This is a genomic window from Actinomadura sp. 1N219, assembly GCF_044326405.1.
Classification (GTDB): Bacteria; Actinomycetota; Actinomycetes; order Streptosporangiales; family Streptosporangiaceae; genus Spirillospora.
Map to the genome: position 1 here is coordinate 1 of NZ_JBIRAY010000012.1, position 57,671 is coordinate 57,671.

General features: G+C 73.8%; 45 protein-coding genes and 1 pseudogene. 32 read left to right on the plus strand and 14 right to left on the minus strand.

From position 1 onward, the window contains the following. Positions 1-374 (plus strand): alpha-glucosidase C-terminal domain-containing protein (locus tag ACH35V_RS30875; protein WP_395977712.1); only part of this gene is annotated, 374 nt, incomplete at its 5' end. Positions 375-381: 7 nt separating this feature from the next. After that, positions 382-600: pseudogene (locus ACH35V_RS30880) on the plus strand (aminoglycoside phosphotransferase); the annotation flags it as partial. A gap of 426 nt (positions 601-1,026) precedes the next feature. Here the strand turns inward: ACH35V_RS30880 and ACH35V_RS30885 are convergent. Continuing rightward, positions 1,027-1,284 (minus strand): hypothetical protein, encoded by a 258-nt coding sequence (locus tag ACH35V_RS30885; protein WP_395978300.1) that lies wholly within the window; start codon positions 1,282-1,284, stop codon positions 1,027-1,029. Here ACH35V_RS30885 and ACH35V_RS30890 point away from each other — a divergent pair. The 9 genes from ACH35V_RS30890 (at position 1,208) to ACH35V_RS30930 (ending at position 10,281) form a co-directional block, all read left to right on the plus strand. Next, entirely contained in the window at positions 1,208-1,828 is a 621-nt protein-coding gene (locus tag ACH35V_RS30890; RefSeq protein WP_395977714.1) for a phosphotransferase, read from the plus strand. The genes ACH35V_RS30885 and ACH35V_RS30890 overlap by 77 nt on opposite strands. A gap of 265 nt (positions 1,829-2,093) precedes the next feature. Beyond that, the gene (locus ACH35V_RS30895) at positions 2,094-3,047 is read left to right on the plus strand and encodes an NlpC/P60 family protein (protein ID WP_395977716.1); all 954 of its coding nucleotides are present in this window, start codon (positions 2,094-2,096) and stop codon (positions 3,045-3,047) included. A 282-nt stretch (positions 3,048-3,329) separates the two neighbouring features. After that, positions 3,330-4,121 (plus strand): metal ABC transporter solute-binding protein, Zn/Mn family, encoded by a 792-nt coding sequence (locus tag ACH35V_RS30900; RefSeq protein WP_395977718.1) that lies wholly within the window; start codon positions 3,330-3,332, stop codon positions 4,119-4,121. Further along, positions 4,118-4,756, plus strand: a complete 639-nt coding sequence (locus tag ACH35V_RS30905) for a metal ABC transporter ATP-binding protein (RefSeq protein WP_395977720.1) — start codon at positions 4,118-4,120, stop codon at positions 4,754-4,756. Before ACH35V_RS30900 ends, ACH35V_RS30905 begins: the two co-directional genes overlap by 4 nt. Further along, the gene (locus tag ACH35V_RS30910; protein WP_395977722.1) at positions 4,753-5,634 is read left to right on the plus strand and encodes a metal ABC transporter permease; all 882 of its coding nucleotides are present in this window, start codon (positions 4,753-4,755) and stop codon (positions 5,632-5,634) included. Before ACH35V_RS30905 ends, ACH35V_RS30910 begins: the two co-directional genes overlap by 4 nt. Positions 5,635-5,832: 198 nt before the next feature. After that, positions 5,833-6,897, plus strand: coding sequence for a rod shape-determining protein (locus ACH35V_RS30915; protein ID WP_395977724.1), 1,065 nt, complete (start codon positions 5,833-5,835; stop codon positions 6,895-6,897). Positions 6,898-6,921: 24 nt separating this feature from the next. Further along, complete coding sequence (locus ACH35V_RS30920; RefSeq protein WP_395977726.1) at positions 6,922-7,860, plus strand: MBL fold metallo-hydrolase; 939 nt, start codon at positions 6,922-6,924, stop codon at positions 7,858-7,860. A gap of 26 nt (positions 7,861-7,886) precedes the next feature. Then, the gene (locus tag ACH35V_RS30925) at positions 7,887-8,990 is read left to right on the plus strand and encodes a cystathionine gamma-lyase (RefSeq protein ID WP_395977728.1); all 1,104 of its coding nucleotides are present in this window, start codon (positions 7,887-7,889) and stop codon (positions 8,988-8,990) included. A 34-nt stretch (positions 8,991-9,024) separates the two neighbouring features. Beyond that, positions 9,025-10,281, plus strand: a complete 1,257-nt coding sequence (locus ACH35V_RS30930) for a tetratricopeptide repeat protein (RefSeq protein ID WP_395977730.1) — start codon at positions 9,025-9,027, stop codon at positions 10,279-10,281. On the opposite strand, the gene ACH35V_RS30935 is transcribed toward ACH35V_RS30930, so the two are convergent. Beyond that, positions 10,278-11,669, minus strand: coding sequence for an FAD-dependent oxidoreductase (locus tag ACH35V_RS30935; protein ID WP_395977732.1), 1,392 nt, complete (start codon positions 11,667-11,669; stop codon positions 10,278-10,280). The genes ACH35V_RS30930 and ACH35V_RS30935 overlap by 4 nt on opposite strands. Positions 11,670-11,697: 28 nt before the next feature. Then, positions 11,698-12,795, minus strand: coding sequence for an amidohydrolase family protein (locus ACH35V_RS30940; RefSeq protein ID WP_395977734.1), 1,098 nt, complete (start codon positions 12,793-12,795; stop codon positions 11,698-11,700). 104 nt (positions 12,796-12,899) lie between these two features. Between ACH35V_RS30940 and ACH35V_RS30945 the strand changes: the two genes are divergently transcribed. The 3 genes from ACH35V_RS30945 to ACH35V_RS30955 all read left to right on the plus strand — a co-directional run bounded on the left by ACH35V_RS30945 (position 12,900) and on the right by ACH35V_RS30955 (position 16,483). Beyond that, positions 12,900-14,330 carry a hypothetical protein gene (locus ACH35V_RS30945; RefSeq protein ID WP_395977736.1) on the plus strand — a complete coding sequence of 477 codons (1,431 nt, stop codon included), beginning with the start codon at positions 12,900-12,902 and terminating at the stop codon, positions 14,328-14,330. Between the two features lie 253 nt (positions 14,331-14,583). Beyond that, positions 14,584-15,117 (plus strand): CGNR zinc finger domain-containing protein, encoded by a 534-nt coding sequence (locus ACH35V_RS30950; protein ID WP_395977738.1) that lies wholly within the window; start codon positions 14,584-14,586, stop codon positions 15,115-15,117. A 73-nt stretch (positions 15,118-15,190) separates the two neighbouring features. Further along, positions 15,191-16,483 carry an aromatic acid exporter family protein gene (locus ACH35V_RS30955; RefSeq protein WP_395977740.1) on the plus strand — a complete coding sequence of 431 codons (1,293 nt, stop codon included), beginning with the start codon at positions 15,191-15,193 and terminating at the stop codon, positions 16,481-16,483. Positions 16,484-16,610: 127 nt separating this feature from the next. On the opposite strand, the gene ACH35V_RS30960 is transcribed toward ACH35V_RS30955, so the two are convergent. Next, on the minus strand, positions 16,611-18,059 hold the full coding sequence (locus ACH35V_RS30960) for an LVIVD repeat-containing protein (protein WP_395977742.1): 1,449 nt from the start codon (positions 18,057-18,059) through the stop codon (positions 16,611-16,613). Between the two features lie 167 nt (positions 18,060-18,226). Between ACH35V_RS30960 and ACH35V_RS30965 the strand changes: the two genes are divergently transcribed. Further along, positions 18,227-19,768, plus strand: a complete 1,542-nt coding sequence (locus ACH35V_RS30965) for an ABC transporter substrate-binding protein (protein WP_395977744.1) — start codon at positions 18,227-18,229, stop codon at positions 19,766-19,768. Here ACH35V_RS30965 and ACH35V_RS30970 read toward each other — a convergent pair. Beyond that, positions 19,758-20,507 (minus strand): polysaccharide deacetylase family protein, encoded by a 750-nt coding sequence (locus ACH35V_RS30970; RefSeq protein ID WP_395977746.1) that lies wholly within the window; start codon positions 20,505-20,507, stop codon positions 19,758-19,760. The two genes, ACH35V_RS30965 and ACH35V_RS30970, sit on opposite strands and share 11 nt — an antisense overlap. Positions 20,508-20,677: 170 nt before the next feature. Here ACH35V_RS30970 and ACH35V_RS30975 point away from each other — a divergent pair, with 170 nt between their 5' ends. Then, a complete protein-coding gene (locus tag ACH35V_RS30975; protein WP_395977748.1) occupies positions 20,678-21,271 on the plus strand; it encodes a TetR/AcrR family transcriptional regulator in 594 nt (197 codons plus the stop codon). Beyond that, the gene (locus tag ACH35V_RS30980; RefSeq protein WP_395977750.1) at positions 21,252-22,037 is read left to right on the plus strand and encodes an MBL fold metallo-hydrolase; all 786 of its coding nucleotides are present in this window, start codon (positions 21,252-21,254) and stop codon (positions 22,035-22,037) included. The genes ACH35V_RS30975 and ACH35V_RS30980 overlap by 20 nt, the downstream gene beginning before the upstream one ends. Here the strand turns inward: ACH35V_RS30980 and ACH35V_RS30985 are convergent. Then, positions 22,028-24,259 carry an ATP-dependent RecD-like DNA helicase gene (locus tag ACH35V_RS30985; protein WP_395977752.1) on the minus strand — a complete coding sequence of 744 codons (2,232 nt, stop codon included), beginning with the start codon at positions 24,257-24,259 and terminating at the stop codon, positions 22,028-22,030. The genes ACH35V_RS30980 and ACH35V_RS30985 overlap by 10 nt on opposite strands. A 123-nt stretch (positions 24,260-24,382) precedes the next feature. Between ACH35V_RS30985 and ACH35V_RS30990 the strand changes: the two genes are divergently transcribed. Next, on the plus strand, positions 24,383-26,524 hold the full coding sequence (locus tag ACH35V_RS30990; RefSeq protein WP_395977754.1) for a M28 family peptidase: 2,142 nt from the start codon (positions 24,383-24,385) through the stop codon (positions 26,522-26,524). A gap of 5 nt (positions 26,525-26,529) precedes the next feature. Here the strand turns inward: ACH35V_RS30990 and mtnA are convergent, their stop codons facing one another. Then, positions 26,530-27,579 (minus strand): S-methyl-5-thioribose-1-phosphate isomerase, encoded by a 1,050-nt coding sequence (gene mtnA, locus ACH35V_RS30995; RefSeq protein WP_395977756.1) that lies wholly within the window; start codon positions 27,577-27,579, stop codon positions 26,530-26,532. Positions 27,580-27,724: 145 nt separating this feature from the next. On the opposite strand from mtnA, the gene ACH35V_RS31000 reads away from it, so the two are divergent. The 4 genes from ACH35V_RS31000 (at position 27,725) to ACH35V_RS31015 (ending at position 35,326) form a co-directional block, all read left to right on the plus strand. Then, on the plus strand, positions 27,725-28,435 hold the full coding sequence (locus ACH35V_RS31000; protein ID WP_395977758.1) for a hypothetical protein: 711 nt from the start codon (positions 27,725-27,727) through the stop codon (positions 28,433-28,435). Next, a complete protein-coding gene (locus ACH35V_RS31005; RefSeq protein ID WP_395977760.1) occupies positions 28,432-29,943 on the plus strand; it encodes a DNA polymerase Y family protein in 1,512 nt (503 codons plus the stop codon). Before ACH35V_RS31000 ends, ACH35V_RS31005 begins: the two co-directional genes overlap by 4 nt. After that, positions 29,936-33,226 carry an error-prone DNA polymerase gene (locus tag ACH35V_RS31010; RefSeq protein WP_395977762.1) on the plus strand — a complete coding sequence of 1,097 codons (3,291 nt, stop codon included), beginning with the start codon at positions 29,936-29,938 and terminating at the stop codon, positions 33,224-33,226. The genes ACH35V_RS31005 and ACH35V_RS31010 overlap by 8 nt, the downstream gene beginning before the upstream one ends. Positions 33,227-33,352: 126 nt before the next feature. Further along, positions 33,353-35,326 carry a protein kinase gene (locus tag ACH35V_RS31015; protein WP_395977764.1) on the plus strand — a complete coding sequence of 658 codons (1,974 nt, stop codon included), beginning with the start codon at positions 33,353-33,355 and terminating at the stop codon, positions 35,324-35,326. A gap of 35 nt (positions 35,327-35,361) precedes the next feature. Here the strand turns inward: ACH35V_RS31015 and ACH35V_RS31020 are convergent, their stop codons facing one another. Beyond that, positions 35,362-37,545 (minus strand): MMPL family transporter, encoded by a 2,184-nt coding sequence (locus tag ACH35V_RS31020; protein ID WP_395977766.1) that lies wholly within the window; start codon positions 37,543-37,545, stop codon positions 35,362-35,364. A gap of 138 nt (positions 37,546-37,683) precedes the next feature. Then, entirely contained in the window at positions 37,684-38,616 is a 933-nt protein-coding gene (locus ACH35V_RS31025) for a Ppx/GppA family phosphatase (protein ID WP_395977768.1), read from the minus strand. 182 nt (positions 38,617-38,798) lie between these two features. On the opposite strand from ACH35V_RS31025, the gene ACH35V_RS31030 reads away from it, so the two are divergent. Continuing rightward, positions 38,799-39,227, plus strand: coding sequence for a PH domain-containing protein (locus ACH35V_RS31030; RefSeq protein WP_395977770.1), 429 nt, complete (start codon positions 38,799-38,801; stop codon positions 39,225-39,227). Between the two features lie 9 nt (positions 39,228-39,236). On the opposite strand, the gene ACH35V_RS31035 is transcribed toward ACH35V_RS31030, so the two are convergent. The 3 genes from ACH35V_RS31035 to ACH35V_RS31045 are packed head-to-tail and all read right to left on the minus strand — an operon-like array spanning position 39,237 to position 41,828. Beyond that, positions 39,237-40,157, minus strand: a complete 921-nt coding sequence (locus ACH35V_RS31035) for a ribokinase (protein ID WP_395977772.1) — start codon at positions 40,155-40,157, stop codon at positions 39,237-39,239. A gap of 47 nt (positions 40,158-40,204) precedes the next feature. Further along, positions 40,205-40,423, minus strand: coding sequence for a hypothetical protein (locus ACH35V_RS31040; protein WP_395977774.1), 219 nt, complete (start codon positions 40,421-40,423; stop codon positions 40,205-40,207). A gap of 10 nt (positions 40,424-40,433) precedes the next feature. Next, a complete protein-coding gene (locus tag ACH35V_RS31045) occupies positions 40,434-41,828 on the minus strand; it encodes an MFS transporter (protein WP_395977776.1) in 1,395 nt (464 codons plus the stop codon). Positions 41,829-41,915: 87 nt separating this feature from the next. Here ACH35V_RS31045 and ACH35V_RS31050 point away from each other — a divergent pair, with 87 nt between their 5' ends. Beyond that, a complete protein-coding gene (locus ACH35V_RS31050; RefSeq protein WP_395977778.1) occupies positions 41,916-42,539 on the plus strand; it encodes a TetR/AcrR family transcriptional regulator in 624 nt (207 codons plus the stop codon). A gap of 7 nt (positions 42,540-42,546) precedes the next feature. Here ACH35V_RS31050 and ACH35V_RS31055 read toward each other — a convergent pair whose 3' ends face one another. Next, positions 42,547-43,032, minus strand: a complete 486-nt coding sequence (locus tag ACH35V_RS31055; RefSeq protein WP_395977780.1) for a MarR family winged helix-turn-helix transcriptional regulator — start codon at positions 43,030-43,032, stop codon at positions 42,547-42,549. A 126-nt stretch (positions 43,033-43,158) separates the two neighbouring features. Here ACH35V_RS31055 and ACH35V_RS31060 point away from each other — a divergent pair, with 126 nt between their 5' ends. The 8 genes from ACH35V_RS31060 to ACH35V_RS31095 all read left to right on the plus strand — a co-directional run bounded on the left by ACH35V_RS31060 (position 43,159) and on the right by ACH35V_RS31095 (position 55,388). Then, on the plus strand, positions 43,159-44,067 hold the full coding sequence (locus ACH35V_RS31060; RefSeq protein WP_395977782.1) for an acetamidase/formamidase family protein: 909 nt from the start codon (positions 43,159-43,161) through the stop codon (positions 44,065-44,067). 267 nt (positions 44,068-44,334) lie between these two features. After that, entirely contained in the window at positions 44,335-45,369 is a 1,035-nt protein-coding gene (locus ACH35V_RS31065) for a LacI family DNA-binding transcriptional regulator (protein ID WP_395977784.1), read from the plus strand. Then, complete coding sequence (locus tag ACH35V_RS31070) at positions 45,366-46,079, plus strand: (Fe-S)-binding protein (RefSeq protein WP_395977786.1); 714 nt, start codon at positions 45,366-45,368, stop codon at positions 46,077-46,079. The genes ACH35V_RS31065 and ACH35V_RS31070 overlap by 4 nt, the downstream gene beginning before the upstream one ends. Then, a complete protein-coding gene (locus tag ACH35V_RS31075; protein ID WP_395977788.1) occupies positions 46,076-47,521 on the plus strand; it encodes a LutB/LldF family L-lactate oxidation iron-sulfur protein in 1,446 nt (481 codons plus the stop codon). The genes ACH35V_RS31070 and ACH35V_RS31075 overlap by 4 nt, the downstream gene beginning before the upstream one ends. Beyond that, complete coding sequence (locus tag ACH35V_RS31080; protein WP_395977790.1) at positions 47,518-48,138, plus strand: lactate utilization protein C; 621 nt, start codon at positions 47,518-47,520, stop codon at positions 48,136-48,138. Before ACH35V_RS31075 ends, ACH35V_RS31080 begins: the two co-directional genes overlap by 4 nt. A gap of 352 nt (positions 48,139-48,490) precedes the next feature. After that, the gene (locus ACH35V_RS31085) at positions 48,491-51,475 is read left to right on the plus strand and encodes an AAA family ATPase (protein WP_395977792.1); all 2,985 of its coding nucleotides are present in this window, start codon (positions 48,491-48,493) and stop codon (positions 51,473-51,475) included. A 222-nt stretch (positions 51,476-51,697) separates the two neighbouring features. Then, a complete protein-coding gene (locus tag ACH35V_RS31090; RefSeq protein ID WP_395977794.1) occupies positions 51,698-52,792 on the plus strand; it encodes an alpha/beta fold hydrolase in 1,095 nt (364 codons plus the stop codon). A gap of 64 nt (positions 52,793-52,856) precedes the next feature. After that, positions 52,857-55,388: a GMC oxidoreductase gene (locus ACH35V_RS31095; protein WP_395977796.1), complete on the plus strand. Its 2,532-nt coding sequence runs from the start codon at positions 52,857-52,859 to the stop codon at positions 55,386-55,388. A gap of 180 nt (positions 55,389-55,568) precedes the next feature. Here ACH35V_RS31095 and ACH35V_RS31100 read toward each other — a convergent pair whose 3' ends face one another. After that, positions 55,569-57,614, minus strand: coding sequence for a CehA/McbA family metallohydrolase (locus ACH35V_RS31100; RefSeq protein WP_395977798.1), 2,046 nt, complete (start codon positions 57,612-57,614; stop codon positions 55,569-55,571). Positions 57,615-57,671: the final 57 nt, after the last annotated feature.

Consider the following 57,671-nt stretch of genomic DNA (forward strand, 5'->3'; position numbering starts at 1 on the left):
CCGGATCCCTCCTCCACTGGACCCGCAAAATGATCGAAATCCGCCAACGCCACCCCGTCTTCGGCGTCGGCTCCTACGTCGAACTCTCCGCCTCCAACCCCTCCGTCCTCGCCTTCACCCGCGAGATGAACGGCGGGGACGTCAATCAATGGGGCGGCATGGACACGGTCCTCTGCGTGAACAACCTCTCCCGCTTCCCGCAGCCCGTCGAACTCGACCTGCGCCGGTTCCGGGATTCCACCCCGATCGAGTGCATGGGCGGCGTCCAATTCCCGGCCATAGGCGACCTGCCCTATCTGCTGACGCTTCCCGGGCACGGCTTCTACTGGTTCCTGCTGCCGCCGCCCGCAGAGCACGACCAGGAATCGGAGTGAGGTAGCCGTGCCGCCGCTCGACCATTCCCTCGTCCGGCTACTGGCGGGCTGGCTGCCCGGGCAGCGGTGGTTCGGCGGCAAGGACGGCCCCATCGACGACCTGACCATCGGCACCGCCACCGAACTCCGCACCGGCGACCCCGCACTGCACCACCTCATCCTCGACGTCCACCAGAACGGCGCCGTCGACCATTACCAACTGCTCCTCGGCGTCCGGCGCGACCTGCCCGACCCGCTGCGGCCGGTCGAGATCGGACGGCTGTCCCGCGAGCAGGGGAACGGACGGCCGGACGCCGCACCTGTACGACGCCGCCCACGACCCCGACCTGACCCGGACGCTGCTGGACGAGCTGGCCGCCGACGCGTCCATCGGCCCGCTGCGGTTCCGCCACGCCGACGGCGCCCGCATCCGGACGGACCTGGCGAGCCTCCCCATCACCGCCGAGCAGAGCAACACGTCGCTGCTGTTCGGCGACGCCTACATCTGCAAGCTGTTCCGGCGGCTCAGCCACGGCGTCAACCTCGACCTGGAGGTCAACCTCGCGCTGACCCGCGGCGGCTGCGCGCGCGTCCCGGCCGTCCTCGGCTGGATCGAGCTGGAGCCGGGGCCCGTCGCCGGCGGCGGGCCGGTCACGCTCGGGCTCCTGTCCGACTACCTGCACACCGGCGCGGACGGCTGGAGCCTGGCGATCGCGAGCGTCCGGGACTGGTTCGCGCACACGCCGCCGCCGCGCGACGCCGGGTGGGAGGGCGAGTGGGCCGAGCTGGACGCGAGCGCCGCCGGCGGCGACTTCGCGGCCGAGGCGGAGCGGCTCGGCGCGGCGACCGCCGAGGTGCACCGGGCGCTGGCCGACGCGTTCGGCGTGGCGACGCTGCCCGCCGCCGAGGTCCGCGCGATGGCGGCGCGCATGAACGCCGAGCTGACCGGGACGTGCCGCGCCGTCCCCGGCCTGGCGCCGCACGCCAAGTCGCTCACCGGGGCCTTCCTCGACCTCGCGGCGCGGGCGGAGCCGCTGCCCGTGCAGCGCGTCCACGGCGACTACCACCTCGGCCAGGTCCTGCGCACCGAGAACGGCTGGACGGTGCTCGACTTCGAGGGCGAGCCGGCGCGGACGCAGCACGAGCGGCGGGCGCTCGCGCATCCGCTGCGGGACGTCGCCGGGATGCTCCGCTCGTTCGAGTACGCGGCCCGGTTCCTCATCACCAAGTCCGGGACGATGCCGCCCGAACCGGGCGGGCGGCTGGAGACGCGGGCGCACGCCTGGGCGGCGCGGAACCGGGCGGCGTTCTGCCGCGGCTACGCGGCGGCGGGCGGTCCCGATCCGGCGGCGCATTCGGTGCTCATTCGCGCCTTCGAATTCGAGAAGGCGGTGTACGAGGTGCGCTACGAGGCGCGGAACCGTCCGGCCTGGCTGCCGGTCCCGCTGAAATCGCTCGCCCATCTGACCGCTTGATCAAAGACACCAAAGGCCGCCGCTAATTCCATGTCATGATCATGCAAAATCGGCGTGCGCGGGAAAATCACGGTGCGATCAACGGGTACCCGAACTCTCGGCAGGGAGATCACCTGTCCCGGTGAAAACCGGTCGACGACCCCTGGACGGGGGAACGGAGAGCACCCGAATGTCCACCGCAGGCCACTCACACGGAAACGAAGCCGGAAACGGATCGGCCGTCGGCCATATCGGCCGCGCCCGGGCGGGCGTCCGAAAACAGAGAATGCTCCGGACGGCGGTCACCCTGACGGTGACCGGGCTCGCGCTGGCGGTCCCGACGGGCTCGCAGGCGCTGGCGGCGCTCAATCCCGCGGTGCTGAAACGCCTGCACCTCGACTCCGCCACGCTGAAGAAGGTCCAGGCGTACGACCGTTACCGGACGCGTGAGGCGTCGCAGCGCGAGGGCGCGAGCAAGGCCCTGGCGTTCGCGCGCAAGCAGATCGGCAAGCCGTACCGGTGGGGCGCGGAAGGGCCGGGCGGGTATGACTGCTCCGGTCTCGCGATGGCCTCGTGGCGGAAGGCGGGCGTGAAGCTTCCCCGCGTCACCCACGCGCAGTACCGGCAGGTCAAGCGGAAGGTGTCGCTGAAGGACCTCAAGCCCGGCGACCTCGTCTTCTTCCGCGGCCGCAACCATGTCGGGCTCTACGTCGGGAGCGGACGCTACCTGCACGCGCCCTATACCGGCGCGAGGGTCAGGATCGACAAGCTCGACGCACGCCGGAAGAGGCAATTCGCGGGCGCGGTGCGTCCGGGCGCTCCCGCCTACAAGAAGTGGTCGACTTCGGTGAAGGAGCTCGTCGAGAAGATCGACCGGATGAGCGCTGACAAGCGCACTGCCCATAAACCGCCAGATAAGCAGCGGACCCCCCAGATTCCGCCACCATCCGACACATTGCCCAAATCGCCCGACAGCCTCCCCGACCACTCCCCCGATCACGACCTGGCAGAAGCGGACGCTCCGCCCGGCCGCCCCCGCGCGGCGAAACCGGACGATTCCGCCGCCCGGCCTCCGCGCGGCGACGAACGCCCGGAAGAGAGCAGGCCGGAACCCCGTCCGAGGTACAAGGCGAAGCCCGCGTCGCGCAGCCCGCGCCACGCCCGGCACGACTCGGACTCCTGGGAGAAGTACGTGGGCACGGTCGACGAACTGACCGCACCCGGCCACGTACCCCACTGACCGTCCGGCCCTAGAGGGCTAGGGCCGACCACCGAGTCAGCACCCACCGCCATGGGCGTCACACGTCCATGGCGGTGGCGCATATGCAGCGCAGACATATCGGACGTCCCGTGTTAGGTTGCAGTGAAAACCGTTTTCATTCTCGGGAGTCCTCATGTCCTGTGTTCTGCGCGCCCGGATGCTCGGGACGGGCGCGGCGCTCGGCGCGGCCGCGCTGCTGAGCGCCGGCTGCGGATCGTCCACCGACGCGACGGCGACGCCGGGGGCGACACCGTCTCCGTCGTGGCCTCCACCAACGTGTACGGCGACATCGCGCGGCGGATCGGCGGCGGCGAGGTGAGCGTGACGTCGTTCATCAGCGATCCCGGGCAGGACCCGCACTCCTTCGAGGCGGGGACGCGCAGCCGGCTCGCGCTCGCCAAGGCCAAGGTCGTGATCGAGAACGGCGGCGGCTACGACGACTTCGTCGGCACGCTGCTCAAGGGGTCCGGGTCCAAGGCGGAGGTGCTGAACGCCGTCCGGATCTCGGGGAAGACCGCGCCCGCGGGCGGGGAGCTGAACGAGCACGTCTGGTACGACCTGCCGTCGATGGCGCTCCTGGCCGACCGGATCTCGGCGGCGCTCGCCAAGGCCGACCCCGGCGACGCGGCGACGTTCTCGGCGAACGCCGCCGCGTTCAAGGCCGAGCTGAAGACCCTCGAAGGCAGGCTCGCGGAGCTGAAGGCCGCGCACGCGGGAGAGAGCGTCGCGATCACCGAGCCCGTGCCCGGCCACCTGCTGGCGGCCGCCGGGCTGGAGAACCGGACGCCCGAGGAGTTCAGCGAGGCGATCGAGGAGGGCGACGACGTGCCGCCCCGCGTCCTGCGGGAGACGCTGGCGCTGATCACGGAGAAGAAGGTCGAGGCGCTCGTCTACAACGCGCAGACCAGCGGGCCGAACACCGAAAGGCTGGAGAAGGCGGCCAAGGACGGCGGCGTGCCCGTCGTCCCCGTCACCGAGACCCTTCCGGCGGGTCAGAACTACGTCTCCTGGATGGACGGCAACATCGCCGCGCTGCGGAAGGCGCTGTCGTGATCTCGCTCCGCGGCGCCGTCCTGGCGTACGGGGACCGGCGGCTGTGGCGGCTCGACCTCGACGTCGCGGCGGGCGAGTTCCTGGTCGTCGTCGGGCCGAACGGGTCGGGGAAGACCAGCCTGCTGAAGGTGCTGCTCGGGCTGCGGCGGCTGACCGCCGGGACGGTCACCGTGAACGGGCGCGCCCCGCGGCGCGGGAGCGACCTCGTCGGGTACGTCCCGCAGCACCGGACCGTCGTCCCGCACACGCCGCTGCGGGCCCGCGACCTGGTGCGGCTCGGGATCGACGGGCACCGCTGGGGGCCGGGGCGGCCGCGTCCCGAGGCGCGCCGCCGCGTCGAGGCCGCGCTGCGGGACGTCGGCGCCGCCTCGTTCGCGGACGTCCCCCTCGACCTGCTGTCGGGCGGCGAGCTGCAGCGGGTCCGGGTCGCGCAGGCGCTGGCGGCGGACCCGTGCATCCTGCTGTGCGACGAGCCGCTGCTGTCGCTGGACGCCGAGCACCAGCGCATCGTCGCCGGGCTGGTCGACCGGCGGCGGCGCGACCACGGCACGACCGTCGTGTTCGTCACCCATGAGGTCGACCCCGTGCTGCCGCTGGCCGACCGGGTCCTGGACATGGGCGAGGCCGCGGCATGAACTGGCACGACATCGTCAACTTCGAGGACTACGGGGCGCTGCTCGGGCTGATCCAGAACTCGATCATCGCGGGGGCGGTGCTCGGGCTGGTCGGCGGGCTCGCCGGGACGTTCGTCATCATGCGCGACCTGGCGTTCGCCGTGCACGGCATCAGCGAGCTGTCGTTCGCGGGCGCGGCGGCGGCGCTGCTGCTCGGGACGGGCGTCGCGGGCGGCTCGATCGCCGGGGCGCTGGTGGCGGCCGCGCTGATCGGGGTCCTGGGCTCCCGGGCGCGGGACCGGGGGTCGGTCATCGGGGTGCTGATGCCGTTCGGGCTCGGGCTCGGCGTCCTGTTCCTGTCGCTTTATGAGGGACGATCCGCGAACAAGTTCGGGCTCCTCACCGGGCAGATCGTCGCGATCGACACGCCGAAGCTGTCGTGGCTGCTGGCGACGTCGGCCGTGGTGCTGGCGTGCCTGGCGGTGATGTGGCGTCCGCTGGCGTTCGCGAGCCTCGACCCGGAGGTGGCGGCGGCGCGGGGCGTGCCGGTGCGGGCGCTGTCGCCCGCCTTCATGCTGGTGCTCGCCCTCGCGGTGGCCGTGTCGATGCAGATCGTCGGGGCCCTGCTGGTGCTGGCGCTGATCTGCACGCCGGCCGCGGCGGCGGTGCGGGTCAGCGCGTCGCCGGTGCTCGTGCCGGTGCTGAGCGCGGTGCTCGCGACGGTGTCGGTGGTCGGCGGGATCCTGCTGTCGGCCGGGTCCAGCATCCCCGTCAGCCCGTACGTGACGACGATCTCGTTCCTCCTGTACGGGGCGTGCCGGGCGGCGGGGGCCGTCCGGACGCGGCGCGGCTGGACGGCGCGGCGGGCGCCCCTGCGGCTCGACACCGTGCCCACATGATCTCCCCCACATGAAGTCTTGGTGCCCGCCCGGCACTGGCGGACGGGCGGGCGCCGCGCCCCGGACGGCGTTCCGGAAATTCCGGACGCGTGATCACCAGGACGTTGCCATTCGCTTACCCGGCCGTGGGCATCCCCACCGGACGCAGGGGCATCATCAGGGCTCTTGCGACTTTCGGGGCGATTGGGAGGGAACGCGATGTGGGATTTCGCGGGCCGGGACACCGCTATCGACCTGGGCAGCGCCACCGTGCGGATGCATGTCCGAGACCGCGGTGTCGTCTGCCGGGAACCGTCGCTGCTCGCCCGCTGCCGGCGCACCGGGCGCATCCTCGCGCTCGGCGGCCCGGCGCAGGAGATGGCGGGACGCAACCCCGACGTGACCCTCGTCCGGCCGATCCGGAGGGGCGCGCCGACCGAGACCGATGAGGCCGAATACCTGATGCGGCATCTCGTCCGCAAGCACCACCGGCGCCACTACACGGCGCGGCCGCGGCTGGTCGTGACGGTGCCGAGCGGGCTGAGCTCCGTCCACTACCGGGCGCTGCAGTTCTCCGCCTACCAGGCGGGCGCGCGGCGGCTCACGCTGGTGCCGACGCCGATCGCCGCCGCCATCGGCATGGGCATGACGTCGTCGGCGCGGCCCGAGGTCGCGGTCATCGCCGACATCGGCGCGGACGTCACCGACGTCGGCGTCATCGCGTTCGGCGGGCTCGTCACGTCCCACACCGCGCACGTCGGCGGCGCGTCGCTGGACCGCGCGATCGTGGCGATGGTCCGGCGCGAGCAGAACGTCTCGCTGTCGGTGTCGGCGGCGGAGACCGCGAAGCTGGCGGTCGGGGCGGTGCCGCCGCTCGGCCGGCGGCCGGTGCGGCAGACGGTGGTGCACGGGCGCGACATCGCGACGGGGATGCCGCGCGAGGTCGTCCTCACGACCGTGGACATCGGCCGGGCGATCGCCGGGCCCGTCGCCGAGATCGTCGAGGCGATCGGCGCCGGGCTCGCGGGCTGCTCCCCGGAGATCTCCGGCGACCTGCTGAGCGTCGGCGTCACCCTCACCGGCGGGTGCGCCCGGCTGCCCGGCCTTGAGCGGCTGATCCGCGACCGGACGGGCCTGGCCGCGCGGATCGGGGACGACACCGGCGACGCGGCCGTGCTCGGCGCCGGGGAGGTGCTGCGCTCCGCCCACTCGCAGGAGCCGTCGGCGAGGGAGAGCTCCCCGAGGCCCCACATCCTGACGACCGTGCCCGAGTTCGAATACTGAACCGCCGACTACACTCCGGATCCCATGAGCGACGCACCCGACCGCGAGGGTCCCGGAAACCCCCAGCTGCAGGAGGTCTCGGACGGGGTGTTCGCCTACGTCCAGCCGGACGGCACCTGGTGGATCAACAACACCGGCTTCCTCGTCGGGTCGCGCGGCGTGACCAGCGTGGACGCCTGCTCCACCGAGCGCAGGACCCGCGCGTACCTGGAGTCGATCCGGTCGGTGACCGACCGTCCCGTCCGGACGCTGGTCAACACCCACCACCACGGCGACCACACGTTCGGCAACTACCTCTTCTCCGGCGCGACCGTCGTCGGGCACGAGCAGACGCGCGCGGGCGCGCTCGCGTGGGGCAAGCCGTTCGACGAGCCGTTCTGGACGAAGGTCGACTGGGGCGACGTCGAGCTGGAGCCGCCGTTCCTCACCTACACCGACGCCGTGACCCTGTGGGTGGACGAGCTGCGCTGCGAGGTCCGGCACGTCGGGACGCCCGCGCACACCACCAACGACTCGATCGTGTGGATCCCGGACCGGCGGGTCCTGTTCTGCGGCGACCTGCTGTTCAACGGCGGCACGCCGTTCCTGATGCAGGGGTCGGTGTCCGGCGCGATCAAGGTGCTGGAGGACGTCGTCGCGCCGCTGGACGCGGAGGTGATCGTCCCCGGGCACGGGCCGGTGGCGGGGCCGGAGCTGATCGACCGCGTGGTCGGATACGCGCGGTTCGTCCAGACGACGGCCAAGGCGGGGAAGGCGGCCGGGCTGACGCCGCTGGAGGCGGCGCGGGAGGCCGACCTCGGCCCGTTCGCGGAGCTGACCGACGCCGAGCGGCTCGTCGGCAACCTGCACCGCGCCTACGCCGAGCTGGACGGCCTCGAACCCGGCGCGCAGATCGACCTCGTCTCCGCCCTCAACGACATGATCGAGTTCAACGGGGGCCGGCCGCTGACCTGCCGCGCCTGAGCGAGGCGACCATCGAGGGGGCGAACATGAAGGACGGGACGCTGGCGGTGGGGGCCGGGCGGCCCGCGCCGGAGAACTTCGCGCCGGGGCTGCCCGGGCCGGTGTTCGCGGCGCACTACCACCTGGCGGGGGACCCGGCCGGGCCCTACACCTACGGGCGGGACGAGAACCCGACGTGGACGCTGCTGGAACGCGCGATCGGCGAGCTCGAAGGCGGCGCCGAGGTCGTGGCGTTCTCGTCCGGGATGGCGGCCGTGGCGAGTGTGCTGCTGTCGCGGGTGCGGGCCGGCGACGTCGTCGTCCTGCCCGATGACTGCTACCTGACGACCCGGATGCTGAAGGATCGGCTGGAGTCGTACGGGGCGGTCGTCCGGATGGGGCCCACGGCCGGGGACGCGCAGATCCGGCTGCTGGACGGGGCGCGGCTGGTGTGGCTGGAGACGCCGTCCAACCCGATGCTGGACGTGTGCGACATCGCGCGGGTCGTCGAGGCGGCGCACGCGGCGGGCGCGCTGGTGGCGGTGGACAACACGCTGGCCACGCCGCTCGGGCAGCGGCCCCTGGACTGGGGCGCCGACTTCTCCGTCGCCAGCGACACCAAGGCGATGTCGGGGCACGGGGACCTGCTCCTCGGGCATGTGGCCACGCGAAATTCCGAACTGGCCGAGGGCGTCCGGTTGTGGCGCAAGACCGTGGGCGCGATCCCGGGGCCGATGGAGGCGTGGCTGGCGCACCGGTCGCTGGCCACGCTGCAGTTGCGGCTCGACCGGCAGGCCGCGAACGCGCTGGCGCTGGCGGAGGCGCTGCGGGACCGTCCGGAGGTCTCGGGGCTCAGGTATCCGGGGTTGCCGGACGACCCGTCCCACGAGGTGGCCGTCCGGCAGATGCGCCGGTTCGGGTGCGTCGTCTCGTTCACGCTGCCGGACGAGGCCGCGGCGGAGCGGTTCCTCGGCTCGCTGCGGCTCGTCATGCAGGCGACCAGTTTCGGCAGCGTGCACAGCTCGGCGGAGCGGCGCGGACGGTGGGGCCGCGACGCGGTGGAGCCCGGGTTCGTCCGCTTCTCCGTGGGGATCGAGGACACGGAGGACCTGGTCGCGGACGTCATCCGGGCATTGGGGAAAATATCGTGATTCCGGGCGGTCACCGGTTGTAGCGTGGCCGCCCATGAGCGAAGCGCGGGCACTTCTGGACAGCGGCGACATCGCCGGGCTCATCCGCCATCTGCGGTCCAACGCGGACGACATGGAGCTGGCCGAGGTGGCGGGCCTCATGGAGGGCGCGGCCGCCAGGTCCGGATTCGACGACATGCGGGACGCGGCCGCCGCGATGGCCCGGGCGCAGGGGCCGCAGGAGCTGTACGACTTCGGGTACGCGTGCATCGAGCGCGGCGTGCCGTTCCTGGCGATCCCGCCGCTGCGGCGGGCGCTGGAGCTGATGCCCGACGAGCCGGTGCTGCTGATGGAGCTGGTGTCGGCCCTGGAGCGGGAGAACCGGCACGCCGAGGCCGTCGCCGTGCTGGAGCCGCGCGTGGTGTCGCTGGACCCGTGGCCCGCCCGGTACCTGCTCGCCTACAACGCGCTGCTGGCCGGGGACGTCGTCCGGGCGGACCGGGAGGCGACGGCGCTGCCCGTCCCGGACGACGCCGACTGGGCGCCCGCCCACGACCGGCTCGCGCGGATGCTCGCCAGGGCGCGGGCGGTGCGGTCCGTCGGCCCGCTGGATTCCAAGGACCTGCGGGGCTGGCATTTCGCGCTGGGCGGGAGCGTCCTGGCCACGATCTCGCCGTACGGGTTCGACCAGGGCATGACGGGACGGTTCGCGTACACGTCCGACAGCTTCGCGACGAGCCGCCGCGTCCTCGACCGGCTCCGGCTGATCCTCGACGCGGCCGGACGGCGCCCCGCGTCGGTCGGCGTCCTGCCGGACCGGTCGAGCCAGATCCTTGGGCTGGCGGCGGCCGAGCTGCTCGGGCTCCCGGCGGAGCCGTACGCCCCTGGACGCCCCGACGTCCTGGTGGTCGCCTACGACCTGAACGGCGTTGAGGCGGACGGGCTGCGAGAGCGCGCCGACGGCCAGGTCCTGTTCGAGCGCGCCACCTGCTGGACGGACCCGCCTGGGATCAGCGCCGACGTCACCGGGCTGCTGCACCAGGTCGTCGTCCCGCCGTGGGGCGAGCGGCTGCGGGTGACGCCGTCCGGGGAGACCGAGACCGTCCCGCCGGACGGGCGGCCCGCGGAGGAGCTGGCGGCCGAGATCGTCCAGGCCGCCCCGGAGGCGGACGACGGGGCCGGCGACGGCGCGCCGCCCGACCCCGACGACGCCCTCGCCGGGTTCGCGCGGGCGGTCGCCGGGCAGTGGCCGATCGGGCCGCGGGACGCCGTCCGCTCCCCCGGCCCGGTCCCGAGCAGCCGCTTCGGCTAGGACGCCTGGCCGGACATGTCGCGCTCGACCGCCTCGGCGGCCTTGCGGGCGGCGATCAGGACCGGGTCCCAGACGGGCGAGAACGGCGGCGCGTAGCCGAGGTCGAGGCCCGTCATCTCCTCGACGGTCATGCCGTTCCACAGCGCGATCGCGAGGCCGTCCACGCGCTTGGCGGCGTTCTCCTCGCCGACGATCTGCGCGCCGAGCAGCCGTCCCGAGCGGCGCTCGGCGATCAGCTTGGTCCTCATCATGGTGGCGCCCGGGTGGTAGCCCGCGCGGGTGGTGGACTCGACGACGACGCTCAGCGCGTCGAACCCGGCGGCGGCCGCCTCGCGCTCGTTCAGCCCGGTCCGCGCGACCTCGATCCGGCAGATCTTGGACACGGCGGTGCCGACGACGCCGGGGAACGTCGCGTAGCCGCCGCCGAGGTTGATCCCGGCGACGCGGCCCTGCTTGTTGGCGTGCGTGCCGAGCGCGATCGCGACGGGGCCGCCCGAGACGAGGTGGCGGGTCTCGACGCAGTCGCCCGCGGCCCAGACCCGGTCGGTGCGGGTGCGCATCCGCCGGTCGGTGACGATGCCGCCGGTCGGGCCGGTCTCGATCCCGGCGGCGCGGGCCAGGTCGGCGCCCGGCCGGACGCCGAGCCCGAGGACGACGAGGTCGGCGGGCAGGGTCCGGTTCACGGTGCGGACGGCGGTGACGTGCCCGTCCGGGGACGTGTCGAAGCCCTCGACCGGCTCCCCGAGGTACAGGTCGACGCCGATGCCGCGGATCGCGTCGGCGATGACGGCGCCCATGTCCGGGTCGAGGGTCCGCATCGGCCGGTCGGCGGCGTCCACGATCGACACCTCCAGGCCGCGCATCACCATCGCCTCGGCCATCTCCAGGCCGATGTAGCCGCCGCCCACCACGACCGCGCGCCGCGGCTCCCCCTGTTCGAGGACGCGCCGGATGGCGATCCCGTCGTCGAGGATCTGCACGCCGTGGATGCCGCGCGCGTCCGCCCCGGGCAGGCGCGGGCGCGCGGGGACGGCACCGGTCGCGACCATCAGCTGGTCGTAGGGCTCCCAGCGCTCGCCGCCGCCCTCGTGGTCGCGGACCCTGACCCGGCCGCCTGCCACGTCGATCTCGACGGCCTCGGTGCGCAGCCGCAGGTCGATGTCGCGGTCGCGGAACTGGGCGGGGGTGCGGGCGATGAGCTTGTCGAGCTCCTCGACCACGCCGCCCACGTAGTACGGGATGCCGCACGCCGAGTAGGACGCGTGGTGCCCGCGTTCGACGACGAGGATGTCCAGGTCGCCGGCGCTCCGCCGCCTGCGGGCCTGGGACGCGGCGCTCATCCCCGCCGCGTCGCCCCCGATGACGAGCAGCCGTTCCCGTGCGGCCATGCCCTATCCCCCTCGAACTCGGTGGACCTCAGATTCCGTACACGCGGCGGGCGTTGCCGGACGCGACCAGGCCGGCGACGCGTTCGGCGTCCCGGGCCGTCCAGGCGCCGTCGTCCACTCCCCCGGCGAGGAATCCCGCCAGGCCGCGCCGGAACAGCAGCGCGCCCAGGTGGAACAGCTCGGCCAGCCCGAACGCGTCCGACGAGTAAAGCACCTTCCCGAACGGCGCGAGCTCCAGCAGCTCGGCGATCAGCGCGGGCGACCGGTGCCCGAGGTTGTGGGTGGCGAGGCCCGCGTCGACGTACACGTTCGGGAGCACCTGGGCGAGGTAGCCCGCGTTCCGGTGGAACGGGTAGTTGTGCAGCAGCATCGCGGGGACGGGATCCATCGCCCGCAGCAGCTCGATGAGCAATAGCGGGTCTCCGCGGCGCAGGTCGGCGTCCACGTCGCCGAGCCCCACGTGGAACTGCACCGGCAGCCCGGCGTCGACCGCGCACCACACGAGGAACCGGTGCAGGACCTCGTCGCTCACGCGCGGGGCGTCCGCCCGCATGAGCCGTCCGGCGGCGCCCGTGACCTCCGCCGGGGACGGGCGCTCGCCCGACAGCTCCAGCCCGGCCCGGTAGGCGGCGATCGACTTCGCGCCGACCGCGCCGTGCCCCTGGACGCGGGCGCGGACCTCGTCGGCGAAGCGCGCGGCGTCGACGCCGTCCGCCGCGACCTGCTCCGCGACGCTCTCCAGCCGGACGATCTCGTGCGCCCGCGCCCCCGCGAGACGTCCCAGCTCCAGGGGATCGAGGATCGACTCGGGCGTGTACCCGGTGTCGACGCACAGGGCCTCCAGGCCGGCGGCGTCCAGGAAGCGGCGGTTCACCTCGGCCGCGCCCAGCTCGGCGCGGCGGGCGAGGTAGGCGTCCGGCTCCGCGTGCGCGTCCAGGTCCAGGACGGGCGGGCACCAGCGCCGCAGCGCGAACCCGACCTGCGTGTCGAACATGCCGACGCCCGGCGGGCCGGTGCCCTCCGCCTCCGTCAGCAGCGCCTCGAAATCCGCGCGGTCCAGGTCGCGGCCGAGGACGCCGTGGCAGTGGTGGTCGGCGAGCGGGAGCGACTCGAGGTATTCCAGCACGGCCCGTCTCCTCCCTGAAAGGGGATGATCTCCCTACGATGCCCTTGCGGGACGTCACTCGTCGTCCCGTCACGCCGACGCCACTCCGATCGGGAGCCAGCACCGTGGAACAGATCCCTGAGACCGTCCCCGCCGGGCACAGCCTCGACGGCCACACCCGCGCGCGGCTCGGCAGGCGCGCCGCCGAGACCGCGCGGCGGCTGGCCGGGCAGGACATCGTGGCCGTCGCGCTCACCTGGGTGGACGTCAGCGGGATCACGCGGACCAAGACCGTCCCGGTGGAGCGCCTGGAGCACGCGGCGACGTGGGGCGTCGGGATGTCGCCGGTGTTCGACGTGTTCCTGCTGGACGACTCGATCACGTCCGGGAAGCACATCGGCGGCCCGACCGGGGACCTGCGGCTCCACCCCGACCTGGACCGCCTCCGCATCCTGGCGGCGCTGCCGGGCTGGGCGCACGCGCCCGCGCTCCGGTACGCGCAGGACGGCGGCGTCCACCCGCTGGACACGCGGGCGTTGCTGCGGCGCGAGACCGAGCGGCTCGCGGAGGGCGGCTGGTCGGTGAAGGCGGCGGTCGAGATCGAATGGGCCGTGTCCAAGGGCGACGGGGACGACTTCGTCGCCGCGTGCCGCGGCCCGGCGTACGGGATGACGCGGATCTCCGAGCTGGCCGGATACCTGCGGGACGTCCTGTCGGCGCTGAAGGAGACCGGGGTCGCCGTCGCGCAGCTGCACCCCGAGTACGCGGCCGGGCAGTACGAGGTGTCGGTGGCGGCCGAGGACCCGGTCGGCGCGGCCGACACCGCCGTCCTGGTGCGGGAGACGATCCGGGCGGTGTCGATGGCGCACGGCCTGGCCGCCTCGTTCTCCCCGAAGGTCGAGGCGGGCTCGGTCGGCAACGGCGCGCACGTCCACCTGAGCCTGTGGAAGGAGAACGCCGGCACCGGGCCGGTGAACGCGATGGCGGGCGGCGACGGGCCGTGCGCGATGACGGCCGCCGGGGAGGCGTTCGCCGCCGGGATCCTGCGCCGGATCCCGGCGCTGCTGGCGGTCGGCGCGCCGGCGGTGGCGAGCTACCTGCGGCTCGTCCCGTCGCACTGGGCGGGCGCGTTCGCGTGCTGGGGGCCGGAGAACCGGGAGGCGGCGCTGCGGTTCATCACCGGCGCGGAGGGCGAGCAGTCGCGCGCGGCGAACCTGGAGGTCAAGTGCCTGGACGGGGCCGCCAACCCGTACCTGCTGCTGGCCGCGCTGCTCGCCGCCGGACGGGACGGGCTCGGCGCCGACCTGCGGCTGCCCGAGCCGGTCGAGGTCGACCCGGCGTCGCTGGCGGAGGAGGAGCGCGCCGCCCGCGGCATCGTGCCGCTGCCGGCGTCGCTGGCGGAGGCGGTGGAGGCGTTCGAGGCGGACGCCGTCCTGCGGGACGCGCTCGGCGAGGCCGTCACCGACACCGTGTCGGCCGTCCGGCGCGGCGAGATCGAGCTGCTGGACGGCGCGTCGCCGGAGGAGATCGCCGCCGTCACCCGCTGGCGCCACTAGGACGCGTCCGATGGAGGGGCGCCGCCGGGCTCGTCTCGAACCGCAGCACGCGCACCTGGACCTCGCCGCAGGCGCAGCGGGTGTAGGTCACCACGCCCTCGGACGTCAGGTGGCGCGAGAGCACCTCGTACGCCTCGGACTCGGGCCAGCCACAGCGTGGGCATTCCTCCACCGCGCACATCCCCGTGGAAGTGGGTAAGGGTTGTAACTAGTATGTCGTTTACAGCATGGCATGCCACCGGAGGCCACGGCAATGCGGATCACTGGATACAAGAGCCACGGGGTGGCCGCGTCGGCGGCGCTGGTCAACGCCGTCACCAGCACCGGCGGCGACGACTCCGCGGACGCGCTGCGCCGGCTCCTGCGCGAGAACGAGTTCTTCTGGCGGCAGTTCAGGGACGACGACGCCGCCGACTTCCGCGCCTGGGGCCGGACGCTGCGGCCGTTCTTCGAGGCCGCGCGCGTCGAGGACGCGATGGCCCTGCTGAACCGGCTCCTGCTGCAGGTCCCGATGCACCCGCACCTCGCCGACCACGAGCCGCACGGCCTGCACATGCACTACGCGCCGCCGTCGTCCCGGCTCCCCGACCGGTTCCGCGCGACGACGCTGATGAACCTCGCCGAGCTGATCGTCGAGCACGGGCTGACCCGGACGGGCGTCTGCGCGGCGGACGGCTGCGACCGCGTGTACGCCGACACGTCCCGGGCGGGGCGGCGCCGCTTCTGCTCCGAGTCCTGCGCCAACCGGACGAACGTCGCCGCCTTCCGCGCCCGCCGCCGCACCTGATCATCCCCGGTGACCTATCTCGCTTTCAGCGGCTTTACCGCAAGATTGCCGACTTGCGGGAAGGACACCCGGCATGTCGTTCGCGTTCCTGCGCCGGGTGGCGCGGTCCGACGTCCACCGGATCGCCCGGCTGACGATCACCGCCGTGGCGGCGTACGTGCTGGCCCTGGCGGTGCTGCCGGAGGGCGGGCCGAAGCCGCTGCTGTCGCCGCTGACGGCGCTGCTCGTCGTCCAGTTCTCCGTGTACCAGACGATCAGGGCGGGCATCCTGCGGGTCGCCGCCGTCACCTCCGGGGTGCTGGTCGCGGTGATGGCCGCGAGCACCATCGGGTTCTCCTGGTGGACGCTCGGCCTGACGATCCTCGCCGCGCTCGTGATCGGGCACGCGCTGCGGCTGCGCGAGCACGTCCTGGAGGCGCCGATCTCCGCGATGCTGATCTTCGCGCTGGGCGCGGCCAGCGAGAGCGGCGCCGCCGAACGGGTCCTGGAGACGCTGATCGGCGCCGCCACCGGGCTGGCCGCGACGCTGCTCGCGCCCTCGGTGCGGATCCGCCCGGCGGAGGAGGCCGTCCAGGACGTCACCGAGAAGCTGCGCGACCTGGTCGAGGAGATCGCCGACGGGCTGCGCGGCGAGCGGAGCGGGGGCGAGGCGGCCCGCTGGCAGGACGACGCCGAGCGGCTCGCCCGCGAGATCGGCCGCGCCGACCAGGAGCTCGGCGCGGCGGAGGAGAGCGTCCGGCTGAACCCGCGCACGCGGGCGCGGCGGCTGATCGACGCCGGGGTCGCGCTGCGCAACGCGATGGAGACGATGGAGCACTTCACGCTGTCGCTGCGCGGCCTGACCCGCGCGCTCGCCGACGACGAGCGGCTCGGGGAGCGGGGCCGGCTGCTGACCGACGGGTCGCTGCGCCGCGAGCTCGGCGACGCCCTCGCCGGGATCGCCGCGAGCGTCGCCGCGTACGGGCGGCTGGCCCGCTCCGACCTGGCCCGCGACGCGCGGCCGTTCCTCGCCGAGCACGACCTGGAGGTCCGGGTGGACGTCGCCCGCGAGCGCCGCGCCCGGCTCGCCCGCAGGCTGCACGAGCGGGCCGTGGCCGGGGACCCGTGGCCGCTGTACGGGGAGGTGTCCATGGACGTCGACCGGCTCATCGAGAACCTGCGCGTCGAGCACCGGACCCGCGCCCGCGAGCACTGGCGGCGGCACCGCGGCGCGTCCCGGCATCTGCCCGCGCGTCCCGTCCGGGTCGTCCAGCGGGCCGGGCATCAGCTCCGCCGGGCCGCCGGGACCGCCTCGGACGCGGCCGAGCGGAACGCCCGCGAGTCCGGCGGGCAGTACTGGCGGCGCCGGCCGGGCGACCGCCCCTGACCTCGCGAGGCGCGTCGCGGAAGGCGGGCGCAGAAGGCGGGCGCAGAAGGCAGAGGCCCGTCCCTGAGGGTTGCCCCTGGGGGTCAGGAACGGGCCTCTGCGCGGATGGACCGTCAGCTGGGGCCGGTCAGCGGAAGGTCGGCTCCAGGACGTCGACGCCGCGCGTGTTGTCCGCGACGTACACGTACTTGCCGTGCCAGTACGGCTGCCAGGACGAGGCGTCCGCCGGGCGATAGTAGGCGACCTGCTTCGGGTTCGTCGGGTCCCGCACGTCCAGGAAGCGAGTGCCCTGCGCGTAGAACGACTGGACGACGATGCCGTCGCGGACGTCGAAGTAGTGCGCCGAGCAGTCGTCGCTGTTCGGGTCGCTGCCCTCCTTGCCCGCGACGCCCCACGTGCCGACGGTGTGCAGGCGGAACGGGTCCTGCGGCGTGGAGCGCCAGCCCTCGCCTCCGTAGGAGCCCTTCAGCGACGAGATGACGAGCAGCCCGTCGTTGGCGCAGCCTTCGTTGAACGTCTCCTCGGTGACGTACAGCAGCTTGCCGTCGCCCCACCTGCGCGGGTCGGCGGCCTGGTTCCGGGTGCGACCGGTCGCGCGGTAGCTGTTGTGCATGAACGTCGAGTTGGTGGTGGCCTCGTCGAGCCCGCCGCCCGCGTACGGAACGGGGTCGTACGCCGTCGCCCGGCGCCACTTCTTCGCCACCGGGTCGTAGTGCCGGCCGGACGTGTGGTACCCGCGGACGCCGCCGCGCCCGGACGCCCACGCGACGCCGTCGGAGTCGACCTGGATGTCGTGCGTGTAGTCCGTCTTGCCGTCGTTGCGGCCGGTGTCGATGGGCTTCTCGTACACCTTCGGCTTGGCCGGGTTCCGGACGTCGGTGACCCACACGGGCCGCCCGCCCCAGTCCGCGGGCATCCAGTCCGCCTTCGCGGGGCCGCCCGTCCAGAGGTACTGGCAGTCGTTCACGCAGGTGGTGGTGTGCCCCGCCGGGACCTTCACGTAGGTGACGTGCCGCAGGTTCTCCGGCTTGGACGCGTCCACGACGTAGATGCCGGACTCGCCGGTCTGGGTGTTCCCGCCGAACGCGCGCGGGTCCCGCGACAGGTAGATCATCTTGCGTTCGGGGTCGTAGTCGGTGTCCTCGGTCTCCCACATGCCGGGCATGTTCAGCTGCCCGACGAGCTTGGGGGCGCGGGGGTCGGCGGACACGTCGTAGGCCTTCAGCCCGAACTCGCCGGTCGCGTACATGATCGTCCGCTTGTGCCGGCCGTGGCCGTAGTCGATGAACATCAGCGAGATGGCGCCCTTGGCGTCGGTCACCCCGCCGACGCGCCGCACGCCCTTGACCGCCTCGGACTTCGTGTTCGCCGCCGGCGCCCGGTGGTAGTGCCCGGCGTGGCGTCCGCCGCCGGCGCCCTCGCCCTCGGCCGCGGCCTGCCCGGACTGGGCCGTCGTGGCGCCGGGCGGCCCGGGCGGGCACGCCCAGGCGGTCCCGGCCATCAGCGCCGCGGCCGCCGCGACCGCGCCGCCGCCCTGCAGCAGGCGCCGGACGGAAACGGATGTGCGGGAAGACATCGCACCTCCAAGGGAGAGATCATCCAGGCGCCAGTGTGAACGAGCCGCGAACGTTGATCAACAGGCGCGCGGATCACGAAATGGACTCAGCACCGTAAGGACTGGTCGGACCTGTCGTCCTGCCGTAGCCTCGCGCTCGTCCCGCCCTGGCTCCCCGGGAGAGGCCCTTGAAGAGCTCCACCCGTACCGCCGCCCTGGTCACCGGGGCGGTGGTGGTCCTGCTGGCCCCGATCGCGGCGCTCCGGGCGGCCGGCGACCCGGACGACCCGCGGATCTCCGTCGGCGCGGCCGCCCCGGCGACGCTGCTGCCCGGCGACGTCCGCGACACCGCCGGCCGCATGATCGCGAACGCGGTCTGGACGGGCCTCGTCACCTACGATCCGGCGACGGGCGCCCCGCGAACGGGCGCGCCCGCGAACGCCGCCGCCGAGTCGATCACCAGCCCGGACCGGAAGGTCTGGACGGTCCGGCTCCGTCCCGGCGCTACGTTCCAGGACGGGACGCCCGTCACGTCCCGCTCCTTCACCGGCGCCTGGACGGCCGTCCTGCGCGAGGGCTGGGCCGGGTCGCGGCTGTTCACCGACGTCGCCCGCGTCAAGGGCGCGAAGCGGGGCGCGGCCGAGGTCCCCGGCCTCAAGGTCAAGGACGACCGGACGTTCGAGGTGACGCTCGACCGCCCGCTGACCGGGTTCCCGGCGCTGCTCGGCGACCCCGCGTTCTTCCCGATGCCCGAGCAGGTCCTGACCTCGCGGGACTGGACGTCCTACGGCCGCGCGCCCGTGGGCAACGGCCCGTTCCGGCTGAGGTCGCGGAGCGCGCGGGAGATCGTCCTGGCCCCGGTGAAGGGCGGGCGATCGGTCGCCGTGAAGCAGATGCCGGACGCGCGCACGCAGTACGCCGCCGCCGAGGCCGGGGACCTCGACGTCGCCACGCAGGTCCCGGCCGAGCGGCACGAGTCGATGGACGCCGACTTCGGCGCCCGCCACCGCGCCGTCCACGGACGGGAGGTGACCTACCTGGCGTTCCCGGGGTGGGAGGAGCGGCTCGCGTCCCCGACCGTCCGGCAGGCGCTGTCCATGGCGATCGACCGCTCCGCCGTGACCGAGGGGCCGCTCGGCTACCAGTACACGCCCGCCGACGCGCTCGTCGCGCCCGGCATCCTGCCGGGTCACCGCGAGGGGCAGTGCCGCCTGTGCGTCCACGACTCGAAGGCCGCCGTCTCCGCGCTGGCCGACGCGGGCGGCCTCACCGGACCGGTGAACCTCTGGTACGAGGCGAACCGCGGCGACGACGCCTGGGTGCGGACGGTCGCCGACCAGCTCCGCAAGGAACTCAAGCTCGACGCGCGCCCGCACCCCGTGACCGGCCTGGCCAAAGCCCTGGACGACCGCGAGGTGGACGGCCCGTTCGTCGTCCACACCACCGCCGCCTACCCCGCGCCCGTCGCCGCGCTCACGCCGCTCCTGGACGCCGGAACCGGCTTCGACGACGACTACGCCACCGGCCTCGTCGCCGAGGCGGAGCGCGCGACCAGCCCGGACGAGGGCGTGATCCCCGCGCGTCTCGCCGAGAGCGCCCTGCTGCGGGACATGCCGGCGATGCCGCTGTGGTCCCGCCACGACCACCTGGTGTGGTCGGAACGCGTCCGCGGCGTCACCGCCGGGGCCTTCACCGGCCTCCGCCTCACGGCCCTGACCGTCAAGGACTGACCGGCGCGGCCTCGTCCGCCGGCTCCACGGCCTTGCCGGTGGTCGGCGAGATCATGCCGGGGCACAGCTCGCGGCTCCGCAGGTTCTCCATGATCGCCGGGATGGCCTCGATGGTCGCGGCGTAGCCGTCGTGCATGAGGACGATCTCGCCGCTCTGCACGGTGACCGCCTCCTCCACGATCTCCTCAGCGGACTTGCCGCTCCAGTCGCGGGTGTCGACGTCCCAGAGGATCTCGGCCATGCCGAGCCCCTCCGCGATCTCCTTGACCGTGGCGTTCGTGTTCCCGTACGGGGGCCGGAAGAGCACCGGCGCCGTCCCGGTGAACGTCTCCAGCAGGTCCTGGGTGCGCTGGAGTTCCGACTCGATCTCGTCCTCCGGCAGCTTCGTCAACTGCGGATGCGACCAGCTGTGGTTGGCGATCCACATGCCGGCCTCCTTCTCGGCGACGACCAGGTCCTCGTTCTTCTCCGCCTTCTCACCGATGTTGAACAAAGTGGCCCGGACGCCGTTCTCGCGTAGAGCGGAAAGGAGCCGGAGGGTGTACTCCGGGGTGGGGCCGTCGTCGTAGGTCAGGCCCACGTAGCCCGCCTCGCAGTGGCCGTCCCCGGACGTGGCCGCCGCAGGTGCGGCGGGTGTCGCGACGGCGACGAGCCCGGCCGCGAGCGCCGCCGCCATGGCGAGGACGGGGCGGCGGCAGGCGGGGGTGAATTTTCCGGGCACGGGAGCGTGTCGGGGCATGTCCATTCCTCTGGTGATCGTTCGGCGGGCGGGACCCCAATTGTGGAAACACCCCCGAAACCGATGTCAACAATTACTGACGACCCTTTCGGTTTGTGAAATTTCATTCTGTTGATCAAGGAGGGGGTTCAGCGTTGACTTGCTAGACCGGTCTGTATAGTTTGGTCGGCATGGCACCACAGGGCGAGACGAGGCGGCGGGTGCTGCGGACGGCGGCGGAGCTGTTCCAGCGGCAGGGCTACCACGGCACCGGCATAAATCAGGTCCTGGCGGAGAGCGGGGCGCCGAAGGGGTCGCTGTACTTCCACTTCCCGCAGGGGAAGGAGCAGCTCGCGTCCGAGTCGGTGGCGCTGTCCGGGCAGGCGGTCGGCGGCGCGCTCGCCACGGCCGCCGCCGCCGCGCCGGACGGGCGCGACGGGATCGCCGCCATCGGCGACCACTTCGCGCGGAGCCTGCTGGAGTCGGACTTCCGCAAGGGCTGCCCGGTCGCGACCGTCGCGCTGGAGACGGCCGCCGAGAGCGAGACCATCCGGTCCGCCTGCGACGCCGCCTACGGCGAGTGGCGGCGCGGCATCGAGGCCGCGCTGCTGGGCTGGGGCGTCCCGGCGGAGCGGGCCGGGACGCTGTCCGCGCTCGTCCTGTCGTCGGTGCAGGGCGCGATCATGCTCGCCCGCGTCCAGCGGGACGTGTCCGTCATCCACGAGGTCACCCGGCAGCTCGGTGACGTGATCCAGGGAGCGTGCGGTGCGCGTCCATCATCTTGACTGCGCCCCGATGCGGGAGATCGAGCCCGCCGACGGCCCGGAGAGCCCACTGAGCCCGGCGCGGGCGGCCGGGCACGTGCTGCTGATCGAGACGGACGCGTCCGGGCTCGTCCTCGTGGACGCCGGGATCGGCCTGGGCGACATCGCCGACCCGTCCACGCGGCTGCTGGACGACTGGGTGGAGATGGTGGGGCCGACGCTCGATCCCGCCGCGACGGCCGTCCGGCAGGTCGAGGCGCTCGGGTACGCGGCCGCCGACGTGCGGCACATCGTCCCGACGCATCTGCACCGCGACCACGCGGGCGGGCTGAGCGACTTCCCGGGCGCGGCCGTCCACCTGTTCGAGGCCGAGCACGCGGACGGCGGCAGGACGCCCGCGCAGCTCGCGCACGGTCCGGAATGGGTCGTGTACGGGGACGGCCCGGGCGGTGTCTGGCACGGGTTCGACGGCGTCCGGGCCCTCGACGGGCTGCCCGAGGACGTCCTGCTGATCCCGCTCGGCGGGCACACGCCCGGCCACGCCGGTGTGGCGGTGCGGGACGGCGACCGCTGGCTGCTGCACGCGGGCGACGCGTACATGTACCACGGGGAGGTCGACCGTCCCGAGCCGGTCACGCATCCGCTGATGGAGCTCGTCCAGGCGGGCGGGGAGGTCGACCGGGATTTGCGGCTCGCGAACGTGGCGCGGCTGCGCGAACTCGCGCTCGCCGGGACGGTCGAGGTGTTCTGCGCCCACGACCCATGGGAGCTGGCCCGTTACCGCTGAGAGAGGCGGTGGGCTAGGGCGGTGTGGCGGCGGCCCGCGCCCGCGGTGCGGACGGCGGCGGCGAGCGCGCGGCGCGAACCGACGAGGACGACGAGCTTCTTCGCGCGGGTGATCCCCGTGTAGAGGAGGTTGCGGCGCAGCATCATCCACGCGCCGGTGGTGAGCGGGATGACGACGGCCGGGTACTCGCTGCCCTGCGAGCGGTGGATCGTGATCGCGTAGGCGTGGGCGAGCTCGTCCAGCTCGTCGAAGGCGTAGTCGACGCTCTCGTCCTCGTCGGTCACGACGGTCAGCGACTGCTCCTCCGGCGACACGGACGCGACGACGCCGACCGTCCCGTTGAAGACGCCCGCCTCGCCCTTGTCGTAGTTGTTGCGGAGCTGGGTGACCTTGTCGCCGACGCGGAAGACGCGTCCGCCGTAGCGGCGTTCGGGGCGCGCGTCGTCGTGCGGGGTGAGCGCCTCCTGCAGCCGCGCGTTCAGCTCCCCCGCCCCGGCGGCGCCGCGGTGCATCGGCGTCAGGACCTGGACGTCGCGGCGCGGGTCGAGGCCGAACTTGCGCGGGACGCGGTTGGCGACGACGTCCACGGTCAGCTCGGCGGCCTCGTCCTGCTCCTCGCACGGGAACAGGAAGAAGTCGGGGAAGCCGTGCGTCTGCGGATGGTCGCCCGCGTTGACGCGGTGCGCGTTGACGACGATGCCGGACCGCTGCGCCTGCCGGAAGATCTTCGTGAGCCGGACGCGCGGGATCGCCTCGGCGCCGAGCAGGTCGGCGAGCACCTCGCCCGCGCCGACGGACGGGAGCTGGTCGACGTCCCCGACGAGCAGCAGGTGCGCGCCGCGCGGGATCGCCTTGACCAGCTTGTTCGCCAGGATCAGGTCGACCATGGACGACTCGTCGACGACGACCAGGTCGGCGTCCAGCGGGTTGTCCTGGTCGAACTTCGCGTCGCCGCCGGGCTGGAGCTGCAGGAGCCGGTGGACGGTCGCGGCCTCGTGCCCGGTCAGCTCGGCGAGCCGCTTGGCGGCCCGCCCGGTCGGCGCCACCAGGACGATCTTCGCCTTCTTCGCGGCGGCCAGCTCCACCACCGACCGGACGGTGAAGCTCTTGCCGCAGCCCGGCCCGCCGGTGAGCACCGACACCTTGGACGTCAGCGCGAGCTTGACCGCCTCCTGCTGCTCGGCCGCGAGGTCCTGGCCGGTGCGCTGCCTGAGCCACGGCAGCGCCCTGTCCCAGTCGACGTCGGCGAAAGCCTTGAGCCGGTCGGTCGGGGAGTCGAGCAGTTCCAGCAGGCCGCGCGCGAGGGAGCGTTCGGCGCGGTGGAACGGCACCAGGTACACGGCGGGGATCGTCGCGGCGTCCTCGCCCTCGCCGGGGATCGGCTCCCGGACGACGCCCTCGTCGCGGGCCAGCTCGTCCAGCGCCGGGACGATCAGCTCCCGCCCGACGCCGAGGATCTTCTCCGCGGCCGTGACGAGGTTCGGCTCCGGCAGGAAGCAGTGGCCGTCGTCGGCCGCCTCCGACAGCGTGTACTGCAGGCCCGCCTTGATCCGCTCGGGGCTGTCGTGCGGGATGCCGACGGCCTGCGCGATCGTGTCGGCCGTCTTGAACCCGATGCCCCACACGTCCGACGCGAGCTGGTACGGCCTCTTCCGGACGGTGTCGATCGACTCGTCGCCGTACTGCTTGTAGATGCGGACGGCCAGGGACGTCGACACCCCGACCCCTTGCAGGAAGACCATCACCTCCTTGATGGCCTTCTGCTCCTCCCACGCCTCGCCGATCCGCTTCGTCCGCTTGGGCCCGAGGCCCTGGACCTCGACGAGCCGTCCCGGCTCCTCCTCGATGATCCGCAGGATGTCGGTGCCGAAGTGGCCGACCATCCGGTCGGCCATCACCGGCCCGATCCCCTTGATCATGCCGGAGCCGAGGTAGCGGCGGATGCCCTGGATCGTCGCCGGCAGGACGGTCGTGTACGAGTCGACCTCGAACTGCTTGCCGTACTTGGGGTGCGAGCGCCACCGTCCGACCAGGCGCAGGCTCTCCCCCACCTGCGCGCCGAGGAGCGCGCCCACGACCGTCAGCAGATCGCTGCCGCTCTTCGCGGTCGCGACGCGGGCCACCGTGTAGCCGGTGTCCTCGTTGGCGTAGGTGATCCTTTCCAAGACCGCGTCAAGCTCCGCCGGACGCGGCGCGCCGTCGGACGTCGGGGAGGTCGGCACGGTCACCATGATGGCCGATCCCGCCGACACGATGGCCGGATCCGGCAGGTGATCTAGATCTTGGGCCGGGCCCGACGTACGTTCCGGGCGCACCCGTACCGAGCGTACTCGGAGGTATCCCTGGTGTTCCGCTCCCGAACCCAGGCACTGGCGGCCCTGACCGCCTCCGCCGCGTCCCTGTCCCTCGCCCTCTCCGCGTTTCCCGCCGCAGCCGCGCCAGCGGCCGCGCCGGCTGCCGGGAAGGGCCCGATCCCCGGTTTCACCGACGCCAACGCCGAATGGCAGCGGCAGTACGAGAAGGCGTTCAGTTCCGTCCCGTCCCCGGAGGTCGCCCGCGGCCTGGACGCCGAGCTGTCGCGCGAGCCGGGGCTCGCCACGACGACCGGCGACTGGCGGCGCGTCCAGCGCATCGTCGAGCATTTCAAGTCGTACGGGCTCCGGCCGGAGATCAAGACCTACTACGCCTACCTGTCGATGCCGAAGCGCGTGCAGGTGGAGATGACGGCGCCGGACCGGCGGACGCTGCCGGTCAAGGAGAAGAAGCAGCCCTGGCAGAAGCATTTCGACGACGTCATCCCGGGGCACAACGGGCTGTCGCCGTCCGGCGACGTCCGGGGCGAGGTCGTCTACGCCAACTACGGCCGCCCGCAGGACTTCGAGCTGCTGGAGAAGCGGGGCGTCTCCGTCGAGGGGAAGATCGTCCTGGCCCGGTACGGGGCGGTGTTCCGCGGGGTCAAGCCGCGCGAGGCCGCGAAGCGGGGTGCGAAGGGCGTCCTCATCTACTCCGACCCCGCCGACGACGGCTTCACCAAGGGCGAGGTGTACCCGAAGGGGCCGTGGCGCGCGCCGGACGGCATCCAGCGCGGCAGCATCGCGCAGATCCAGCTCGCCGCGGGCGACCCGCAGACGCCCGGCTGGCCTTCCGTGAAGGGCGCGGACCGGGTCCCGCCCTCGGAGGCGCCGATGCTGAAGGGGCTCGTCCCGACGACGCCGATCTCCTACGGCGCGGCCGAGCCGCTGCTGCGGGCGCTGAAGGGCGCCGAGGTCCCGAAGGAATGGCAGGGCGGCCTGCCGTTCCCGTACCGGTTCGGGCCCGGCGGGACGAAAGTCCACCTGGACCTGGAGAACACCTTCCAGGTGCGCCCGCTGTGGGACGTGATCGTGCGCATCCCCGGCAGCGACCACCCCGAGCAGGAGGTCATCGTGGGCGCGCACCACGACTCCTGGACGTACGGGAGCAGCGACAACCTCTCCGGCACCGAGAACGTGCTCCAGATAGGACGCGGCCTGGGCGCGCTCCTGAAGAAGGGGTGGCGGCCCAAGCGCACCATCGTCCTGGCCACCTGGGACGGTGAGGAGTACGGCCTCTTCGGCTCCACCGAGTACGCCGAGCAGCGGGCCGGGCAGCTCCGCAACGCGGTCGCCTACGTGAACATGGACGGCGCCGGAGGCTCGCACTTCGGCCCGGCGACGACCCCGGCCCTGGACCAGTCCGTCATCGACGCGACCAAGGAAGTCCAGTGGCCCGGCACGGACGGCACCCTGTACGAGGCGTGGAAGAAGCAGAACGACGGCGAGACGCCGATCGACCGCATCGGCGGCGGATCGGACTTCCAGGCGTTCTTCCAGCGGTACGGCGTGCCCGCCATGGACATGGGCTCGTCCACGCCCGGCAGCTCCGGGCAGTACCACTGCGCGTGCGACGACTACTACTGGATGTCGCACTTCGGCGACCCGACCTGGGAGTACCACACGGCGATGTCGCGGCTGGTCGGCATCGCGGCGCTGCGGCTCGCCAACGCCGACGTGGTCGCGCTCGGGTACCGGCCCTACGCGGCGGAGACGGCGCGGTACCTCGCCGAATTCACCGAGGAGCAGCGCAAGCGGCTGGGGTCGGTGGTCGTGGACGTGTCCCGCAGCGTGCAGCAGGCCGAGGCGTGGCGGAAGGCCGCGCAGGCGTTGCAGGCACGCGCGGACGAAGCACTGCGCGACGGCGACACGGCCGCGTTCCGCAGGCTGAACGCCAAGATCATGCAGACGGAGCGGGACCTGCTGACGGACGCGGGCCTGCCCGGCCGTCCGTGGTACAAGCACCAGATCTACGCGCCCGGCATCGACACCGGCTACGCCACGCAGCGGCTGCCCGCGCTGTACGACGCGCTGTTCGTCGACGAGGACGTCCGGGCCGCGAAGGAGTACGAGGCGCGGCTGTACCGCAGCCTGCGCGCCGCCACCCGCACCCTAGAGCCGCGAGGAGACGGCTGACGGCGTCACTCCCGACGACACCGGCGTCGCGCCCGCCGACACGGGGCGGTGCCCGCCGCGACCTCCAGCACGCCCGTCTCGGTGACCAGCGCGGTCACGAGGCGGGCGGGCGTGACGTCGAACGCGGGATTGAACGCGTCCACCCCGCCTGGGGCGGTCCTCGCGCCGCCCCAGGCCAGGACCTCCTCGGCGGGACGCTCCTCGATCGGGATCGCGGCCCCGTCCGGGACGGCGAGGTCGACGGTGCTCCACGGCGCGGCCACGACCAGCGGTATCCCGGCCGCCGCGCACGCCAGCGCGAGCCCGACCGAGCCGATCTTGTTGGCGGTGTCGCCGTTGGCGGCGATCCGGTCCGCGCCGATGACGGCGACGTCCGCGAGGCCGCGCAGGATCGTGCTCGGCGCGGCGGCGTCCGCCTGGACGACGCACGGGATCCCGGCCTGGTCGAGCTCCCACGCGGTGAGCCGCGCGCCCTGCAGCAGCGGGCGCGTCTCGTCCGCGTAGACGAGCTCGACGCGGCCCCGCCCGTGCAGTTCCCGGACGACGCCGAGCGCCGTGCCCCACCCGGCGGTCGCGAGCGCGCCCGCGTTGCAGTGCGTGAGGACGCGGAGCGGCCGGTCGACGCCCAGCCGGCCGAGGATCCAGTCGGCGCCGAAGGCCCCGATGGCGCGGTTGCCGCGGACGTCCTCGTCCAGGACGGCCTGCGCCTCCGCCACGACGGCGTCCACGCCCTCGGCGATGAACGGCAGCACGCGGTCGACGCCGGCGGCCAGGTTCACCGCCGTCGGGCGGGCCGCGCGGACGCGGGCGATCGCCGCGTCGCGCCGGGCGTCGTCCCAGCCCTCGCGGGCGGCCTGCCGGACGACGATCGCGACGCCGAACGCGCCCGCCACGCCCAGCGCGGGCGCGCCGCGCACGACGAGCCGGCGGATCGCGTCCACGAGCGCGTCGACGTCGCGGACGGTCGCGTACTCGACCCGCGCGGGCAGGAGCGTCTGGTCCAGCAGCCGGAGCCCGTCGCCCGCCCATTCGATGGTCCGCACATCGCTGCTCATACGTCCATGATGCCCGCAAAATTCGAGAAAGCCCTATTCCGTCGCGCTTTCCGGCCTTCCCGCTCCGCTCCGTGACCTGCGACAACTTGACATGAGTCGAACTCGTGTTCGAGATTGGTCGCAGGCGCCGAGAGGAGGGACGACCGTGCCGGAGGCCGCGCTGCGGGAGCTGGAGACGGCGCTGGAGACGGCACCCCGGGGCACCGTGCCCGTGCTGCCCGCGCTGCGTCCCGTGCTGCCCGGCGGCGGGCTGCGGCCCGGCTCCGCCGTCGGGCTCGGCGGGCCCGGCGCCGCGTCGCTCGGCCTCGCGCTCGTCGCGGGCGTCTCCCGGCACGGCGGGACGGACGGCGCGGGCGGCTGGTGCGGCGTCGTCGGCGTCCCGGGCTTCGGCGTCGCCGCCGCCGCCGGCATGGGCGCGGCCCCCGAACGCCTCCTCCTCGTCGACGATCCCGGCGACCGCTGGCCGGACGTGGTCGCCGCCCTCGCCGAGGCCGTCGACCTGATCCTGCTGTGCCCGCCGGAGCGTCCGGGCGCGGCGGCCGTCCGACGGCTGTCCGCGCTGGCCCGCAAGCACGGCTGCGTCCTGACGCTGACCGGCGCGTTCGCGCACGAATGGCCCGGCACGCGGCTCCGCCTCCGGCTGGACGACGTCGCCTGGGAGGGGCTCGCCGACGGTCACGGACGGCTGACCGGCCGCCGGGTCGAGATCGTCGCCGAGGGCCGTGACGCGCCGGGCCCGGGCCGCCGCGCCCGCCTGTGGCTGCCCGCCGCCGACGGCACGGTCACGCCGGACGAGACCGTCCGGCCGCCGCTGGAACTCGTCCCGCCGCACGTGGAAGAAAGAGCGATCGCGTGACCCGGGTCCTGGTCGTGTGGTGTCCCGACTGGCCCGCGACGGCGGTCGGCGTGGACGCCGCCACCGCCGGGGCCGTGGTCGTCCAGGGGCAGGTCGCGGCGTGCACGGCGGCGGCGCGGGCGGAGGGCGTCCGGCGCGGGCAGCGGCTCCGGGACGCCCAGCGCCGCTGCCCCGAGCTCGTGGTCCGCGACCGCGACCCCGACGCGGAGGGGCGCCTCTTCGAGACGGTCGTGGCGGCGGTCGCGGCGCTGACGCCCAGGGTGGAGGTGGTGCGGCCGGGGCTGTGCGCGATCCCGGCGCGCGGCCCGGCCCGGTTCTACGGGGGCGAGGAGGCGCTGCGCGTGCTCGTCCAGGACGCGGCCGTCGAGGCCGGGCACGACTGCGGCTCCGGCGTCGCGGACGGGCTGTTCGCGGCGGAGCTGGCCGCCCGCGCCGGGCAGGGCGGCGTGGTCGTCCCGGAGGGCGGCGCGGCGGCGTTCCTCGCGCCCTATCCGCTGTCGGTCCTGGACCGGCCGGAGCTGGCCGACCTGCTGCGGCGGCTCGGGATCAAGACGCTCGGCGACTTCGCGGCGCTGCCGTCCGGGCACGTCGCGGGCCGGTTCGGCACGGACGGCGCGCTCGCGCACCGGATGGCCAGGGGCGAGGAGCCGCGCCCGCTCGCACCCGTCAAGGGCACGGAGGACCTCACCGTCCGCGGCGACTTCGATCCCCCGGCCGAGCAGTCCGAGCGGGTGGTGTTCGCGGCGAAGCGGCTCGCGGGCGAGCTGCACGAGACGCTGGCGGCGAGCGGGCTGGCGTGCGTCCGGCTGGAGGTCGCGGCCGGGTTCGCGGACGGGCACGTGCTGCGGCGCCTGTGGCGGCACGACGGCCTGTCGGCGCTGGCCGTGGCCGAGCGGGTGCGCTGGCAGCTGTCCGCCTGGCAGGGCGGCGATTCCGAGGACGTGTGGGGCGGCGTCGCCTGGCTGGAGCTGGCGCCCGGCCAGCTCGTCCCGGACGAGGGAAGGCAGGAGGGGCTGTGGGGCGGGACGTCCGTCACCGACCGGATCGCGCGGGCCGCCGACCGAATCCAGGCGCTGCTCGGCCACCACGGGATCACGCGTCCGGTGCTGGTCGGCGGGCGCGGGCCGGGCGAGCGGGTCGTCCGCGTCCCGATCGGCGACCTGCCGCCCGGCGACCTGCCCGAGGGCCCGTGGCCCGGACGGGTGACGGGTCCCGCGCCCGCGGTCGTCCCGCCGGCGCCGCCGGACGTCGAGCTGGTCGACGCCGCCGGGGAGCCGGTGGTGGTGTCGGCGCGCTGCGAGGTGTCCGCGCCGCCCGCCGTGCTCGCGGTGCGGGGCAGTCCCTCCACGATCACGGGGTGGACGGGCCCGTGGCCCGCCGACGAGCGCTGGTGGGACGCCGACCGCTCACGTCGCCGCGCCCGCTTCCAGGTCACCACGGACGACGGCGCCGCCTACCTGCTCGCCGTCGAGGGCGGCCGATGGCACATCGAGGGCGTCTATGACTAACTGGCACAACCCGCCGATCTCGTGGCGGGAGTTCGAGGAGCGGCTGTCGTGGCGTCCGTCCGAGCCGCGGCGGCCGGAGGAGCCGTCCGAGCCGTCGACGGTCGCCCGGCTCGCCGAGACGGACACGGCGTGGGCGGAGCTGCACTGCCACTCGTCGTTCAGCTTCCTGGACGGGGCCAGCGACCCGGCCTCGCTCGTCGAGGAGGCGGCGCGGCTCGGCGTGCGAACGATGGCGATCACCGACCACGACGGCATGTACGGGGCGGTGCAGTTCGCGCAGGCCGCGAGCGGCTCCGGCATCGGGACGGTGTTCGGCGCGGAGCTGAGCCTCGGCCTGCCCGGCCCGCAGACCGGCGAGCCCGACCCGGCCGGACGGCACCTGCTGGTCCTCGCGCGCGGCGCCCCCGGATACGCGCGGCTCTGCTCGGCGATCACGGCCGCGCAGCTGGCGGGCGGGCGGAAGGGCCGTCCCGTCTACGACCTGGACGCGCTGGCCGCTGTGCACGACGGACAGGGGCACGGCGGGCACTGGGCGGTGCTGACCGGCTGCCGGAAGGGGCCCGTCCCGGCGGCGCTGGAGTCGGGCGGCCCGGACGCCGCCGAACGCGAACTGCGGAACCTCATCGCGATGTTCGGACGCGACAACGTGTTCGCCGAGCTCATCGACCACGACCAGCCCGACGACGACCACCGCAACGACGTGCTGTTCGACTTGGCCCGGCGGGTCGGGGTCGACGTCGTCGCGTCCAACAACGTGCATTTCGCCGCGCCCGGAGCGGACGCGCGGCTGGCGCAGGCGATGGCCGCCGTCCGGGCCCGCCGCAGCCTGGACGACATGGTCGGCTGGCTCCCGGCGAGCGGCACCGCGCACATCAGGAGCGGCGCGGAGATGGCGAGGCGGCTGGCACGGTTCCCCGGCGTCCGGGAGCGGACGGTCGCGCTCGCCGAGGAGTGCCTGTTCGGCTTCGACGTCGTCGCGCCCCGCCTACCTGACTGGCCCGTCCCGGACGGGTACACCGAGGCGAGCTGGCTGCGGCACCTCGTCGCCGAAGGCGCGCTGGAGCGGTACGGGCCGCCCGAACGGGAGAAGGTGTCCGGCGCGTACGAGCAGATCGCCAAGGAGCTGGACGTCATCGAGCAGCTCCGCTTCCCCGGCTACTTCCTGATCGTCCACGACATCGTCACGTGCTGCCGCGAAAGGGGAATCCTGTGCCAGGGGCGGGGGTCGGCGGCCAACTCGGCGGTCTGCTACGCGCTCGGCATCACGGGCGTCGACGCCGTCCGGCACGGGCTGCTGTTCGAGCGCTTCCTGTCCCCCGGCCGCGACGGCCCGCCCGACATCGACCTCGACATCGAGCACCGCCGCCGCGAAGAGGTCATCCAGTACGTGTACGACAAGTACGGGCGGGAGTGCACGGCGCAGGTCGCGAACGTCATCAGCTACCGGCCGCGCATGGCCGTCCGGGACGCGGCCCGCGCGCTCGGCTTCTCCCCCGGCCAGCAGGACGCCTGGTCGAAGGGCATCGACCCGCGCGACCCGGTCGGCGCGGAGTCCGACATCCCCGGCCCGGTGCTGGAGCTGGCGGGCCGGATGCAGCGGCTCCCCCGGCACCTCGGCATCCACTCCGGCGGCATGGTGATCGCGGACCGTCCGGTCGGGGAGATCTGCCCGATCGAGTGGGCGACGATGCCGAACCGCAGCGTCCTGCAGTGGGACAAGGACGACTGCGCCGCCGCCGGGCTGGTGAAGTTCGACCTGCTCGGCCTCGGCATGCTCGCCGCGCTGCACGACTGCTTCGACCTGGTCGAGGAGCACCACGGCCGCCGCTACGACCTCCAGTCGATCCCGCCGGAGGACGATCTGGTCTACGACATGCTGTGCGACGCCGACACGGTCGGGGTGTTCCAGGTCGAGTCGCGGGCGCAGATGGCGACGCTGCCGCGGCTGAAGCCCCGCGAGTTCTACGACCTGGTGGTGGAGGTGGCGCTGATCAGGCCGGGGCCGATCCAGGGCGGGTCCGTCCACCCGTACCTGCGGCGCCGCAAGGGGCTTGAACCGGCGCGGTGCCCGCATCCGCTGATGGAGCCCGCGCTGTCGCGGACGCTCGGCGTCCCGCTGTTCCAGGAGCAGATGATGCAGCTCGCCGTCGACTGCGCCGGTTTCACGCCCGCCGAGTCCGACCAGCTCCGGCAGGCGATGGGCGCGAAGCGCGCGCCCGAGCGCGTCGAGCGGCTGAAGGCGCGCCTGCTGGACGGCATGGCCGAGCGCGGCATCCCCGCCGGCATCGCCGAGAGCGTGTACGAGAAGATCCTCGGCTTCACCGGGTTCGGGTTCCCGGAGTCGCACGCGCAGAGCTTCGCGCACCTGGTGTACGCGAGCTCCTGGCTGAAGCGGCACTACCCGGCCGCGTTCACCGCCGCGCTGGTGCGGAACCAGCCGATGGGCTTCTACTCCCCGCAGAGCCTCCTGGCGGACGCGCGGCGGCACGGCGTCGTGGTCAGGGGCGTGGACGTCAACGCCAGCGACGTCCACCCGGCGCTTGAGGAAGCGGTGGAGGTCGACTCCGAGCATCCGCACGCGCCGTCCGCGCCGCAGCCCGCGATCCGGCTCGGCTTCGCGGGCATCCGGAACCTGGGCGACAAGCCGGCGGAGGCGATCGCGGCGGGACGCCCCTACACGAGCATGGAGGATCTGGCGCGGCGCGTGCCGCTGTCGGCCGGGGCGCTGGAGGCGCTCGCGACGGCGGGCGCGTTCGACCGCTTCGGGCTGTCGCGGCGGGAGGCGCTGTGGGCGGCGGGCGCGCTCGCGGGCTCCGGCCCTGGGCAGCTTGAGGGCGTGACGCCGGGCGCGTCCGCACCGCCGCTGCCCGCGATGACGCCGATCGAGGAGACGCTCGCCGACCTGTGGGCCACCGGCGTGTCCCACACCCATCCGGTCGCGCACGTCCGGGACGCGCTCGACGAGCTGGGCGCGCTGTCGTCCATCCGCCTCGCCGGGACGCCGGGCGAGACGAACGTCGTCGTCGCCGGGCTCGTCACGCACCGGCAGCGGCCCCCGACCGCGGGCGGCATCGTGTTCATGACCCTGGAGGACGAGACGGGCATCATCAACGTGGTGTGCCCGCCGCAGGTGTTCCAGCGGCACCGCGGCCTCGCCGTCGACTCGCAGGCGCTGCTGGTCAGCGGACGGCTGGAGCGCGCGGACGGCGTCGCGAACGTCCGCGCGACCCGGCTGCGGCGGCTCCCTGTACCCGGTCGCGTCCGCGCCCGCAACTTCCACTGACGGGCGGCGGGCAGGGACGCGCTAGAACCTGGACCCGTCCTCTGTCATCGTATGGATCGTTGGGGCCGCGTGCCGCCGTGTGTGCGGTCGCCAGGACGCGGCTCATGGGGGCGGAAGGTGATCTCCATGGACGCGAGCTCCCTGCTTGAGCTGCGCCCGGACGACCCCACGCGGATCGGCCGGTACCGCATCGAGGCCAAGATCGGCGAGGGCGGCATGGGCGCGGTGTACCTCGGCCGCGACCCGCAGGAGCGGCCCGTCGCGGTCAAGGTCGTGCGGCCCGCGCTCGCGGGCGACCGGACGTTCCTCGCCCGCTTCCACGACGAGGCCGCCAACGCGCAGCGCGTCGCGTCGTTCTGCACCGCGCAGGTCCTGGAGCACGGCGAGGACCTCGGACTCGCCTACATGGTCACCGAGTACATCGACGGCCCGTCCCTGCTCGACCATGTCGCCGAGAACGGCGCGCTGTCGCCCGGCATGCTGCACGGCGTCGCGGTCGGGGTCGCCGCGGCGCTGGTCGCGATCCACAGCGCCGGGCTGGTGCACCGCGACCTCAAGCCGAGCAACGTGATGCTGTCCATCTCCGGCCCCCGCGTGATCGACTTCGGGATCGCCCGCGCGCTGGACATGGCGTCGTCCCACACCCGCACCGGGCAGGTCGTCGGCACCCCCGGCTGGATCGCGCCCGAGCAGATCACGACGCAGCACATCACCCCGGCGGTGGACGTGTTCGCGTGGGGCTGCCTGGTCGCGTACGCGGCGAGCGGCCGGAACCCGTTCGGGCAGGGCTCGTTCGAGATCCTGGCGGCCCGCGCCGTGCACGCCGAACCGGAGATCGGCGACCTGCCCGCGTCCATGTCCGGGCTCGTCCGGTCGGCGCTGCTCAAGGACCCCGCGCGGCGGCCCAGCGCCCGCGACCTGCTGCTCGCGCTGGTCGGCGGCGCGGGCGAGGCGGCCGTGACGTCCGAACTCGGCCAGACCTGGTCGGCGCCGCCCGCCGGGGACCCGAACGTCACGTCCCGGGACGCCACCGCCCCGTCCCCGGTCACCACCCCGTCCCCGGCGCCGTCGCCCTTCCCCGCACCGCCGCCGCTCCCGCTCACCACGCCGTCCGCGTCGCCGCCCCCGCCCGCCGGGCGCGGCGAGTACGGATACTCCCGGCGCACCACGTTCATCGTCTCCGCCGTCGCGGCCCTCCTCGTCGCCGCCGCCGTCGCCGCGGGCCTCTACTACCTCAAAAGGTCGGACGACAAAGGGACGAACGGGGGCCGTGCGCCCGCGACCGCGTTCCCGACCGGGGCGATGCTCGTCCGGATGGACACGGCGCCCGGCTGGCCGAGGGAATGCCACGCCGACCTCGGCCTCTACAAGCCCGGCGACCCGTCCGCGACGCCTCTCGTCACCGGGCCGCAGTGCGACATGCTCCCCGAACGCTCGCCGGACAAGACGCGCATCGCGTTCACCAGGCAGCACGGCGGGACGACCGAGGCGTGGGTGGCGAACGCCGACGGCAGCGCCCTGCGGAAGGTCACCGCGATCGCCCCGGGCACCAGGGTGACGTGGTCGCCGAACGGCGCCCGCCTGGCGTACATGGCCGAGAAGGCCGGCGTCCGGCAGATCTTCACGATCACCGTGGAAGGACGCTCGCCCACGCAGCTCACCACCGACCCCTCGTTCAAGGACGACCCGATGTGGTCGTCCACGAACCAGATCGTCTTCTGGAGCAGGCAGACCGGCGACGAGCAGATCTACACCCTCGACCCGAACCGTCCCGGAACCCCGTGGACCCGGGTGACGAAGGACGGCACCCGCTCGGTCGACCCCGAGTGGTCCCCCGACGGGCGAAAGATCGCCTTCACCCGCGGCCCCGACGAGCGCAGCAACATCTGGGTCATGAACGCGGACGGCACCGACCCGCACGCGGTGACCACCGGCACCGAGGACGACATGGACCCGGCGTGGTCCCGCGACGGCCGCTGGCTCTGCTACGTGCGCGGCCCGGTCGGGAACCCGGTGGTCCACGCCGTCCGCGCGAACGGCTCGGACGACCGCGTCGTCACCCCGGCGAACCGCGCCCTCGGCCACCCCTACTGGCTGTAGCGCGGCCCGCCGGTCGCGGGCTGCTTGCCGCGGCGCTACTCGCCGCGGGCGGCGGTCGCGGGCTCCCCGGGCGCCTCCGGAGCCTCGGCCGCGGCGGCGGGCGGGGCCTGCGCGCGGGCCAGGGCGCTCGGCCACCACATGTGCCGTCCGACGTCCAGGTTCAGCGCCGTGACCAGCACCGACCGGACGATGAACGTGTCGAGCAGCACCCCGAACGCGACCGCGAAGCCGAGTTCGGCGACGAACACCAGCGGCAGCGACCCGAGCGCCGCGAACGTCCCGGCCAGCACCGCGCCCGCCGAGGTGATGACGCCGCCGGTCGCGGCGAGCCCGATCAGCGCGCCGCGCCGCGTCCCGACGCGTTTCGTCTCCTCGTGGACGCGGGTCATCAGGAAGATGTTGTAGTCGGTGCCGAGCGCGACGAGGAACACGAACGACCACAGCGGGAACGACGGGTCCGCCGCGTGGAAGCCGAACACGTGGTTGAACATCAGCGCGCTGACCCCGAGCGCCGCCGCGTACGACAGCACGACCGTCGCGACGAGGATCAGCGGCGCGACGAGGGCGCGCAGCAGCAGCGCGAGGATGCCGAACACGACGAGGAGGACGATCGGGATCACGGCGGCCTGGTCGCGGCGGGACGCGTCGTTGATGTCGAGCGTCACCGCCGACGCACCGCCGATCTCGGCGTTCGCGCCGGGCACGGCGTGCACGGCGTCGCGGGCGCGTTCGACGGCGGCGAACCCGCGTTCGCCGTCGGGCGGCGCGGTGAGCGTGCCCTCCAGGTAGACGAGGCCGCCGGACGGACGCCCGGGATCGGTGCCCGCGAGCTTGACGTCCGACACGTCGGGAACCTTGGCGAGGGCGGCGCGGACGGCGTCCTGCGTCCCGTCCTTGGTGACGATCTGGAGGGGTGAGCCGCTGCCCGCGGGGAAGTGCCGTCCGAGGACCTGCTCGCCCGTGACCGAGTCGGGCTTGCCGGTGCTGAACGACTCGCTCGCCGGGAGCGACCCCGTCCGCAGCCCGAACAGCCCGAACGCGAGCCCGCCGAGCACCACGGCCGTGACCAGCCACGTGACCCGCGGCCGGACGGCGACGGACGCGCCGACCCTGGCCCACGCGCCGCGCTCGGACGGCTCGTCCGTGCCGAACGTGGGGCGCCGCGGCCAGAACACCCAGCGCCCGCAGATCACCAGCAGCGCGGGCAGCAGCGTCACCATCGCGGCGAGCGAGACGGCCACGCCGATCGCCATCACCGGTCCCATGCTCTTGGTGGAGTTCAGGGTGGCGACGAACAGGCACAGCATGCTCAGCGCCACCGTCGATCCGCTCGCGACGATCGCGGGCCCGGCGCGGTGCAGCGCGATCGCCATCGCCTCGTGCCGGTCCCGGTGCCGCCGGAGTTCCTCCCGGTAGCGGGCGATGAGCAGCAGCGCGTAGTCGGTGCCCGCGCCGAACACGAGGACGGTCAGGATGAACGCCGCCTGCCCGTTCACGGTGAGCCCCGCGTTGTCGGCCAGCAGGTAGATGACGGCCTGCGCCGCGATCAGCGCGAAGCCCACGCAGACCAGCGGCGCGAGCCACAGGATCGGGCTGCGGTAGGTGAGCAGCAGGATCCCGATGACGATGGCGGCGGTGATGAACAGCAGCGACTTGTCGAACCCGGCGAACACGTTGCTGAAGTCGCCCGCGTACCCGGCCGGGCCGGTGACGTGCGCCTCCAGCCCCGGCGCGCCCTTCTGGACGATGTCGCGGTAATCGTCGACGGCCGGGCCGAGCAGGTCCCATCCGTCGTTGCCGACCTTGACGTTGACGAGGGTCTCCAGCGCCTTCCCGTCCTTCGACGGGACCGGTCCCTGGACGCCGATGGCGAGCTTGCGCGGCGGCGTGGAGCCCTTGGGGTCGCCGGTGACGGCCTGGAGGCGCGGCACGTCCGCGGCCGCCTTGGCCCGGTCGGCGGCCGTGAGCGCGGCGCCGTCCCGGTGGTAGATGATCACGGCGGGGAACGCGTCGGCGGGCACGAACCGCTCGGACAGCTCGACGACCCGGGTCGACTCGGAGTCAGCCGGCAGCCACGCCGACGAGTCGTTGGACTGCGCCCCGGTCAGCTTGCCCGCGAGCGGCATCGCCACGGCGAGGAGAACGATCCAGACCGCCAGCACGACCCATTTCCCGCGGCGTCCGCAGGGCAGGGAGGCGAACTTGTACGTACGCGACATCAGGAACCCCCAGTTTTCAGGGCACTGATCTTCCGCCGCCGAACCCCGCTCGGCAAGACATATCGCGTTTGAGAGGGGCCGCCCCGGAGACCGGTTCCGGTCAGTCTGCGATCACGAGCGAACGATCATGTCCCGTGATCAGGTCCCCGTGATCATGTCGAGGCGGCGGAGGATCACGCCCTCGCGCAGCGCCCAGGGGCAGATCTCCAGCTCGGTCAGCTCGAACAGGTCCATCGCGGCGTCCGCGACGATCACCCCGGCGAGCAGCTGCTCCGCCCGCCGCTCGGACACCCCGGGCAGCTCGGCCCGCTCGGCGGACGGCATCGCGGCCAGCTTCTCCGCCCAGTCGGTCAGGTCGGCGCCCGCGAGCGTCCGCCGCTGGTACGGTCCATCGGCCGACGGCGCGGCGCCGGCGATGCGGGCGAGCTGCCTGAACGTCTTGGACGTCGCGACCGCGTGGTCGGGCGGGCCGTACCGGGCGACGTCCCCGACCCGGCGCGCGATCTCCGCCCGGACGTGCCGGCGCAGGCCCCGGACCTCGTCCGGGGGCGGCGGGTCGGCGGTGAACCGGTCCCGGGTGAGCCGGCCCGCGCCGAGCGGCAGCGAGAACGCCACGTCCGGCTCCTCGTCGATGCCGGACGCGATCTCCAGCGACCCGCCGCCGATGTCGACCACGAGCAGCCGTCCCGACGACCAGCCGAACCAGCGCCGCACCGCGAGGAACGTCAGCCGCGCCTCCTCCTCGCCGGACAGCGCCCTGATGTCGATCCGCTTGTCGGCGCGGATCCGCGCCAGGACCTTCTCGCCGTTGGCGGCGTCGCGGACGGCGGACGTGGCGAACGCGACCAGGTCCTCGACGCCCTTGTCCTCGGCGATCTGCAGCGCGTCGTCGACGAAGTCCCGAAGCTGCGTCTCGCCCTCATCGGAGAGGCGGTCTCCCTCGTCCAGGTGGTCGGCGAGCCGCATGTCCGCCTTGTGCGAGAACGCGGGCAGCGGACGGGCTCCCTCGTGGGCGTCCACCACCAGCAGGTGCACGGTGTTCGAGCCCACGTCCAGCACGCCGAGTCGCATGCTTACGACGCTAGCGGACGGTCCCGCGGCGACCAGGGCTGACCGCCCCCGAATCGGCCGTGACCGGCACATTCCGCACGCGGGGTGACGGACGGATACAGAAGTGTGACCGCCCGGCCCCACCCGCGGGCCGCGCGGCGGCCGGCTGCGGCTACGGTGTCGGGCATGAGGGGGTGCCGGGCATGACGGCTGGATCGGGACGGCGGTGGCGGGTGCCGCCCGCCCAGGTGGCGGTGAAGTGCGCCGGGGCGGCGGCCGTCACGGCGCTCGCCGTCCTCTACCGCCACGACCCCCAGTTCCTGTTCCTCGCGGCGGCGGCGGCCGCCGGGCTGAACGCGCTCGCGCTGCGCGACCTGGTCGCGCCGGTGCGGCTCGCCGCCGACGGCGACGGCGTCACCGTCGTGACCGGCTACGCGGGGCGCCGCCGCGTCCCATGGGACGCGGTGACCTCCATCCGGGTGGACGAGCGGCGCCGCCTCCTCCTGCACACCCGGATGCTGGAGATCGAGACCGAGGACGACCTGCACCTGCTCAGCGCGTTCGACCTGGGCGCGGACGTCCACGACGTCGCCGACGAGCTGTACCGGCTCCGCGCCCGGACCGGCCCCTGACCTCGTCCGTCACGGCACGGCCGGGGGCAGCTCTTCGGGCGTGGGAAACGAGCTCTGCGCGCCCGCCTTTCGGACGGCCGCCGCCCCCGCACGAGCGGCGTAGCGGGCGGCGTCGGGCAGCGAATCGCCGCGCGCGAGCCGCAGGCACAGCGCGGCGGTGAACGCGTCGCCCGCACCGGTCGTGTCGACCGCGTCCGCCTTCGGGGACGCGATCCGGACCGGCGCCGCCGCGCCGTCCGCGATCACGACGCCGTCCGCGCCGAGCGTGACGACGGCGGACCGGGGCCCGGACCGGACGAGCGCCGCCGCCATCGCGCGCGGATCGCCGTCCCCGTCCTCGCCCAGAAGGTAGGCGGCCTCGTGCTCGTTGACGACGAGGGGATCGCAGAGGGCGAGCAGCTCGTCCGGGACGGGCGCGGGCGGCGACAGGTTGAGGACGATCCGCCCGCCCGCGTCCGCGGCCACGCGGGCGGCGGCGAGCACGGCGGGCAGCGGCACCTCCAGCTGGAACGACACCACGGCCGCGCCCGCGATCATCGCGCGGGCGGCGGCCACGTCGTCCGGGCCGAGCCGGGCGTTGGCGCCGGGCGAGACGATGATGCTGTTGTCGCCGTCCGGCCCGACGGTGATCAGCGCGACGCCGGTGGGCGCGTCCGGCGTGGTGGCCAGATGGGCGAGGCCGACGCCGTCCGCCGCGAGGGCGCCGCGCAGCAGTTCGCCGTGGCCGTCGCCGCCGACCCGCCCGACGAGCCCGGCCCGGCCGCCGAGCCGGGCCGCCGCGACCGCCTGGTTGGCGCCCTTGCCGCCCGGATGCGTGGCCAGGTCGGAGCCGAGGACGGTCTCCCCCGGCGCGGGCCGCCGGTCGACGCCGACCACCAGGTCGGCGTTGACCGATCCGACGACGACGACGTCCCAGTCCCGTGAGCGCACGTCCACCGGACTACAGGGCGCGGGCGCGTCCCCGCAACCCCCGCTGATCACCGCATGCGCAGCTCGGCCAGGTCGACCGCCTCGCCCAGCTCGACCACCGACGGGTAGTAGCCGCGGCCGACGAACGCCCCGTCCCTCGTGGCCAGCAGCGCGCTCTCGCCCCGGACCCCGGCGAACTCCGCCCACACCCGGTGCGCCCCGCTGAGCCGCACCGCCGTCACCCGCAGGCCGCCCGGCCCCGTCCAGCTCCGTTGATCATCCCCCATGCACAGAACGTTATACTCTGTGACTTTCCGTGATGTGGGCGGGTTCGGCCACGGGACGGGACGCCCGCACGCCGCGGACCTGCACGAGCACGCTCACCGCGCCGAGCACGGCCGCGAGGCCCAGCGCCGCGCGCATCCCGTCGACGCCGTAGCCGGTCAGCGACCAGGTCGCGGTCGCCAGCGCCGGGCCGAGCGCGACGCCGAGCTGGCGGGCGAGGCTGGTCGTGGCGCCGGTGGTGCCGAGCAGATGGCGCGGCGCCCGTCCCATCGCGATCGTCTGGTTCGGGCCGGCGAACAGCCCGGCCCCCGCGCCCGCGACGGCCAGCCGCCACGCCAGGTCGGCCGGGCCCCAGCCCGTCCCGGCCGGGACGAGCAGGACGAGCCCGGCGGTGACGGCCGCCGCGCCGGCGATCGCCACCGCACGCCCGTCGAACCGGTCGGCGAGCGCGCCGCCGATCGGACCGGTGACCATCACCGCCGCCGGGAACGCCAGCATCGTCAGGCCGATCTCGGCGGGCGTGGCCGTCCCGGACCGCTGCAGCTGGAACGGGATCAGGAACTGCACGCTCATCACGGCGGCCATCTCGGCCATCAGCGCCAGGTGCGGGGCGGACATGCCGGGTGCCCGCAGCAGCTCGCGCACCGGACGGCCGTCCGGCAGCCGCCACCAGGCCATGGTCAGCGGCACGGCGGCCACGGCCAGCGCCAGCCAGCCGGGCCCGTGTCCCGCGCCGAGCGACAGCGCGAGCATGAGCGCGATCGCAGCGCCGCCGAGCAGCGCCGTCTCGACCAGCCGCGCCCGTCCGGGCATCCGGCTCTTCGCGGGACCGTCCGGCCCCGCCGGGACGGGACGGTCCCCGGCGGCCAGCGAGGTCCAGCCCAGCGCGATCACGAGCAGGCTCACGGGCACGTTCAGGATGAAGATCCACGGCCAGCCCAGGTGCTCGATGAGCAGCCCGCCGAGGGCGGGGCCTGTCACCCCGCCGAGCGGGCCGAGCGTCATCACCACGGCCATCGCCCGGCCGCGCACCTCGGGCCGGACCGCGATCGTGGTCAGCACCGGGACGAGCGCGAGCAGCACGGCCGCGAACGCCCCCTGGACGACCCGCGCCGCGATCATCCAGCCGATGCCCGGCGCCAGCCCGACCGCGACGCTCGCCGCCGCGAACCCGGCGACCGAGACGGCCAGGGCCTCGCGCCGCCCGACCTGGTCGAGCCAGCGCCCGGCGGGCAGCGTCAGCGCGATCAGCGGCAGGACGTACCCGAGCACCACCCATTCGGCGACGCTCGGGCCGGCGCCGAACTCGTCCTCGATGGTCGGGAGCACGACGTTCACCACGGTCACGTCGAGCTGCGCCATGAACACGGCGATCCCGGTCGCCGCCACCAGCCGCCAGCGGTTCATGATCCACCACCAAAACTTGACAGCGTGTCTACATCTTGCCGGCAGCTAACATAGACACGCTGACAAGTTCCAGGCAAGTGGTGATCAATGACGAGGTCGATCGACGGCCCGCGCAACGCGCGCGGCAGGCGGACGCGGGACGCCCTGCTGGCGGCCACCCGCGAGATCCTGGAGAGCGACGGCTTCGAGGCGCTCACCATGACCGAGGTCGCCGGCCGCGCCGGGGTGTCACGGCAGGGCGTCTACCTGCACTTCTCCTCGCGGACCGAGCTCGTGATGGCGCTGTTCGACTTCATCGCCGAGCAGGAGGGCCTGCGCGAGTCGCTCGCCCCCGTGCGGGACGCGCCCGACGCGGTGTCCGCGCTGCGCGCCTGGGCCCGGCACCTGGCCGCCTACCACCCGCGCCTCATGACCGTCGACCGCGCGATCGACCGCGTCCGGCACGCCGACCCCGACGCCGCCCGGCACCGCGCCACCGTCGACGAGAACCAGTTCGCCACCTGCCGCCGCCTCGCCGAACGGCTGGACGCCGAGGGCCGCCTCGCCGCCCACTGGACCGTCGCGACCGCCGCCGACATGCTGTGGGGCCTCATCGCCACCGACGTCTTCGAACGCCTGCTCACCGGCCGCGACTGGACGCACGACGCCCTGGCCGACCACCTCACGGCCCTCTACGAGGCGACCTTCGTCAAGAACGACAGGGTCTCCTGACGTCGCGTCACGAGTGGTCCCACGCGCGCTGGCTGCGGGCGATCTCCTGGAACGCGTCCTTGAAGGCGGTGAAGCGCTCCTCCCCCAGTTCCTCCCGGTGCCGCCGCTCGATGGCGGCGAGGATGGCGCGGGCCTTGGCGATCTCGTCCAGGCCGTGCTCGGTCGGGACGACGCGCTTGGCGCGGCGGTCGGCGGGGTCGGGCTCGCGCCGGACGTACCCGAGCGCGGCAAGCTCGTCGACGATCGTCCCGACGATCTGCTTGTGCTGCCCGGACCGGGCGGCCAGCTCGGTCGCGCGCAGCCCGTCCCGGTCGAGGAACGCCAGGACGGTCCCGTGCCGCGGCCGGACGTCCGGGTGCCCCTGCTCGGCCAGCCGCTGGAACAGCTCCTCCTGCAGCGCCCGCATCAACTGGCCCGCCAGCATGCCCAGGTCGGGAACCGCACGCCCGCCCCCCGTGGACGCCGCGTCCATGACCGTCTCCCCTTTGATCAAGAACAGTGACTATCAATGCGTGTGACTATAGCGCAGGGGGCTGCGCGGACACGTCGGCCAGGCCGTCCGGCCCGGACGGGAGATGATCATAGGCTCGGGGCACGCCGACACACCGTTGGAGGAGCGATGCACATCCGCCGCACGAGCGCGCACCACGCCTGGGACAACGCGATCCCGCCCATCGCGACCGTCGCGCCGGGCGACGAGCTCACCGTCGAGACCGCCGAGGCGAGCGGCGGCCAGCTCGGCGCGGAGTCCGGCACGGCCGAGGTCGCCGCCCTCGACTTCGGCCGCGTCAACCCCGTCACCGGGCCGTTCCACGTCGAGGGCGCCGCCCCCGGCGACGCCCTCGTGATCGACGTGCTCGACATGGAGACCGGCGACTGGGGCTGGACGGCCAACATCCCCGGCTTCGGCCTGCTCGCCGACGACTTCCCCGACGCGCACCTGCGCGTCTCCAAGATCTCCGGCGGGTTCGCTGAACCGCTGCCCGGGCTGCGCGTCCCGGTCGTCCCGATGATCGGCACCATCGGGGTGGCGCCGCCGGAGCCGGGCCCGCACTCGATCGTCCCGCCACGCCGCTGGGGCGGGAACATGGACGTGCGGCACATCGGCCCGGGGGCGCGGCTCGTCCTGCCGGTCGGCGTCGACGGCGCCCTGCTGTCCCTCGGCGACGCGCACGCCGCGATGGGCGACGGCGAGGTGTGCGGCACGGGCATCGAGACGGACGGCGTCGTGCGGCTCCGCGTGAACGTGCGCAAGGGCGCGGCCCCGCCCACCCCGATGATCGAGACGCATCCCCGCACCCACCGGACCGGCGCGGCGCTCGCCACCACCGGCGTCGGGCCCGACCTCATGCAGGCCGCGAAGGACGCGACCCGCGCCCTCATCGACGAGATCGCGGCGCGCACCGGCATGGCCCCCGTGGACGCCTACCTCCTCGCGAGCATCGCCGCCGACCTGAAGATCTCCGAGGTCGTGGACGTCCCGAACTGGATCGTCTCGGCTCATCTCGAACTGTCCTACCTGTCCTGAAACCTCCGTGGACGGTCCATCGTTGTCCCTTCGGGTTCGATCTGGTCGAGCGGGCCCTCAGGGACGGCCGGCGGCCCGGGTGGGGACGGCGCGGCAGCGGCGAAGTGAGCGCCGCAACCGTGCAGTCCGGGCCGCCGGCCGGCCTTTCAGAATCGCGTAAAACGTTTTATAGAATTCGGGTGCCTGAGCGCGCCATAGCCAGGTTCTGGCGTTCTCACCTCAGCTGCGAAGTTGACACGTTTTAACACGATGTTCCAAAGTGGCGGTGTGAAGACGGTCGGCATCAAGCAGGTCGCGGCCCGCGCCGGGGTCTCGGCGGGGACCGTGTCCAACGTGCTCAACCGTCCCGAGCGCGTCGCGGAGCCGACGCGGGCGCGCGTCGAGAAGGCCATCGACGAGCTGGGCTTCGTCCGCAACGGGTCGGCGTCGACGCTGCGCGCCGGGCACAGCAGCACGCTCGGGCTGATGGTCCTCGACCTCGCCAACCCGTTCTTCGTGGACGTCGCGCGCGGCGTCGAGGAGACCGCGAGCGAGCGCGGTTACGCGGTGATCCTGGCGTCGTCCGGCGAGTCGGGCGAGCGGGAGCGGCGCAACCTGCGGGTGCTCGCGGAGCAGCGGGTCCGCGGCGTGCTGCTGACGCCGGTCGGCGACGACGGCGACGGCGAGGCGTCCGCGCTATTGCGCGAGCGGAACGTCCCGGTGGTGCTGCTCGACCATCCGGCGCCCCGCGCCGACCAGTGCTCCGTCGCCGTCGACGACGTCGCGGGCGGAGAGCTGGCGGCCGGGGAGCTGCTGGCCGGCGGCGCCCGCACGCTCGCGTTCGTCACCGGCCCGCTGACGCTGCGGCGCTGCGCCGACCGGCGGAAGGGCGCGCTTCGGGCGCTCCGGTCCGCCGAGCTCGGCCGCGAGGCGATGCGCGAGGTGCCGGTCGCCGCGATGAACGCGCGGGCCGGGCAGGAGGCGGCGCGGCGGCTGCTGGAGGCGGGCCCGCCGCTGCCGGACGGGATCCTCTGCGCCAACGACCTGCTGGCGCTCGGCGTCCTGCGCGTCCTGTCGCAGGTCGGGTTGAAGGTGCCGACTGACGTCACGTTGATCGGGTACGACGACATCGAGTTCACGGCCGCCGCCGCGGTCCCGCTGAGCTCGGTGCGGCAGCCCGCCTACCAGCTCGGCCGGATCGCGACGGAGCTGCTGCTGGAGGAGTGCGGCGATCCGTCCGGGCATGCCCACCAGCGGGTCATGTTCCAGCCCGAGCTCGTGGTCCGCGAGTCGAGCCGCCGTCCGGGGGGAGGCGCCAGATGAGGGTCGCGCTGTTCCTGACCTGCGTGAACGACACGATGTTCCCGGGGACGGGGAAGGCGGCGGTGCGGCTGCTGCGGCGGCTCGGCCACGACGTCGAGTTCCCCGCCGGGCAGACCTGCTGCGGGCAGATGCACCTCAACACCGGTTACCGGCGGCAGGCGCTGCCCCTGGTGAAGGGGTTCGCGGAGACGTTCGAGCCCTACGACGCGGTCGTGACGCCGTCCGCGTCGTGCGGCGCGATGATCCGCGACTGGCATCCGAGGCTCGCGCCGGGGTCCGCCGGGGTCGCGTCCCGCGTGTACGAGCTGTCGGAGTTCCTGGTGGACGTGCTGGGCGTCACCGACGTGGGCGCGTACTTCCCGCACCGCGTCACCTATCACCCGACGTGCCACTCGCTGCGGATGCTGCACGTCGGCGACCGGCCGCTGCGGCTGCTGCGCGAGGTCCGCGGCATCGACCTGGTCGAGCTGCCGGACGCCGCCGAGTGCTGCGGGTTCGGCGGGACGTTCGCGCTGAAGAACTCCGAGGTGTCGGCGGCGATGTGCGCGGACAAGGTCACCGCCGTCCGGGAGACGAAGGCGGAGGCGCTGTGCGCGGCCGACAACTCCTGCCTGATGCACATCGGCGGCGCGCTCACCCGCACGCACGCCGGGGTGCGGACCGTCCACCTGGCCGAGATCCTCGCCGCTACGGAGGAGGAGCCGTCATGAGCATGCCGACCTACATCGGGATGCCGTCGTTTCCGGACGCGGCGCGACGCGCGGTGGCCGACACGCGGCTGCGCGGCAACCTCGCGCACGCGACCACCACGATCCGGGCCCGGCGCGCCGCGGCCGTCGCGGAGCTGGACGACTGGGCCGCGCTGCGGGAGGCGGGCAAGCAGATCAAGGACCACGTCCTGGAGAACCTCGGCCACTACCTGCGGCTGCTGGAGGAGAACGTCGCCGCGGCGGGCGGGACGGTGCACTGGGCGCGGGACGCCGGCGAGGCGAACCGGATCGTCGCGGACCTGGTGAAGGCGACCGGCGAGACCGAGGTCGTCAAGGTCAAGTCGATGGCGACGCAGGAGATCGGGCTCAACGAGTTCCTCGCCGCGGAGGGCATCACCGCCTACGAGACCGACCTCGCGGAGCTGATCGTCCAGCTGGGGGACGACCGCCCGTCGCACATCCTCGTGCCCGCCATCCACCGCAACAGGTCCGACATCCGCGACATCTTCCTGCGCGCGATGGACGACGCGCCGGAGGGGCTGACCGACGAGCCCGCCGCGCTGGCGGAGGCGGCGCGGCGGCACCTGCGCGCCAAGTTCCTGTCGGCGAAGGTCGCGGTGTCGGGCGCGAACTTCGCCGTCGCCGACACCGGGACGCTCGTCGTCCTGGAGTCGGAGGGCAACGGCCGGATGTGCCTGACGCTCCCCGAGACGCTGATCTCGGTGATGGGCGTGGAGAAGATCGTGCCGTCCTGGCGGGACCTGGAGGTGTTCCTGCAGCTGCTGCCGCGCTCGTCCACGGCGGAGCGGATGAACCCCTACACCTCCGCCTGGACGGGCGTGCATCCGGGCGACGGGCCGCGCGACTTCCATCTCGTCCTGCTCGACAACGGCCGCACCGCCACCCTGGCCGACGAGGTGGGACGGCAGGCGCTGCGCTGCATCCGCTGCTCCGCGTGCCTGAACGTGTGCCCGGTCTACCAGCGCGCCGGCGGCCACGCCTACGGGTCGCCGTATCCGGGTCCGATCGGCGCGATCCTGTCGCCGCAGATCAGGGGCATCGGGTCGGACGTGGACGCCTCGCTGCCCTACGCGTCGACGCTGTGCGGGGCGTGCTTCGAGGCGTGCCCGGTCGCGATCGACATCCCGGAGGTGCTCGTCCACCTGCGGGCCCGCGCGGTGGAGAAGGGGCCGCGGCATCCGCTCGAACGCGTCGCGATGGCGGCGGCCGGATGGACGCTGCGCTCCCCCACCCGGCTCGCGCTCGCGCAGCGCGCCGCGTCGGCGTCCCGCCGCGTCGTGGCGCGCCGCGGCCGGATCCGGCGGCTCCCCGGCCCCCTCGCCGCCTGGACGGAGACGCGCGACGCGCCCGCGCCGCCGCCCGAGTCGTTCCGCGCCTGGTGGTCCCGGACGGACGGCGGCCGGAAGGAGACCGGCGAATGAACGCCCGCGAGGAGATCCTCCGCCGAGTCGACCAGGTGATGCCGACCCGCCCGGCTGCCGAGATAACCGCCGCCTACGACCGGATCGACCGCGGCTACCTGCGCCGCCATCACGGCGCCGACATCCTGGACCTGTTCGCCGAGCGGGTCGCCGACTACCGCGCGACGGTTCTGCGCGTCCCGGCGTCCGGCGTGCCGGCGGCGGTGGCGGAGCGGCTCGCGGCCCGGCCCGGCGCCTACGGCGTCCCCGGCGATCTGCCGGCCGAGTGGATCTCCGCGTCGGACGCCTCGTTCGTCCGCGACCCGTCCGTCCCCGCGCTCGACGGGCTCGCGGGCGCGGTCACGGGCTGCGCCGCCGCGATCGCGGAGACCGGCACGATCGTCCTCGACCACGGCGCCGGGCAGGGGCCCCGCGCGCTGTCGCTCGTCCCCGACTACCACCTGATCGTCGTGCGCGCCGAGCAGGTCGCGCCGGACGTGCCCGAGGCGCTGGAGCGGCTCGACCCGCGCCGGCCGCTGACGTTCGTGTCCGGCCCGTCCGCGACGAGCGACATCGAGCTGTCCCGCGTGGAGGGCGTGCACGGGCCGCGCACCCTGGAGGTCCTGGTCGTCGGCTGAGCGGGGTGTCCACCTGTGGCCGCGGCGGGCCGCCGGTCAGGGCGCCGGTCCCGCGCCGCATCCGGTGCCGCAGGTCACGCACGGATGTCACGACGGCGGAACGATTTACCCACCCGAGGTTGACAGGGCGCGCGTCAGGACCGTTGATAGCGGGGAGACGACACGCTGAAGAACAGGGTGGTACGTCAGGGTGACGAAGGAGCACCGCCCGCGGGGTGCCGCAGGGTCGGACGCGTGTTACCCCTGCTTATTGACGTTCGACCCTATAGGGTAAAACCCGCCAATTCTCAGTAACCGCAACGAGAAGCATGATCACGGCGTATCGACCGCCTGTCACTGTTGGGGTGTGGACATGGAGGGTCGTACCGGCCACGGGGACGCGGCGTTCCACGACCACGCGGCGTCACCGAACGGCGTCCCGCTCGTCGGACGGCAGGACGTCCTCCGCGCGTTCGAGGAGGCCCTGGACGCCACGGCCGCCGACGCGTTCCGGTTCCTCGCGCTGGTCGGCGAGCCGGGCGCGGGCAAGACCCGCCTGCTCAACGAGCTGTGGAGCGCGGCGGAGGCCCGCAAGCTCCGCGCGCTGGCCGGACGCGCCGCCGAGTTCGAGCAGGAGATGCCGTTCGGCGCCGTCGTCGACGGCCTCGACGACCATCTCGAGGAGCACGTCTCCGACCTCAGCCCCACGACCGTGCGGCTGCTGGCCCCGGTGTTCCCCGCGCTGTCCGCCGCCGCCCTCCACGACGGCGCGGTCGCCGGGCAGGCCGGGCCGGGAAGTCCCCCCGACACCACCCCGGTCGCCCGCTACCAGCTGTACCGCGCGGTGCGGCACCTGCTGGAGGAGGTCGCGGCGCCGTCGGGCCTGGTGCTGATCCTCGACGACGTCCACTGGGCCGACGACGCCACGATCGAGCTGCTGGACCATCTCGTCCGGCATCCGCCGCGCGCCCGCGTCCTGATCGCGCTCGCCTACCGGCCGGCGCAGGCGTCGGCCCGGCTCGGCGCGCTCGTCCAGGCATCGCTGCAGGCGGTCGGCGGGAACCGGCTGCCGGTCCGCCCGCTGACCCAGGCCGAGGTCGCCGAGCTGCTCGGCCCCGGCGTCAGCGGGACGCGCTGCCGCGAGCTGTACAAGGCCAGCGGCGGCAACCCCTTCTACCTGGAGGCCCTCGCCCGCACCCGGGAGCCCCTCGCCGCCGGCGACACCGAGGGCGAGCTGCCGCCCGCCGTCCGCGCGGCGCTGCAGCTGGAGCTGAGCGGGCTGTCCCCGGACGCGCAGCTCATCGCGCAGAGCGCGGCGGTGGCGGCCGACGAGTTCACCCCGCTCCTGGCCGCCGCGGCGGCTGAGGTGAGCGAGGCCGCGGCGCTGGCGGCGCTGGACGAGCTGGTCGCGCGCGACATCGTCCGGCCGCGCGCGGAGCGGTTCCGGTTCCGGCACCCGCTCGTCCGGCACGCCGCGTACCGGTCGGCGGCGGCGGGGTGGCGGCTCGCCGCGCACGGCCGGATCGCCGCCTACCTCACCGAGATCGGCGCGCCCGCCGCCGTCCGGGCCCGGCACCTGGAGCGCTCGGGCCGCGTCGGCGACCGGGACGCCGTCGCCACCCTCGTCGAGGCCGCCCGCGCGTTCGCGACCCAGGCCCCGACGACGGCCGCGCACTGGCTGAAGTCCGCGCTGAGCCTGATGCCGACGACCGGCGCCGCCGAGGAGGCGGAGGAGGCCGGCGACCCGGCGCCGCCGTCCCGGCTGGAGCTGATGATGGAGCTGGCGCGGGTGCAGACGGTCGGCGGGCACCTCACCGAGGGACGCGAGACCGCGCGGAACGTCCTGAAGATGCTGCCGACGGACGACTACGAGCGGCGGGCCCGCGCGGCCCGGCTCGCGGCGCTGATGGAGCGGCAGCTCGACCGCCCGCACGAGGCCCGCGCCCTCCTGCTGGACGAGCTGCGCCGGATGCCCGACCCGCGCTCCCCCGCCGCCGTCCCGCTGCGGATGCGGCTCGTCGCGGAGCGGATGATGCGCATCGACTTCCGCGCCGCGCAGGCCGTCCTTGACCTGATGCCCGACAACTCCGACGACTGGGAGCCCAGCCTGAAGCTGGCGGTCGCCTCGCTGCGCCCGATGCCCGCCCTCGCCGCCGGACGCATCCAGGACGCCCTCCGCTACCTGGAGGCCGCCAACCGTCTCGTCAACGCCGCCCCCGACGAGCACGTCGCCGAATGGATGGACGCGATCGCCTGGCTGTGCTGGGCGGAGACGTTCATGGGCCACTTCCACAACGCGGCCGACCGGTTCCAGCGCGCGGTCACCGTGGCCCGGGCCACCGGGCAGCTGTACATCGTCACCAACCTCATGTCGGGCCTCGCCCGCGCCTACGGGATGCTCGGACGGCTCGAGGAGGCGGCGGCCGCGGCCGAGGAGGCCGTCGAGGAGGCCCGGCTCCTGAACTCCGGGCAGCAGCTGGTGTTCGCGCTCACCCAGCAGAGCCTGGTGACGGGCTGGACCGGCGACAACGACACCGCGCTGCGGCACGCCGAGGAGGCCATCGAGGTCGGCGCGGGCGTCGGCGAGTGGTGGGGGTCGATGGCCCGCTACGCGCGCGCGACCGCGCTGATCGGGCTCGGCCGGCTGGACGACGCGGCCGAGGCGGTGGAGCGCGCGGTCAGCGGCCCGCTGGACCAGCGCACCCAGCTTTCGCTCAACGAGATGATGGCCGGGGTCGAGGCCGGGCGTGGCCGCGCCGACGCGGCGGCGGACTGGGTGAAGCGCACCGAGCACCTCATCATCCCCGGCATGGACGCGCACAACGCGCTCGCGCGGCTCGCCCGCGCGCACGCCCTGCAGCCCGCCGACGCCGCCGAGGCGGCGCGGGAGGCGCTCGCGGCGGCGGCGACGTTCGAGGAGGCCGGGCACCTGATCGACGTGGGCCGGGCGCGGCTGCGCGCCGGGCAGGCGCACGCCGAGGCGGGCGACAAGACCGCCGCGCGCGAGCAGCTGCGGCTGGCCGCCGAGATCCTCTCCGGGTGCGGGGCGCGGGCGCTGCACGCCCAGGTCGTCCGGGAGCAGCGGCGGCTCGGCGTGCGAGTGCCGGCCAAGGGCGGCTCGGGCGGACGGAACTCGCGGCTGCCGGGCGGGCTGTCCAAGCGCGAGTACGAGGTCGCGTCGCTGGTCGTCGAGGGCTGCACGAACTCGCAGATCGCCGACCGGCTGTACGTCAGCATCCGCACGGTCGAGACGCACCTGTCGCACATCTTCGCCAAGTTCGGGGTGAGCTCGCGGGTCGGCGTGGTGAACGCGCTCTCCCGCAACGTCCCCGACCCCGGCGCCCAAGGCACCGACTGACCGTCCGTAGCCGGAAGTGCCTTCTGGCCTGCGTGTCAATAGTCCGTGGGGGTGGTTCCAGAACTTCCGCACGGCGTGGACCATCACAGTAGTAACGGATGTCGGCACGAACCCGCCCCGTCCCTGCTCATCAGGTTCCGGGGAAGAAGTACGGGTTTACCACGATGCCCCGTATCAGCGGGTCACAGCATCATCGTTGCGGGCTAACGGAGGTGACCAGAGATGGAACGAGTGATCCCACGGTTCACGCTCGACGGCGTGAAGGACGCGGACATATCGACGTATCCGGTCACGACCGAGGACGGCCTCGGGCTGCAGCTGACCCGGTTCCTGCGCGAGGAGAGCGACGACGTCGTCCTGCTCGTGCACGGGCTCACCTCCTCCAGCGACCTGTTCACGATGCCGGAGATCCCCAACCTGGCGTCCCACCTGCTCGACAACGGGTTCACCGATGTGTGGGCGCTCGACTTCCGGATGAGCGGACGCTACCCGTACGACACCGAGACGCACCGGTTCAGCCTGGACGACATCGCCCTGTACGACTTCCCGCCCGCGCTCACGGAGCTGCGCCGGCACATCGGGGAGCGCAGGGTGCACGTCATCGCGCACTGCTTGGGCGCGGTGTCGTTCTCGATGGCCCTGTTCGCCGGGACCGTGACCGGCATCACGACCCTGACCTGCAACAGCGTGTCGCTGACGCCGCGGGTGCCGGCGTTCTCGAAGCTGAAGCTCGGCTTCGGCACCTGGTTCCTGGAGTACGTCGTCGGGCTGCCGTTCCTCGACCCGAGGTTCGGGCAGGCGCCGCGGTTCACGCGCCCGTGGATGCTGTCGCGGACGGTGTCGCTGTTCCACCGCGAGTGCAAGGTCCGCGCCTGCCACATGCAGAGCTTCCAGTGGGGGGCGGGCAAGCCCGCGATGTACGAGCACGCCAACCTGCTGCCCGAGACGCACGCGCGGGTCGCCGACATCTGCGCCGCGTCCGGGATGAACTACTACCGGCACGTCCGCAAGATGGTGAAGGCCGGCCACTCGGTGAAGCACAGGCCGCGCGACGCGCGCTACGCGAAGCTCCCGCAGAACTACCTGGAGGACGCGGCGGGCGTCGAGACGCCGATGCTGCTGCTCGCGCCGGGCAACAACAAGGTCTTCACCGACTCCAACGTCCACCTGCACAAGATCCTGGAGAAGGCCGCGCCGGGACGCCACGAGCTGGCCGAGCTGCCCGGCTACGGGCACCTCGACCCCCTGATCGGCAAGAACTCGCACATCGACGTCTTTCCGCGGATCGTCGACTTCCTCAAGCGCCACAGCGCATGACCGCGCCCCAGCGCATGAAGACGCCAGCGACGACGCCGACGACGGCAGCGGAAGGTTCGGTTCGATGAGTGACGACATCAAGGATGAGCACGTCGACGCGGTCGTCGTCGGGTCCGGGTTCGGCGGGTCCGTCGCGGCGTACCGGCTGGCGGAGGCCGGCAAGTCGGTCGTCCTGCTGGAGCGCGGGCAGCCGTACCCGCCGGGCAGCTTCCCCCGCTCCCCCGCCGAGATGGGCCGCGCGTTCTGGGACCCGGACGCCGGGCTGCATGGCATGTTCGACGTGTGGAGCTTCAAGGGCTGCGACTCGGTCGTGTCCGCGGGGCTCGGCGGCGGCTCGCTGATCTACGCGAACGTGCTGCTGCGCAAGGACGAGCACTGGTTCGTCACCGACGGCCCCGACGGCGCCCACGAGCCGTGGCCGATCTCCCGCGCCGACCTCGACCCGCACTACGACAAGGTCGAGCGGATGATGGGCGCGACGCCGTACCCGCTCGACCGGGTGCCGTTCGACGACACCCCGAAGACGCACGCGATGCAGGACGCGGCGGCGGAGCTGGGCCTGCAGTGCACGCTGCCGCCGCTCGCGGTCAGCTTCGCGTCCCACCCGGGCGGCAAGCCGGCGATGAGCCTGCCGATCGTGGACGCCGGGTACGGCAACATCCACGGCGCCCCCCGGCGGACGTGCCGGCTGTGCGGCGAGTGCGACATCGGCTGCAACGAGGGCGCCAAGAACAGCCTCGACCACACCTACCTGTCCGCGGCGGCGCACCACGGCGCCGACATCCGCACCTCCCACGAGGTGAAGGCGCTGCGGCCGCGGCCGGGCGGCGGGTACGAGGTCGACTACGTCCAGCACGAGCCCCCGCCGGCGCTGTCGCTGCGGAAGCGCCGCCGCCGGCCCGTCCGGACGATCACCTGCGACCGGCTGATCCTCGGCGCGGGCACCTACGGCACGACGTTCCTGCTGCTGAAGTCGCGGGACGCGTTCCCGGGGCTGAGCGACGCGCTCGGCACCCGGTTCAGCGGCAACGGCGACCTGCTGACGTTCCTGATGCGCGCCACCGACCGCAACCGCGTCCGGCCGCTGAACGCCAGCCGCGGCCCGGTCATCACGACCGCGATCCGGCTGCCGGACGACCTGGACGGCGTGCCCGGCGCGGGCCGCGGCGCCTACATCCAGGACGGCGGCTACCCCGGCTTCGCGGACTGGATCGCCGAGGGCCTCGACGCCGGCAACGACCTCGAACGCGCGGTGAAGTTCCTCTGGGACCGGTTCACCGCCCTGTTCCGGGAGGCGCCCGACACCAACCTGTCCAAGGAGCTCTCGGACCTGATCGGCGACGGCGCCCTGACGGTCAGCTCGCTGCCGCTGCTCGGCATGGGCCGCGACACCGCCGACGGGCGGCTGCGGCTGAAGGACGGCCGGCTCGCCGCGGACTGGACGGCGGAGACCAGCGAGGAGCTGTTCAACCGCGTCCGCAAGACGATGCGCGGCATCGCGGACGTGCTCGGCGCCGACTACGCCGACAACCCGATGTGGTTCCGCAAGCGCATCATCACCGTCCATCCTCTCGGCGGCGCCCCGATGGGCGCCCACTCAGGCGAGGGCGTCTGCGACGCCTTCGGCGAGGTGTTCGGGTTCCCGGGTCTCTACATCGCCGACGGGGCGGCGATGCCGGGGCCGGTGGGCCCGAACCCTTCGCTCACCATCGCCGCGCAGGCCGACCGGCTCGCGACGCGGCTGCTGGAGAACGCGTCCGCACACGGGGGTGCGGGCGGCCCGGCCGTCACCGCCCCGTCTGCCACGGGGGCCGAGCCGGGTGGGGGATCCGGCTCGCCAGGCGGGGCGGGGCACGACCCGGCGGGGAACGGCTCCGCGGGGCGCGGTTCGACGGGGAACCGCGCCGCGGGGAACGGCTCGGCGGCGTACGGTCCGGTCTCGGGGGGCCACGGAGGGTCGCGGGGACCCTCCGCGGTCGCACCGGACCGTACGTCGCTGTGGTTCACCGAAGAAATGAAGGGGTCGGTGACCTACGGCGAGACCGATCCGCGGACCGGCGCGAAGGCGGAGGGGCGGCGGCCGCTGTCGTTCCGCCTGACGATCACGGCGGACGACACCGAGAGGTTCGTCCGCGAACCGGGCCACGAGGCGCGTGCCGAGGGGTGGGTCGACGCGTCCGGTCACGGGGGCCGGCGCGACGTCGAGCACGGCACGTTCAACCTGTTCGTCGACCCCTCGCCGGGCGTGGACGACGAGGACAGGCGGCTGATGAAGTACCGCCTGTTCTACACCGACGGCGACGGCAACGCCCGCACGCTCAGCGGTGTGAAGAACGTCCTGCACGGTCCGCCGACGCGGATCTGGCCGGACACGTCGACGCTGTACGTGCGCCTGCTGGACGGCCACGTCGGCGCCGACGACGAGGACGGCGCGGAGGTCGTCGCGGCGGGTGTGCTGCACATCCGGCTGACGGACTTCGCGCGGCAGCTCACGACGTTCCGGACGTCAGGTCCGGACGGCGCGGAGTCGCTGCTGAACTTCGGCAGGTTCTTCGCGGGCGAGCTGTGGGAGGTCTACGGTCCGGACCCCGTCTAGGCGGGGAGCGGGGTCCATCGGGGGGCCGAATACGTGCAGGCCGAGGGAACTGCGGGGTGCTCTCGGCCTGCACCCTTTTCGCCGGGGGTCGCGCGGGGGGTCGCGCGGCCTCCGGCCCCGCGTCGCCGGGCCGGGGATCGCGCGCCGGGCCCGCTACCGGGCGGCGGCCATGCGGGCCCGCTACCGGGCGGCGGTGAGGCGGGCCGTGTAGACGCCGCGGGCCTCGTCCAGGAGGTCGAGGTGGGCGGCGAACTGCTCGGGCGCGTCGAAGCGGGCGGTGTCGCGGAGCAGGTCCTCCAGGCGGTCGAGGTATTCCAGGCACCAGCGCAGGTCGGCTTCGCGGGCGACGTGGCGTCCGTCCACGCGCAGGTGGACGGGGCTGGTGTGCGCGAACGCGCCGGAGTAGTGCATGGAGCGTTCGTGCCGGGGGCCGACGGCGACGGCGACGACGTAGGTCGGTTCGCGGACGGTGAGTTCGGCGGTGACCTCGCCCGGCGGGCCTTCCGCGAGGATCCCGTCGGCGGTTCGCAGTTCGATGCGGAGCACTTCGGGCCCGATCGTCCGCGCTGTGACGGTGACGCGCTCTCCTAGGGTGACGTCGATGACGTCTCCTGGGCCGTGGCCGTTGACGTGGAGTTCCAGCCAGGGGCCGGTGGTGGCGAACGTCCGTCCGCGGCGGATCGCGTCGGCGAACGACGCGGCGGTCAGCGGGCCGTCCACGCGGGCGTAGACGCGTTCCCATCCGGGCGGGCTGGACTGGTTGCCGCGCCGCTGGAACGACAGCATCGTGTCGGTCCCGGCGGTGACGGCCAGCGCGTTGCCCGCGCCGAGGAGCCGCCGGTAGACGACGGCGGTCGCCTGGATCGAGGAGTGGTTGAGGACGTCGAGGGAGTCGATCAGGCCGAGCGCGGCGTCGGCGACGATCTCGCGGGACGAGCAATTGCGCCCGCCCGCCAGCGCGGCGAGCGGCGGGTCGTCCTCCTCCACCGGGATGTGGAACGGGTGGCTGTAGCCGAGGATCGCGCCGAGGTCGCGCAGCTCACGGCAGCCGGCGCCGTTCGGCGGCCAGTCGGCGGCGCCGAGGAACCCGGTGTGGAACCGTCCGGGCGGCGCGGTGACGCCGAACGCGTACAGGTGCCCGAGCAGGTCGTTGCGGTACTCGACGCCGAGGCGGGCGATGTGGGCGGCGTCCGACCACGGCAGGTCGCGCCCGGCCCAGTGCTCCAGGGCCTCGCGGTCGTAGACGCGCCGCGACGCGACGTTCCCCGCGACGAGGTTGAGGACGTGCAGGTCCTCCCCGTGCTGGACGGCGGCGGCCTGCGCGGGCGTGCCCACGGTGTCGCCGGCCCAGTTCATGTGGACGTGCATGTCCCCGCCGTACCAGCCGCGCGCCGCCGCGTCGTAGAGCCGCGGCGGCGTCAGCTCGACGAGGGTCTCCGCGCCGGCGTCCGGCGTCACCTCCGTTTCGGCGGTGTCGTACTCCATTCCCCTGGTGACGCGGACGGTGAGCAGCTCGGCGGGCACGTCGAGGACGACGTCGTCGCCGTGGAAGTAGGGGACGCGGTGCGCGTCGATCCGGTGCGGCGCGCCCGCCGGGTACCAGCCCTGCGCGTCGGCGCCGGCGACCGTCCAGCGGCACGGGAACCCGGCGCGCAGCCGCAGCCGCCCGGCGGGGGCCCGCCGGGCGAGCGACCCGAGCGGGACGCGGGTGTCCCCGGCGACGACGACGCTGCGCGACGTCACCGGGACGAGCCGCGCGCCGCGCGCCGGGATCTCGTGCGCGACGCCGTCCACCCGGACGGTGACGGGCGCGTCCCGCGAGGAGTCGACGAGCAGCGTGGTGCGCGCCGGCCCGCCGTCCAGGACCGCCTTCGGGACGGCCTCCAGCGTCACGCCGTCCGGGAGGACGCGCAGCGCGGCGAGGTTGTCCAGGACGCGGCCCCTGAGCGCGTCCCGGACGACCTCGTGCAGGTCGAGCTCCTGCACGCGCGCGTCGATCTCCTCGGCCGACGCCCCGGGACGCGCGGTCAGGACCTTCTGCAGGCAGGTGATCCAGTAGTCGTGCTCGTCCATCAGGAACGCGCTGGTCTCGATCTGCCGGACGTACCCGATCGGGTCCTCGCCCCAGGCGGGGCCGTGCTCGCGCAGCAGCGCCCGGTACTCCTCCAGCGCCCGCGCGACCGCGGCCGGCTCGAGGTCGTCGGCGTCGGCATCGGCGTCGCACATCGTTCCTCCCGGCGGCCGCGTCTCCGGGGCCGCGTTGGGGTGGCGCGGAACGCCGTC

What these genes read in the sequence shown, in the direction of transcription:
- ACH35V_RS30885 (WP_395978300.1), bottom strand. Translation starts at nt 1,284, where the DNA reads ATGCGCGCCGCCATCGCGCGGACCTCGGCGGCGGGCAGCGTCGCCACG.
- ACH35V_RS30895 (WP_395977716.1), top strand. Translation starts at nt 2,094, where the DNA reads ATGCTCCGGACGGCGGTCACCCTGACGGTGACCGGGCTCGCGCTGGCG.
- ACH35V_RS30910 (WP_395977722.1), top strand. Translation starts at nt 4,753, where the DNA reads ATGAACTGGCACGACATCGTCAACTTCGAGGACTACGGGGCGCTGCTC.
- ACH35V_RS30915 (WP_395977724.1), top strand. Translation starts at nt 5,833, where the DNA reads ATGTGGGATTTCGCGGGCCGGGACACCGCTATCGACCTGGGCAGCGCC.
- ACH35V_RS30920 (WP_395977726.1), top strand. Translation starts at nt 6,922, where the DNA reads ATGAGCGACGCACCCGACCGCGAGGGTCCCGGAAACCCCCAGCTGCAG.
- ACH35V_RS30925 (WP_395977728.1), top strand. Translation starts at nt 7,887, where the DNA reads ATGAAGGACGGGACGCTGGCGGTGGGGGCCGGGCGGCCCGCGCCGGAG.
- ACH35V_RS30930 (WP_395977730.1), top strand. Translation starts at nt 9,025, where the DNA reads ATGAGCGAAGCGCGGGCACTTCTGGACAGCGGCGACATCGCCGGGCTC.
- ACH35V_RS30935 (WP_395977732.1), bottom strand. Translation starts at nt 11,669, where the DNA reads ATGGCCGCACGGGAACGGCTGCTCGTCATCGGGGGCGACGCGGCGGGG.
- ACH35V_RS30950 (WP_395977738.1), top strand. Translation starts at nt 14,584, where the DNA reads ATGCGGATCACTGGATACAAGAGCCACGGGGTGGCCGCGTCGGCGGCG.
- ACH35V_RS30955 (WP_395977740.1), top strand. Translation starts at nt 15,191, where the DNA reads ATGTCGTTCGCGTTCCTGCGCCGGGTGGCGCGGTCCGACGTCCACCGG.
- ACH35V_RS30960 (WP_395977742.1), bottom strand. Translation starts at nt 18,059, where the DNA reads ATGTCTTCCCGCACATCCGTTTCCGTCCGGCGCCTGCTGCAGGGCGGC.
- ACH35V_RS30970 (WP_395977746.1), bottom strand. Translation starts at nt 20,507, where the DNA reads ATGCCCCGACACGCTCCCGTGCCCGGAAAATTCACCCCCGCCTGCCGC.
- ACH35V_RS30975 (WP_395977748.1), top strand. Translation starts at nt 20,678, where the DNA reads ATGGCACCACAGGGCGAGACGAGGCGGCGGGTGCTGCGGACGGCGGCG.
- mtnA (WP_395977756.1), bottom strand. Translation starts at nt 27,579, where the DNA reads ATGAGCAGCGATGTGCGGACCATCGAATGGGCGGGCGACGGGCTCCGG.
- ACH35V_RS31010 (WP_395977762.1), top strand. Translation starts at nt 29,936, where the DNA reads ATGACTAACTGGCACAACCCGCCGATCTCGTGGCGGGAGTTCGAGGAG.
- ACH35V_RS31015 (WP_395977764.1), top strand. Translation starts at nt 33,353, where the DNA reads ATGGACGCGAGCTCCCTGCTTGAGCTGCGCCCGGACGACCCCACGCGG.
- ACH35V_RS31020 (WP_395977766.1), bottom strand. Translation starts at nt 37,545, where the DNA reads ATGTCGCGTACGTACAAGTTCGCCTCCCTGCCCTGCGGACGCCGCGGG.
- ACH35V_RS31025 (WP_395977768.1), bottom strand. Translation starts at nt 38,616, where the DNA reads ATGCGACTCGGCGTGCTGGACGTGGGCTCGAACACCGTGCACCTGCTG.
- ACH35V_RS31030 (WP_395977770.1), top strand. Translation starts at nt 38,799, where the DNA reads ATGACGGCTGGATCGGGACGGCGGTGGCGGGTGCCGCCCGCCCAGGTG.
- ACH35V_RS31040 (WP_395977774.1), bottom strand. Translation starts at nt 40,423, where the DNA reads ATGGGGGATGATCAACGGAGCTGGACGGGGCCGGGCGGCCTGCGGGTG.
- ACH35V_RS31045 (WP_395977776.1), bottom strand. Translation starts at nt 41,828, where the DNA reads ATGAACCGCTGGCGGCTGGTGGCGGCGACCGGGATCGCCGTGTTCATG.
- ACH35V_RS31050 (WP_395977778.1), top strand. Translation starts at nt 41,916, where the DNA reads ATGACGAGGTCGATCGACGGCCCGCGCAACGCGCGCGGCAGGCGGACG.
- ACH35V_RS31060 (WP_395977782.1), top strand. Translation starts at nt 43,159, where the DNA reads ATGCACATCCGCCGCACGAGCGCGCACCACGCCTGGGACAACGCGATC.
- ACH35V_RS31070 (WP_395977786.1), top strand. Translation starts at nt 45,366, where the DNA reads ATGAGGGTCGCGCTGTTCCTGACCTGCGTGAACGACACGATGTTCCCG.
- ACH35V_RS31075 (WP_395977788.1), top strand. Translation starts at nt 46,076, where the DNA reads ATGAGCATGCCGACCTACATCGGGATGCCGTCGTTTCCGGACGCGGCG.
- ACH35V_RS31080 (WP_395977790.1), top strand. Translation starts at nt 47,518, where the DNA reads ATGAACGCCCGCGAGGAGATCCTCCGCCGAGTCGACCAGGTGATGCCG.
- ACH35V_RS31085 (WP_395977792.1), top strand. Translation starts at nt 48,491, where the DNA reads ATGGAGGGTCGTACCGGCCACGGGGACGCGGCGTTCCACGACCACGCG.
- ACH35V_RS31090 (WP_395977794.1), top strand. Translation starts at nt 51,698, where the DNA reads ATGGAACGAGTGATCCCACGGTTCACGCTCGACGGCGTGAAGGACGCG.
- ACH35V_RS31095 (WP_395977796.1), top strand. Translation starts at nt 52,857, where the DNA reads ATGAGTGACGACATCAAGGATGAGCACGTCGACGCGGTCGTCGTCGGG.
- ACH35V_RS31100 (WP_395977798.1), bottom strand. Translation starts at nt 57,614, where the DNA reads ATGTGCGACGCCGATGCCGACGCCGACGACCTCGAGCCGGCCGCGGTC.